The following is a 56687-nucleotide window of genomic DNA, read 5'->3' on the forward strand; positions in this document are numbered from 1 at the left end:
CGCCGACCGTCAGGGTGCCGTCCACCTCGGCGACCAGTGTCTTGAAGACCCGGGCGCTGTCCACGCCCAGGGCTTCGGCGGCCTCGCCGCCGTAGGAGGCGGCAGCCGGGTCGTGCTGGTACGCGTGCACGGTGAACGTGACCCCGGCCGCCTCCAGGGCGACCGTCGCGGGTGTGCCCTGCCCGCCCTTCGTCCGCTTCGCCACAGTGGGTCCTCCAGTTTCGGTCAGTTCGGGCTGAACGCCTGCCGGGTCAGGTCTGCGGCGGGCAGCGACGGCAGCCAGGCGAGCAGTGCGGTCTCCCTGCGCAGCAGTTCGAGTTCGGTGGTGAGCCGCTGTGCGGTGTCGGGGCAGGCGAGCAGTTCCTGCTTGACCGGGGCGGGCAGTACGGAGGCCGCCGCGACCAGGTAGGAGAGCACCTGCGGGTCGGAGGGCAGCTCCTGCTCGCCCGCCAGACTGGCCTCGCGCGCGCCCGCCAGCCGCTTCCGGTAGGCGAAGAAGGCCCGCTCGACGCCGGCCGCGAGGGCTCCGGCGCCCTCGCCCGCCTGCTCCTCGATCGGTTCGGTCTCGCCGACCAGGTAGGGACCGGTCGTGTCGACGTCGTGCAGCCGGAAGCGGGTGGTGCCGGTGACGAGCAGTTCGTACTGGCCGTCGGGGAGTTCCTTCACGGAGGCGATCGAGGCGACGCAGCCGACGTCGTACAGGGCCTCCTTCGGGTTGCCGGTCACCGTGCCGAGGCCGTCCAGCGGGCCGGCCGGGCCGTCCGGTTCGCGGACCGGCGCGACCTCCCGGCCGTCCCTGATCGCCACCACCCCGAACCGGCGGGGCGGGTCCTCGGGCTGGGCCATGAGGTCGCCGACCAGCCGCCGGTAGCGGTCCTCGAAGACGCGCAGGGGCAGCACGAGCCCCGGGTAGAGGACCGTGTTGAGCGGGAAGAGCGGGAGCCGTTCAGTCACGGCGGACAGACTAGACGGCCGACGGCCCGGCGCGCTCCGGCCTTTCCGGTCCGGGGCGCGGCCGGGCCGTGGTGCGGCAGGCCGTGGTGCCCCGGAACGGCGGGTCAGCCGCGCTGGAGCATCCTGGTCGCGCTGGTCACCACCGTGGTCGCCAGCAGCCAGCCGGAGACCACCAGGGCGGCCACCACCCACTGCCCGGCCCGGTCCGGGTTCCAGCCGTCCTGGCTCAGGTCGACCACCGGGAGGACCTTGCTGAGTGCGAACAGGGCGGGGTTCCAGGTGGGCCGCTCGTCGGCCTTCAGCGGGGCCGGGTGGTGGGTGAGGAAGTACAGGGTGCCGATCGCCCAGGTGGCGAGCAGCCAGAGCGCCGCCCGGCCGGGACGGTAGCCGTAGCCGACGGTGGCGTCCTGCAGCAGGCCCCAGAGGCGTCCGGGCAGTGGCAGGGTGGAGCGGCGGCGGCGCTGCTTGGCGTACTGGACCTCGCGGGCGTCCTCGTCCCGGCCGTCCCGGCGCAGGGCTGCGGCCAGCTGCTCGTACGGCTCGGGCTGGTGCTCGCCGAGCGAGTTCTCCAGCCAGTCGATCCGCTGCCGGACGGTGAAGGGCTCGGCGGGGCGCAGCGACTCGTAGGTGAAGCCGGTGAGGCCGACCGCGCCGTTCTCGGGCCAGGCGCCGGGGGTGTCGACCAGGTTGCCGATCCGGGCGCGGCTGAGGGTGAGCCGGCCGGTGGGCGGGGTGCGGCAGGTGAGGCGCAGCTCGGGGGTCTGGATCCGGTTGAGCGAGAACTCCTCGTCGGGGCCGAGGTGGAACTCGGCGTCGGTGATCAGACAGGCGTTGTCGAAACGGCCGTCGGAGATCCGTACCCGCCCGTGCGAGCGGAACGGGGTGCTCGGGGCGTCCGAGGGAGTGGTCTCGCCGTAGCCGGAGCCGTAGACGCTGGCGGAGTTCACCCAGCCGCTGTCGACGGATCCGCTCAGGTAGAGGGTGTGGCCGACGGTGATCCGGGGTGCGTTGAGGGCGAAGCCGCCGGGGGCGCTGTGCAGCTGGGCGCCGCGCAGCGAGAGGCGGCCGCCGATCTGGGCGGAGCGCAGGCTGAGCTCGCCGGTGGTCTCCAACCGGTCGGCTTCGAGGTCCCGGCTGACCTCCAGGCCGTCGGCGGCGATGGCGCGGCCGTAGCTGTCGTGGCCGAGCCGGGTCTGGTTGAGCAGCAGGTCGGTGCCTATCCGCGCGTCGGTCAGCCGGATGCCGTACGTGATCCGGCAGCGGGCGAGGTGCAGGTCCCCGGTGGTGCTCAGCCGGGACGCCTCCAGGCGGCGGAGCCGGCAGCCGACCAGGCGGATGGTGCCGGCCCGGGCCTCGGAGATCAGGACCTTCTTGTCGAAGCGGCACCGGTGCAGTTCGAGGTAGTGCGAGATCTCGGCGCCGGCCAGCGTGAGCGGTCCGCTGATCCTGGCGCCGACCAGCTGGAGCGCGGCGACACGCCCGGGACGCGCGACGGGTCCGTCCAGCAGCAGCCGGGCGATCACCTCGGCCCGGATGGTCCGCTCCGGCCCCCAGAAATGGCCCGAAAAGGGGTCGTCCACATCGGTGTGTTCCTCCTCCGGTCCGTCCGGTCCGACCGTGGTGCGGAACGCGTTGTCGTTTCGGTCGGGGAATCTCCGCAGGTCGTGGCTTTCCCCGCGGCGGAAGGCCTCCCAGAGGCCCTGTTCCGCCGGTGTCCAGTCGCTCGGTGGCTGCTCCGACATGTGTCCCCCGTGATCTTCGGCCGTCTCGGCTTTCGTATCACGGACTGAAATGCGCGGCCTCCACTTCTGGCCACTCCTTACACTTGCTTCTGTGATCTCCCGAATTGACCTGCGCGGCTCCGCTTACCAGGACCTGCGCGACGTGCTGCCCCGTGCCGAGTTCGACGTGGAGGCCGCCCTGGAGAGGGTGCGGCCGATCTGCGAGGACGTACGCCATCGTGGTGTCGCGGCGCTGATCGAGATCACCGAGCGCTTCGACGGCGTCCGGCTGACGACCACCAGGGTCCCGCAGGCGCAGATCGACGAGGCGCTGGCGACCCTGGACCCGAAGGTGCGGGCCGCGCTGGAGGAGTCCATCCGCCGCGCCCGCCTGGTCCACCGCGAGCAGCGCCGTACCGACCACACCACCCAGGTGGTGCCCGGCGGCACGGTGTCCGAGCGCTGGGTGCCGGTCGACCGGGTCGGCCTGTACGTGCCGGGCGGCCTGGCCGTCTACCCGTCCTCCGTGGTGATGAACGTGGTTCCGGCGCAGGAGGCCGGGGTGCCGGGCATCGCGGTGACCTCGCCGCCGCAGAAGGAGTTCGGCGGGTCCGTCCACCCCACGATCCTGGCGGCCTGCGCGCTGCTCGGCGTCACCGAGGTGTACGCGGCCGGTGGTGCCCAGGCCATCGCGATGTTCGCGTACGGCACCGAGGAGTGCCGTCCGGTGAACCTGGTGACCGGCCCCGGCAACATCTACGTCGCCGCCGCCAAGCGCCTGCTCAAGGGCCGGATCGGCATCGACGCCGAGGCGGGCCCGACCGAGATCGCCGTCCTCGCCGACGACAGCGCCTCGGCGCGTGACGTCGCCGCCGACCTGATCAGCCAGGCCGAGCACGACCCGATGGCCGCCTCGGTGCTGGTCACCGCCTCGGTCGAGCTGGCCGAGGCGGTCGAGGTGGAGCTCAAAGAGCAGGTCGCCAGGACCAGGCACCGCGAGCGGGTCACCACGGCGCTGGGCGGCCGGCAGTCGGGCATCGTGCTGGTGGACGACGTCGAGCAGGGCCTGGACGTGGTCAACGCCTACGGCGCCGAGCACCTGGAGATCCAGACCCGGGACGCCCGCGCGGTCGCCGCCCGGGTGCGCAACGCGGGTGCGATCTTCATCGGCCCGTTCGCGCCGGTCTCGCTCGGCGACTACGCGGCCGGCTCCAACCACGTGCTCCCGACCGGGGGGTGCGCCTGCCACTCCTCCGGTCTGTCGGTGCAGTCCTTCCTGCGCGGCATCCACGTCGTGGACTACTCGCGCGAGGCGCTCGCCGACGTGGCCGCGCACGTGGTCAACCTGGCCGACGCGGAGGACCTGCCCGGGCACGGCGACGCCATCCGTGCCCGGTTCGACTGGACGGTGCCGGGCTCGGCCGCCGCGGAGGGGAACCTTTAATGCGCATCGACGATCTCCCGATCCGTGACGAGCTGCGCGGCCAGTCCCCTTATGGTGCACCGCAGTTGGACGTCTCGGTCCAGCTGAACACCAACGAGAACCCGTACTCGCTGCCCGAGCCGCTCGTGGCCCGGATCGCCGAGCGGGTCGCCGAGGCCGCCCGCCACCTCAACCGCTACCCCGACCGGGACGCGGTCGAGCTGCGCACCGAGCTGGCCGCCTACCTGACCAGGACCACCGGCTTCGAGCGCAGCCGCGAGCAGGTCTGGGCCGCCAACGGGTCCAACGAGATCCTCCAGCAGCTACTGCAGACCTTCGGCGGCACCGGCCGCAGCGCACTCGGCTTCGAGCCCTCGTACTCGATGCACGCGCTCATCTCCCGTGGCACCGGGACGAGTTGGATCTCCGGCCCGCGCAACGACGACTTCACCGTCGACCTCGATGCGGCGCTGGCGGCGATCGCCGAGCACCGGCCGAACGTGCTCTTCATCTGCTCGCCGAACAACCCGACCGGCACCGCCGTCGCGGCCGACACCGTCCTCGCCCTGTACGAGGCCGCCCAGGCCGCCCGGCCCAGCCTGGTGATCGTGGACGAGGCGTACGTCGAGTTCTCGCACCGGGCCTCGCTGCTGCCGCTGCTGGAGGGCCGCCCCAACCTGGTGGTCTCCCGCACCATGTCCAAGGCGTTCGGCGCGGCCGGGCTGCGGCTGGGCTACCTGGCCGCCGACGCGGCCGTGGTGGACGCGGTGCAGCTGGTCCGGCTGCCGTACCACCTGTCGGCCGTCACCCAGGCCACCGCGCTGGCCTGCCTGGAGTTCACCGACACCCTGCTCGGCTACGTCCAGCAGCTGAAGGCCGAGCGGGACCGCGTGGTCGACGCGCTGCGCGAGCTCGGGTTCGAGGTCACCGACTCCGACGCCAACTTCATCCAGTTCGGCCGCTTCGCCGACAGCCACGCGGCCTGGCAGGCGATCCTCGACCGGGGCGTCCTGGTCCGCGACAACGGCGTCCCCGGGTGGCTGCGCGTCACCGCCGGCACCCCCGCCGAGAACGACGCCTTCCTGGATGCGGTCCGCACGGTTCGCATGTCGCCCACCCCCACCCTTGCAGGAGCGCGCCCCGCGCGCGCAGCCAGTCAGGAGCTGTAACCCCGTATGTCCCGTATCGGACGCGTTGAACGCACCACCAAGGAGACCTCGGTCCTGGTCGAGATCGACCTCGACGGTACCGGAAGGACCGACATCTCCACGGGCGTCGGGTTCTACGACCACATGCTCGACCAGCTGGGCCGCCACGGTCTGTTCGACCTGACCGTCAAGACCGACGGCGACCTGCACATCGACACCCACCACACGATCGAGGACACCGCCCTCGCGCTGGGTGCCGCCTTCAGGCAGGCGCTCGGCGACAAGGTCGGCATCTACCGCTTCGGCAACTGCACCGTCCCGCTGGACGAGTCGCTCGCCCAGGTCACCGTGGACCTCTCGGGCCGCCCGTACCTGGTGCACACCGAGCCCGCGGGCATGGCCCCGATGATCGGCTCGTACGACACCACGATGACCCGGCACATATTGGAGTCGTTCGTGGCGCAGGCGCAGATCGCGCTGCACGTCCACGTCCCGTACGGGCGCAACGCGCACCACATCGTGGAGTGCCAGTTCAAGGCCCTCGCCCGGGCGCTGCGGTACGCCTGTGAGCGTGACGTGCGTGCGGCGGGCATTCTTCCCTCGACCAAGGGTGCGCTGTGAGCAAGTCCGCCACGCTGCTGATCATCGCCGGGCTGTTCCTGTCCGGCGGCGTGTACTCGTTCTGGAAGCAGAAGCACTCCAAGAGCGTGATCGCGGTCCTCGCGATCGGCGCCGTGCTGTGCCTCGCCTCCGGCGTCATGCGCCTCTAGAGACCCGGAAGACAGACATGTCCAAGAATGTAGTGGTGCTGGACTACGGCTCCGGCAACCTCCGCTCCGCCCAGCGCGCGGTCGAGCGCACCGGGGCCACGGTGACCGTGACGTCCGACTTCCAGCAGGCGCTGGACGCGGACGGCCTGCTCGTGCCCGGCGTCGGGGCCTACGAGGCGTGCATGCGCGGGCTGAAGGCGGTGCGCGGCGAGCAGATCATCGGACGCCGGCTGGCCGGTGGCCGCCCGGTGCTCGGCATCTGCGTCGGGATGCAGATCCTCTTCGAGCGCGGCGTCGAGCACGGCGTGGAGACGGCGGGCTGCGACGAGTGGCCCGGCACGGTCGAGCCGCTGGACGCGCCGATCGTCCCGCACATGGGCTGGAACACCGTGGACGCCCCCGAGGGCAGCCGCCTGTTCGCCGGGCTGGACCGGGACACCCGGTTCTACTTCGTGCACTCCTACGGCGTCCGCCGCTGGGAGCTGGAGTCCAACAACGAGCGGCTGAACGCCCCGCTGGTCACCTGGGCCACCCACGGGCAGCCCTTCGTCGCCGCGGTCGAGAACGGCCCGCTCTGGGCCACCCAGTTCCATCCCGAGAAGTCCGGCGACGCCGGCGCCGCGCTGCTGACCAACTGGGTCAACACCCTCTAACGTCCTTCGAAGCCAGGAAAGTTGTACACGATGAGCCGCCTGGAACTGCTCCCCGCCGTCGACGTCCGCAACGGTCAGGCGGTCCGCCTGGTCAAGGGCGCCTCCGGCACCGAGACCTCCTTCGGAGAGCCGCTCGCGGCCGCTCTGGCCTGGCAGAACGCCGGCGCCGAGTGGCTGCACCTGGTCGACCTGGACGCCGCCTTCGGCACCGGCAGCAACCGTGAGCTGCTGCGCGAGGTCACCGGCGCGCTCGACATCAAGGTCGAGCTCTCCGGCGGCATCCGCGACGACGAGTCGCTGGCCGCCGCCCTCGCCACCGGCTGCACCCGGGTCAACCTCGGCACCGCCGCCCTGGAGAGCCCCGAGTGGGTCGCCAAGGTCATCGCCGAGCACGGCGACAAGATCGCCGTCGGCCTGGACGTGGTCGGCACCACCCTGCGCGGCCGCGGCTGGACCCGCGACGGCGGCGACCTGTACGAGGTGCTGGCCCGGCTCGACTCCGAGGGCTGCGCCCGCTACGTGGTCACCGACGTCAACCGCGACGGCACCCTGACCGGGCCCAACCTGGAGCTGCTGCGCAACGTCTGCGCCGCCACCGACAAGCCGGTGGTCGCCTCCGGCGGGGTCTCCTCGCTGGACGACCTGCGCGCCATCGCCACCCTGGTACCCGAAGGTGTCGAGGGCTCGATTGTGGGCAAGGCCCTCTACGAGCAGAAGTTCACCCTCGAAGAGGCCCTGGAGGCTGTGTCCCGATGACTGAAACCCCGGCTGTGCAGAGCTCGTTGAGGGTCTCCGGCGCCTCCCCGTGGGAGGAGGAGTTCGGGTACTCCCGCGCTGTGCAGGCCGGGGACTTCGTGCTGGTGGCAGGCAGCACCGCGTTCGACAACGGGGTCGTCCTGAACGAGGGCGACCCCTACCAGCAGACCCTCGCCGCGTTCGGCGTGGCGTTCAAAGCCCTTGCCCGGTACGGCCTCGGCGCAGCGGACGTGATCCGCACCCGGATGTACATCACCCACGTCCGGGACTCCGAGGAGGTCGGCCGGGCGCACAAGAAGCTCTTCGACGCGATCCGCCCGGTGGCGACCATGGTCGTGGTGGAGGGCCTGATCGACTCCCGGATGATGGTCGAGGTCGAACTAGACGCCTACCGTCCCGGGCTCGCAACCTCCCTGGAAGGCAAGCCGTGACCCTCGCAGTACGTGTCATCCCCTGTCTGGACGTCGACGCCGGACGGGTGGTCAAGGGCGTCAACTTCCAGAACCTGCGCGATGCCGGTGACCCGGTCGAGATGGCCAAGCTCTACGACGCCGAGGGCGCCGACGAGTTGACCTTCCTCGACATCACCGCCTCCTCCGGCGACCGGGAGACCACCTACGACGTGGTCCGCCGTACCGCCGAGCAGGTCTTCATCCCGCTGACGGTCGGCGGTGGCATCCGCACCGTCGAGGACGTCGACCGGCTGCTGCGCGCGGGGGCCGACAAGGTCGGCGTCAACACCGCGGCGATCGCCCGTCCCGAGCTGATCCGGGAGATCGCCCGGCGCTTCGGCCGGCAGGTGCTGGTGCTGTCGGTGGACGCCCGCCGCTGCCCGGAGGGCACCGAGACCGCCTCCGGGTACGAGGTCACCACGCACGGCGGCCGCCAGGGCACCGGCCTGGACGCGGTCGAATGGGCCGGCCGGGCGGCCGAGTTGGGCGCCGGAGAGATCCTGCTCAACTCGATGGACGCCGACGGGACCAAGGACGGCTACGACCTGGAGATGATCCAGGCCGTCCGCAAGGCGGTCGGTATCCCGGTGATCGCCTCGGGCGGGGCGGGGAAGCTGGGGGACTTCGCCCCGGCGGTGGCGGCGGGCGCCGACGCGGTGCTGGCCGCCAGCGTCTTCCACTTCGGCGACCTGCGGATCGGCGAGGTCAAGAACGCCCTCCGGGAGGCCGGGCACCCGGTCCGCTAGGCAGCTTTCGGCCGGCGCCCTCCGCAGCGGGGCGCCGGCTCAGCCGCGTGGGACAGGGAGCGCGGCGGCCAGGCTGGCGACCGCAGCCGGGGTGCCGTCCACCTGGAGCGAGGTGCGGGCGCCGCGGCCGAATGCGAAGAGGACCAACTCGCCGGGTTCGCCGGTGAGTTCGACCAGGTCGGTGCCGCGGGGGCCGAACTCGACGCTGCCCGCGCCGGGCCAGCGCAGGGCCAGCCGGACCGGGGTCTTCCGCCCGGCTTCCAGCCGGGTCAGCATCGGCAGCCGCTGCCACAGGGACTGCGCCAACTCCGGTGCCACGTCCTGTGGTTGCCACTCGACGGCGCGTCGGACGTCCTCGGCGTGCACGAAGTACTCGACCGTGTTGGCAGCTTCGTCCACGCCCGGCAGTGCGAACGGCGACAGCCGCGGCGGGCCCGAGCGGAACAGCTGCACCAACTCCTCGTACGGGCGCTCCGCGTATCCCGCCTGCACCCGGGAAGTCCACCCGGCCAGTGCCTGCACCCGGATTCCGGGCGCCGCGTCCGCGCGCCGCTCGCGCAGGACCAGATGGGCGGCCAGGTCGCGGGTGGTCCACCCCTCGCACAGCGTCGGGGCGTCGGGACCGGCCGCGCTCAGCAGCTCGGCAAGCCGCTGACGCTCCGTACGGGCAGAGTTCGACATGGCTCCCACCCTACGCCGAGGCCGGCGGCTCACCCGTCGGCGGGAACGCCCGAGCGGAAGTGTCCGGTCGTCTTCGCGCCGCCCTGGTGCTCGCTCACCGTCATGGTGCACGTCGCGTCCCGCATGCCCTGCTGATAGAACTTCAGATAGGGCCCGATCGGGAAGCCGTAGTACGGCCCGCCGCCGCCCTGCTGCTGCTCCCAGTCGGTCAGCGGCGCCTGGCACAGCTCGCGCAGGGTGCGGCCGATCAGCAGGTCGCTGGCCAGGCCCTCCGGCAGGACGACGTTGGCGATCGCCTCGCCGTCGTGCGCCTCGGTGCACGGGCGGGCCTCCGCCTTGGTGATCCCCGTGCTCAGCTGCGGATGGTCCAGGCACGTCCCCGGCAGGAAGTACGGGTACGGCAGCACCTTCGACGGACTCGGGCTCGCCGAGGGGCTGTGCGAGGTGGGGGCCGCAGGCGGCGGCAGGGCGACCTTCTGCCGCTCCGGCCACAGGAACAGCCCGCCCAGCGCCGCCACCACGACCACGGCCAGCAGCGCCATCCACCACCGCCGTCCTCCGCGCGCCCGGCCGCCCTGCGGCGACGCGCTCCCCATCGGCCCCTGCTCCACCTCAACCCCCTCGGCTCGCAGCCATTCTGGCCGTGCGGACGGCGAGTTGGCAGGGGATTGACAACAACGGTCCGCAGTCGGGGCCCCGCACGCCCCCGGGTATACGCTGGCGGCGGCACGGCCCGGATCACGAGGTGTTTGATGCGAGTCGGAATCATCGGGCACGAGGGGCTCTCGGATCTCTCGGAGATGCTCGTCCGCGGTGAGATGTGGCGGTTGGTGACCGAGTACGGCGCCTACGAGCTGGTCGGGGTGACCTGTCTGGCCGAGGGCCCCGAGACCTGGTTCGCGCAGTCGGTCCTCGGCCACGGCGGGAAGGTCGAGGTGATCGTCTCGGCCAGTGCGGGCCGGGCCGGTGCCTTCGACGCTCCCGGCAGCAGCCGTGCCGGACAGCGGCTGCTGAACGAGGCCACCGCCGTCCACCGGCTGGCCCCCGTCGAGGCCGGCGGACTCGGGGACGACACCTGCCGGGCACTGGTCGGCATGGTCGACGAACTGCTCGCGGTCTGGGACGGGCAGCCGGGCAGCCAACCCGCGAGGGTGGTCGAGGCGGCCCGGCGCGCGGGCCTGTTCGTCCAGGTGATCTGGCCGGACGGCTGCCAGAGCCCGGCGTAGCGCGGTCGTCCCGGAGCGCGGGGGACCGGACGGGCCGGCTCCCGCGCAGGTCCCCGCGTCCCGGCGAAGCCACCGCCGGCCCACCCAGGCCACCTGCGAGAATGGCCGTATGTCCACCACACCCGCCGCCCCCGGCAGCACCGCCCTGGCCGCCGAGATCGCCGCCCGCCTCAAGCGCTCGTCCGACGGCCTGATCCCCGCCATCGCCCAGCAGTACGACACCGGCGAGGTGCTGATGCTCGGCTGGATGGACGACGAGGCGCTGCACCGCACCCTCACCACCGGCCGCTGCACCTACTGGAGCCGCAGCCGGCAGGAGTACTGGGTCAAGGGCGACACCTCCGGGCACGTCCAGCACGTCAAGTCCGTTGCGCTGGACTGCGACGCCGACACCCTGCTGGTCCGGGTCGACCAGGTCGGCGCGGCCTGCCACACCGGGACCCGCACCTGCTTCGACACCGACGTCCTGCCGCTCGCTCGCTAACCTCTTCCTCCGTCAGCCCCTGCTCACGAACGGTGAAGTACCCCATGGACCTTGAGGCCTTCCGCAAGCTCGCCGTAGACACCCGGGTCATCCCGGTCACCCGCCGGCTCCTCGCGGACGGGCTCACGCCCATCGGCCTGTACCGCAGCCTGGCCGCCGAGCGTCCCGGCACCTTCCTGCTGGAGTCGGCCGAGCAGGGCCGGAGTTGGTCCAGGTACTCCTTCGTGGGCGTGCGCAGCGCCGCCGCGCTCACCGCGGACCGGGACGGCAACGCCCACTGGCACGGCACCCCGCCGGTCGGCATCCCCACCGACGGCGACCCGCTGGAGGTGCTCCGGGCCGCACTCGCCGCACTGCACACCCCGCGCGGCGCCGACGACGGCCTGCCGCCGCTCACCGGCGGCCTGGTCGGCTACCTCGGCTACGACATCGTCCGCCGCCTGGAGAAGCTGCCCGACCGCACCCCGGACGACCTCGGGCTGCCCGAGCTCACCATGCTGCTCGCCACCGACCTCGCCGTGCTCGACCACTGGGACGGCTCGGTGGTGCTGATCGCCAACGCGGTCAACCACAACGACCTGGCCAGCGGCGTGGACGAGGCGTACGCGGACGCGGTGGCCCGGCTGGACGCGATGGAGGCCGACCTGCTGGAGCCGGTCGCCTCCGGGCTCGCCACCTTCACCCCGACCGCCGTCGACGCCCACTCGCCGTTCGGCGGCGAGCCGTACGGGCGGGCCGTGGAGGAGATCAAGGAGCGGATCCGGGCCGGCGAGGCGTTCCAGGTGGTGGTCTCCCAGCGGTTCCAGGCCCCCTGCCCGGCCAGCGCGCTGGACGTGTACCGGGTGCTGCGCACCACCAACCCCAGCCCGTACATGTACCTCTTCCGCTTCCCCGGCCCGGACGGCACCGAGCAGGGCGGCTTCGACGTGGTCGGCTCCAGCCCCGAGGCGCTGGTCAAGGTGACCGACGGCGAGGCGATGGTGCACCCCATCGCGGGCACCAGGCACCGGGGCGCCACCCCGCACGAGGACGCCGAGCTGGCCGCCGAGCTGCTCGCGGACCCCAAGGAGCGGGCCGAGCACCTGATGCTGGTCGACCTCGGCCGCAACGACCTGGGACGGGTCTGCACGCCCGGCACCGTCGAGGTGGTCGACTTCATGGCGATCGAGCGGTACAGCCACGTCATGCACATCGTGTCCACCGTCACCGGCGAGGTGGCCGAGGGGCGGACGGCCTTCGACGTGCTCTCCGCCTGTTTCCCGGCCGGGACGCTCTCGGGCGCGCCCAAGCCCCGGGCCATGCAGATCATCGAGGAGCTGGAACCCACCCGCCGCGGCCTGTACGGCGGCTGCGTCGGCTACCTCGACTTCGCGGGCGACGCCGACACCGCGATCGCGATCCGGACCGCGGTGCTGCGCGACGGCACCGCGTACGTCCAGGCGGGCGCGGGTGTGGTCGCGGACTCGACGCCGGAGGGCGAGGACACCGAGTGCCGCAACAAGGCCGCCGCCGTCCTGCGGGCCGTCGCCACCGCCAACACGCTGCGTACGCCGCGGTAGCCGGCTCGCGGGCGAGTCCCGGGCGGGTGCGCGGCCGGTCGGTGCACCCCGGCCGACCGGCTCCGGTGTGCGGTCAGGGATAGTGGACGGGTGAGTGCTACTACATCGCCCGAGCCTGTCGTGTCCGCCGCCGCCGAGCGCAGGGGCGGGCGGCGCAGCCTGGGGCTGATGCTGCTGCTGACCGCCGTGGGGGCGGTCCTGGTGCTGACCGCCGTGGGGCGGACCTGGGCCGAGGGCCACCTTCCGGCCAAGATGGAGGTCTCGGTCACCGGTAGCGCGATCTCCGGTCTGCCGGGCGGGCTGACCCTGGCGGTGATGGCCGCGGCCGTGGCGGTGTTCGCCGTCCGGGGCCTCGGGCGGATCGTGGTCGGCGTGCTGGCGGCGCTCGCCGGAGCCGGGGTGGCCCTCGCCGCCGCCCTCGGCGCCTCGGACACCTCGGCCCTGGACGCGGAGGCGGCCCGCAAGCTGGCGCTGGTGAGCGCGCAGGCCGAGCTGCCCAGCCACACCGCCTGGCCCTGGGTGGCCGTGGCCGGTGGCGTGCTGCTGGCGCTGGCCGGGCTGCTGACCGTACGGTCCGGCCGGGACTGGCCCGCGATGGGCGCCCGCTACGAGGCGCCGGCCGGCCGGTCGCAGGCCGGGCGGAAGCAGGCGAAGCCCGCCGGGACGCCGGCCGAGCTGTGGCAGGCGCTGGACCGTGGCGAGGATCCCACCGATTGATTGCCGCCCCCGCTTGGGTTCGTCTGTGAGGGCCCGGCACAATGGATGACGTCAACCCACCGGGCGCCCCTCGGACACCCGGCCGGGCCCCGGAGACTCAAGGAGCACCATCAATGTCGGCATCAGCGCGCGCAGCGCACGGCCACACTCCCGCCGCCTGGACCGGCGTGACCATCGCCTTCATCGGTTTCATGATCAGCGGCGTGGCCATGATCCTCCCGAACGTGCTGCTCGTCTGGGCCGGGTTCGTGGTCGTCGTGGTCGGCGGCGTGGTCGGCAAGGCCATGCAGATGGCGGGCATGGGCAAGCAGCCGAGCCGGCACCAGGCCCAGGTTGCCACCGAGAAGCCGGCTGCGGTCTCCGTCTCCTGACGGCTCGAGATCATCGAACGGCGGGCGCACCACGCCCGCCGTTTCCGTGTTCCGCCACGCCCGCAGCCCCCTCGGTACGGGGCCGCGACGGCGTTCGCACGGCAGAATCACGGGGGTGAAAGCGATTCCCGCCCAGCCCGAGCCGTCCGCGCCCGCGCCGCAGCCGTCCGTCCTGCGGCGGCTGAGCCGGCCGCTGGCCGCGCTGGCGGCTGTCGCCATCCCGACCGCGTACGTGGGGGCGGTGGACCCGAACGCGGCCGGCCACTACCCGACCTGCCCGGTGCTCCGGGCGACCGGCTGGTGGTGCCCGGGGTGCGGGGGGCTGCGCTGTGTGCACGCGCTGACCCGGGGGGACCTGACCACGGCGGGCCACGACAACCTGCTGGTGCTGCTGCTCGCGGGGGTGCTGGGTCTGCTCTGGCTGCGCTGGCTCTGGGCCGCGCTGACCGGCGGGCGGGCGCCGAGGATCAGCATCGGCTCCGGTGGAGCGGTCGGGCTGACCGTGCTCCTGGTGGTCTTCACGGTGATCCGCAACCTGCCGATCGGCGCGGGGCTGGCCCCACCGGTGGTCTGACCGGTTCGGGGGGCCCACAGCCCGCGCAGCGTGCCGGGATCAGGCCGCTGAGCAGGGCGAACGGCGCGTGTGCCGGTCCGCTCCGCGAGACGCACGCCGGACTGATGCAGTTCGCGCCCCCTGCGCCCGATACCATCGAAGAGCCGATGGAGTCGGATGCGCACAGGATCCTCACCGTTCCGTGCTAATCCCACCCGCGGCCTTGACTGGATCGGCCAGGCCGGAGGGCCGTTCGTCCTCCGGCGCTAGCCGGCCGAATTCCTAGCAGAGAATGATGGGGGCGCTCTCGTGAGTGTGCTCGACGAGATCATCGACGGGGTCCGGCAGGACCTCGCCGAGCGACAGGCCAGGGTCTCCCTGGACGAGCTCAAGGAGCTGGCCGCCAAGGCGCCCGACGCCAAGGACGGCGTGGCCGCACTGCGCGGCGACGGCGTGCGGGTGATCTGCGAGGTCAAGCGCTCCAGCCCGTCCAAGGGCGCGCTGGCGGCGATCGCCGACCCGGCCGCCCTGGCGCTCGACTACGCGGCGGGCGGTGCGGCGGCGATCAGCGTGCTGACCGAGCAGCGCCGCTTCGGCGGCTCCCTCGCCGACCTGGACGCCGTCCGGGCCGCGGTGGACACCCCGATCCTCCGGAAGGACTTCATCGTCACCGCCTACCAGCTCTGGGAGGCCCGCGCCCACGGCGCCGACCTCGCGCTGCTGATCGTGGCGGCCCTGGACCAGCCGGCCCTGGTCTCGCTCATCGAGCGGGCCGAGTCGATCGGGCTGACCCCGCTGGTCGAGGTGCACGACGAGGAGGAGATCGCCCGCGCGGTGGACGCCGGAGCGAAGATCATCGGCGTCAACGCCCGCAACCTCAAGACCCTCGAGGTGGACCGCAACACCTTCGGCAACGTGGTGGACGCCATCCCGGACCACGTCGTCAAGGTGGCCGAGTCCGGTGTCCGCGGCCCGCACGACCTGATCGCCTACGCCAACCTCGGCGCGGACGCGGTCCTGGTCGGCGAGTCGCTGGTGACCGGCAAGGACCCGAAGACGGCCGTCGCCGACCTGGTCGCGGCCGGTGCCCACCCGGCGCTGCGCAACAACGGACGGGGCTGACCCGCAGCCATGTCACTCGCCACCCGACTCGCCCCGGGCTGCCGCCCGCGCGGCTGCCGGGCGCCCGCACGCCGGGTGCTGGGGCGGCGGGTGCGGTACGTGATCGGCTGCGAGCCCGGGCAGGTGCAGGGCCGTCGATGGCGCAGGACGTCCGGCTGAACAGGCCGCTCACGACGTCATCGCAAGCCATCTCTTCACAAGGACGTACCGCATGTCCGAGAACGACTACCTGCCAGGCGCCCAAGTCCCCGACGCGCGAGGCTACTTCGGTGCCTACGGCGGCCGCTTCATCCCGGAGGCGCTGGTCGCCGCCGTCGAGCAGGTCGCCGAGGAGTACGAGAAGGCGAAGGCCGATCCCGCCTTCGCCGCCGAGCTGGACGCCCTGCTCAAGGACTACACCGGCCGCCCCAGCCCGCTCACCGATGTCCACCGGTTCTCCGCCGAGGCGGGCGGCGCGCGGGTCCTGCTCAAGCGCGAGGACCTGAACCACACCGGCTCGCACAAGATCAACAACGTGCTGGGCCAGGCGCTGCTCACCCGGCGGATGGGCAAGACCCGGATCATCGCCGAGACCGGCGCCGGCCAGCACGGTGTGGCCACCGCCACCGCCTGTGCGCTCTTCGGCTTCGACTGCACCATCTACATGGGCGAGGTCGACACCGAGCGCCAGGCACTGAACGTGGCCCGGATGCGGATGCTGGGCGCCGAGGTCGTCGCGGTGAAGTCCGGCAGCCGCACCCTGAAGGACGCCATCAACGAGGCGTTCCGCGACTGGGTCGCCAACGTGGACTCCACCCACTACCTGTTCGGCACGGTGGCCGGCCCGCACCCGTTCCCGATGATGGTCCGCGACTTCCACCGGGTGATCGGCGTCGAGGCCAGGCAGCAGGTCCTGGACCGCACCGGCAGGCTGCCGGACGCGGTCGTCGCCTGCGTCGGCGGCGGCTCCAACGCGATGGGCATCTTCCACGAGTTCATCCCGGACGCCGGGGTGCGCCTGGTCGGCTGCGAGGCGGCCGGCGAGGGAGCCGAGACCCCCAGGCACGCCGCCACCCTCACCAAGGGCGACCCGGGCGTGCTGCACGGCTCGCGCACCTACGTCCTGCAGGACGAGGACGGCCAGACCATCGAGAGCCACTCCATCTCGGCCGGTCTGGACTACCCCGGTGTCGGCCCCGAGCACGCCTGGCTGAAGGACACCGGCCGCGCCGAGTACCGTCCGATCACCGACGACCAGGCCATGCAGGCGCTGCGCCTGCTGTCCAGGACCGAGGGCATCATCCCGGCCATCGAGAGCGCCCACGCGCTGGCGGGCGCGCTGGAGCTGGGCCGCGAGCTCGGCCCGGAGGCCACCATCCTGGTCTCGCTCTCCGGGCGCGGCGACAAGGACATGCACACCGCCGCCGAGTACTTCGGTCTCTACGACAGCGAGGGCAAGTGACCATGGCTTCGAAGCTCAGTGCGGCCCTGGCCGCGGCCAAGGCCGAGAACCGCGCCGCGCTGATCGGCTACCTCCCGGCCGGGTTCCCGACGATCCGGGGCGGGATCGAGGCCGTCAACGCCCTCGTCGAGGGCGGCTGCGACATCGTCGAGATCGGCCTGCCGCACTCCGACCCGGTGCTGGACGGTCCGACCATCCAGACCGCCGACGACATCGCGCTGCGCGGTGGCGTCCGGATCAAGGACGTGCTGCACACCGTCGCCGAGGTGGCCGCCGCCCACCCCGGGGCCGCGGTGCTGGTGATGACGTACTGGAACCCGGTCGACCGCTACGGTGTGGCGCGCTTCGCCGCCGACCTGGCCGCCGCCGGGGGCGCGGGCTGCATCCTGCCCGACCTCCCGGTCGAGGAGTCCGAGGAGTGGCGCAAGGCGGCGGGCGAGCACGGTCTGGACACCGTCTTCGTGGTCGCCCCCAGCAGCAAGGACGCCCGGCTGGCCGAGGTCACGGCGGCGGGCTCCGGCTTCGTCTACGCGGCCGCCGTGATGGGCGTGACCGGCACCCGGACCCAGGTCGGCAACCTGGCCGAGGACCTGGTCGCCCGCACCCGGGCCACCACCGACCTGCCGGTCTGCGTCGGCCTCGGCGTCTCCACCCCGGCCCAGGCCGCGGAGGTGGCCGCCTTCGCGGACGGTGTGATCGTCGGCTCCGCCTTCGTCCAGCGGATCCTGGACGCCGACGGCGACCAGGCCGCGGCGCTGGCAGCGGTCCGCACCCTCGCGGGTGAGCTGGCGGAGGGCGTCCGCCGCCGCTGACGGCTCTGCTCCCGACGGCCCGTCACCTCTTCGGAGGTGGCGGGCCGTCGTGCGTACGCATGCCGATGAACCCGTACGGGTGAAGACTCGGCCGCTCACGCATCGGTGGCGATTGACCGGCGTTGAGTGGAGGGACCACTCTGCGGTGTCGTCCGCTCTGCGTGGTTCGTGCACCGTTCACGTGTGACTGCTGTGAGGGAGCAAGCCTGTGCCGTGCCTCCAACGCGCCGTACTCCTGCGGGCCGCCGTCGCCGCGCTGACGCTCTGCGCGGCCCTCGGTGTGGAGGCCGCCGTCGGGCACGCACTGGCCGCGCGGGGCGCGGAGCGGGCCGAGCGGGACGCGTACGTGTGCAGCGAGGCGGCCCGGTCGGCGACCGCGCTGCACACCGGCGCCGCGCACGCCGCCGGGCGCCCGGCGGCGACCAGGGCCGGGCGCTGCGAGCGGTAGGAGTCGGCGGGCCCGGCGCGCCCGAGCTCCGGTACCGGCCCGAGGGGCCTCGAACAGATCGGACATCAGCTCACCAGACGTCACTCAATCGGCGTAACGTGCGAATGTGGAGGAACCCTCATTCATCCCCTACGGTTCATCAGGAAGCGTGAGCGGGAGCCAGAACGAGGGAGAGACCCGATGGCCAGTCAGACGGTCGAGTCGCCGGCCGGCATCGGCCCGGCGCTGCGCCGGGTGGTGGACGGCCCGGCGGCGGAGTGGGCCGGCCTCGCCGTCCGGCTCGCCCTCGCGGCGGTCTGGGGGTGGGCCGGGCTGGCGAAGATCTCCGATCCGGCCGAGGCGGCCCAGGCCGTCCGGGCGTACGAGATCCTGCCGGAGTCCCTGGTCAAGCCGGTCGGTTACGGGCTGCCGTTCCTCGAGGTGGCCGTCGCGCTGCTGCTGGTGATCGGCCTCGGCGTGCGTGCGGTCGCCGTGGTCTCCGCCGTGCTGCTGCTCACCTTCATCGGCGGGATCAGCTCCGCGTGGGCGCGCGGTATCTCGATCGACTGCGGCTGTTTCGGCGGCGGCGGCGCGGTCGACGCCTCGAAGACCGAGTACCTGCAGGAGATCCTGCGGGACTGCGGCTTCCTGCTGCTCGCCGCCTGGCTGGTGTTCCGGCCGCGTACCAAGCTCTCGGCCGACGCCTGGCTGGCCGCCGCGTAGTACCGGCCCGGTGCCAGTCGGCCCCGTACCCCTCGACCGACACCCGACCTCCACTTTGGACACAGCACGTATGAGCGAGAAGAACCGCGAAGGCAAGCGCAACGCCCGCGAGAAGATGCAGGAGGTGCGTGCGGCCGAGGAGGCGCGCACCAGGCGCAACAAGAAGCTGGGCGTCGTCGGAGTGGTGGCCGCGGTCATCGCCGTCGCCGCGGTGGTCGGCGTGGTGGTGCAGAACCAGCGCTCCAAGCCGGAGACGCCGACCGCCGCCCCGGTCGGCACGATCGGCGACAAGAACCTGGTGATCCCCTCGGGGCCGGCCAACGCGCCCTCCGTGCTGACCGTCTACGAGGACCCGCGCTGCCCCGCCTGCGGCGCCTTCGAGCGGACCTACGCGCCCACCGTCGACCAGCTCGAGGACCAGGGCAAGCTGTACGTCAACTACCACATCGTCTCGTTCATCGACCGCTCGCTCAGCGGCAAGGGCTCCAAGTCCGGCGCCAACGCGCTGGGCTGCGCCCAGGACGCGGGCCACTTCCGCGACCTCCACGACGTGCTCTACCGCAACCAGCCGGAGGAGACCTCCGACGCCTTCGGCGGCAGCGCCACCCTGATCGGCCTGGCCAAGCAGGTCAACGGTCTCGACACGCCGGCCTTCGAGGCCTGCGTCAAGGACAACAAGTACGGCGGCTGGGTCTCCTCGGTGCAGCAGGACTTCGACAAGACCAGCTACAAGTCCACGCCCACCGTGCTGCTGAACGGCAAGCCGGTCTACCCGAAGAACGGCGAGGAGCAGATCACGCCGGAGAACCTGGTCAAGTGGGTCGACGCGGCCAACCAGGGCAAGCCGCTGGGCACCACGGGGCCCGGCAAGGAGAGCCCCGCGCCGACCACCACCGCACCCGTGAGCAACACGCCGCCCTCGCCGTAACGGCGTCCGGAGACGTCGTCCCGGTGGAAGCGTCCCGAGGAGAACGTCGGGAGGGAACGTCCGGCGGAAAAAGAGGGGACTGTTCGGAAGCTGTGACCCCGTCCGGTGCCGTTGTGCCGGGCGGGACACGGTAGCGTCGACCTTGTCATGGAAATCGCTTACATCCCGAGCCCGTCGCGGGGGGTCCTCTACCTCGGCCCCGTCCCGCTGCGCGCCTACGCCTTCTGCATCATCATCGGTGTCGTCGTGGCCGTGTGGCTCGGCAGCAAGCGCTGGGTCGCCCGTGGCGGCGCCAAGCACACCGTGGGTGACATCGCCGTCTGGGCCGTCCCGTTCGGACTGGTCGGCGGCCGCCTCTACCACGTGATCACCGACCACCAGCTGTACTTCGGTGACGGCAAGGACCCCTGGAACGCCCTCAAGATCTGGGAGGGCGGCCTCGGCATCTGGGGTGCCATCGCGCTGGGCGCGGTCGGCGCCTGGATCGGGGCCCGCCGCCGGGGCGTCCCGCTGCCCGCGTACGCCGACGCCATCGCACCCGGTATCGCGCTGGCCCAGGCCTGCGGCCGCTGGGGCAACTGGTTCAACCAGGAGCTCTACGGCAAGGCGACCACCCTGCCCTGGGGTCTGAAGATCCACAAGGTGATGCCGGACGGCACGGTGGCGGACGGCGTCTACCACCCGACCTTCCTGTACGAGTCGCTCTGGTGCGTCGGCGTCGCGCTGCTGGTGATCTGGGCCGACCGGCGCTTCACCCTCGGCCACGGCCGGGCCTTCGCGCTGTACGTCGCCGCCTACACGGTGGGCCGCGCCTGGATCGAGTACCTGCGGATCGACGAGGCGCACCACATCCTGGGCCTGCGGCTCAACGACTGGACCGCGATCGTGGTCTTCGTCGGCGCCATCGCCTACCTGGTGATCGTCGGTAAGAGGCGTCCGGGCCGGGAGGCCCCCGACTCGATCGACCCGGCGGCCCGGGACGAGGAGCTGACGCAGTCCACCGGGGAGAGTGTCCCGTCGCCGAGCCCCGCGCAGGACGAGCCGCAGCCGACCGTCGAAAAGAAGCCGAACAACCCGTCCTGACCTGCACTTTCACCGGAATCCGGCCGCTCCCACCCGTACCGTGGCGAGCGGCCGGAGCGCTGTTCGGACAGCCTTACTTTCCTGGAATCCGTCTAAATTTCGGACTAGTTTAGGGAAGGTGAGACCCCGGGCCGAGCCCGGGGAGAAGTGTTCGAACGGAGGCCGACAGACCATGACCGCGACCATCGCCCAGCCCGCCCTGGATGACCAGCCCAAGCCGCGCATCCCGGCGGAGGGCCACCACCGCGATGTCAACGGCGGCTGGCTCCGCCCGGCGGTGTTCGGTGCGATGGACGGACTGGTCTCCAACTTCGCCCTGATGACCGGTGTGGTGGGCGGTGCCGTCTCCAGCGGCACGGTCATCCTCACCGGCCTCGCGGGTCTGGCCGCCGGCGCCTGCTCGATGGCGGCGGGCGAGTACACGTCGGTGGCCTCCCAGCGCGAACTGGTCGAGGCCGAGATCGAGGCCGAGCGGCTGGAGCTCAGCCGCAACCCGCACGGTGAGCTGGCCGAGCTGGCCCAGCTGTACATCTCGCGCGGTGTCGAGCCGGGGCTCGCCCACGAGGTCGCCCGGCAGCTGTCCGCCGACCCGGACCAGACGCTGGAGATCCACGCCCGCGAGGAACTGGGCATAGACCCCAGCGACCTGCCCTCGCCGCTGGTGGCGGCGGCCTCCTCCTTCCTCTGCTTTGCGATCGGTGCGCTGCTGCCGCTGCTGCCGTACCTGCTGGGGGCCACCTCACTGCTGCCCGCGCTGGCGCTGTCGCTGGTGGGGCTGTTCCTGTGCGGCGCGGTGGTGGCCCGGGTGACCGCGCGCAGCTGGTGGTTCAGCGGGCTGCGGCAGCTGGTGCTGGGCAGTGCGGCCGCCGGGGTGACGTACCTGCTCGGCATGCTGATCGGTGGGCACGTCGGCTGACACCGGGACCTGCACGAGGTCTTTCTCAGGGGCGCGGGAACCGCGCGGGTGGTTCCGCACAGGGTGCGGAATCGCTCGCGCAGTCCCCGCGCCCCGGCCGTTTGCTGCGCCGTCCGGGGGCCTCTCGGCTGTGGGTTTGTACAGGATGTCGTATGGATATGCCGACGGTTGCGTGACGTTCCACACATGGGTTGACGGCCCTGACCTGGCCTAACCTCGCCAACGAGCGTGCTTGACCGCAGATTCGTGCCTGCCGGTCAGCTGCTGAGGGCGGATTCGCAGGCGGTGCCGTTCTCGCTATGTGGACGGCGGATTTCGCCCCTGTTTCGGGGCGGGTGGCCAGGGGCACACTGGTGGCAGCGTGCGGACGGGCGTTCGTCTCTCCCCGCTCCGGTCTCCAGTCGGAAACCCCCGCTGAACTGGGCCTTCTGTCCGCGATGTGGACGCGATATTCCACTTCTCGGGATTCTCGGCATTATGTAACCTGCACGAAATCGCATCAGGGCCAACGTCGTCCCTATTGCACTGAGCACCTTGCCAATGACGACGACGGGAGAGCCGATGCTGTCTGCATCCATGCACTCCGCCAACGAGCCTGCGCAGGCCAACCGCCCGTATGCGCTCGTTCCGGATGCGCGCCCCACAGCCCAGGGTCTGTACGACCCGCGCAACGAGCACGACGCCTGCGGCGTCGGTTTCGTGGCCACGCTGACCGGCATCGCCGACCACACGATCGTCGAGCAGGCGCTGACCGTCCTGCGCAACCTGGAGCACCGGGGTGCCACCGGCGCCGAGCCGGACTCCGGTGACGGCGCGGGAATCCTGACCCAGGTCCCGGACGCCTTCCTGCGCTCCAAGGTCGCCTTCGAGCTCCCCGCCGCCGGTTCGTACGCCGTGGGCATCGCCTTCCTGCCGGACGAGGACGAGGCGGACGCCGCCGCCGTCGCCCGGATCGAGGCGATCGCCGCCGAGGAGGGCCTGACCGTCCTCGGCTGGCGCGAGGTCCCGACCGCCCCCGAACTGCTCGGTGCCACCGCCCGCTCGGTGATGCCCCGCTTCCGCCAGCTCTTCCTCGCCTCGGCGCCCGGTGAGCACGGCGCCGGCCACGGCGCGAAGGCCGGCATCGAGCTGGACCGGGTCGCCTTCGTGGTCCGCAAGCGCGCCGAGCGTGAGGCCGGGGTGTACCTCCCGTCGCTGTCGGCGCGGACGATCGTCTACAAGGGCATGCTGACCACCGGCCAGCTGGAGCCCTTCTTCCCTGACCTCTCGGACCGGCTGTACGCCTCCGCGGTCGGTCTGGTGCACTCGCGCTTCTCCACCAACACCTTCCCGAGCTGGCCGCTCGCCCACCCGTACCGCTTCGTCGCGCACAACGGCGAGATCAACACGGTCAAGGGCAACCGGAACTGGATGACCGCCCGCGAGTCCCAGCTCGCCACCGGGCTCATTCCCGGTGACCTTCGGCGGATCTTCCCGATCTGCACCCCGGACCACTCCGACTCGGCCTCCTTCGACGAGGTCCTGGAGCTGCTGCACCTCGGCGGCCGTTCGCTGCCGCACTCGGTGCTGATGATGATCCCGGAGGCGTGGGAGAACCACGCCACCATGGAGCCGGCCCGGCGCGCCTTCTACCAGTACCACTCCAACCTGATGGAGCCCTGGGACGGCCCGGCCTGCGTCACCTTCACCGACGGCACCCAGATCGGCGCCGTGCTGGACCGCAACGGCCTGCGCCCCGCCCGCTACTGGGTCACCGAGGACGGCCTGGTCGTGCTCTCCTCCGAGGTCGGCGTGCTGGAGATCGCCCCGGAGAAGGTGGTCAGGAAGGGCCGCCTGCAGCCCGGCAAGATGTTCCTCATCGACACGGCCCAGGGCCGCATCGTCGAGGACGAGGAGATCAAGTCCGCGCTGGCCGCCGAGCACCCCTACGAGGACTGGGTCGCCGCCGGGCAAATCCAGCTCGCCAAGCTGCCCGAGCGCGAGCACATCCACCACACCCACGCCTCGGTCACCCGCCGCCAGCAGACCTTCGGGTACACCGAGGAGGAGCTGCGGGTCATCCTGGCGCCGATGGCCAGGACCGGCGCCGAGGCGCTCGGTTCGATGGGCACCGACTCGCCGATCGCCGCGCTCTCCGAGAAGCCGCGCCTGCTGTTCGACTACTTCGTGCAGCTCTTCGCGCAGGTCACCAACCCGCCGCTGGACGCCATCCGGGAGGAACTGGTCACCTCGCTGCTGAGCAACCTCGGTCCCGAGGGCAACCTGCTCGCGGCCGAGGCCGCCTCCTGCCGCTCGGTCGGCATCACCTTCCCGGTGATCGACAACGACGAGCTGGCCAAGCTCATCCACATCAACGCGGACGGCGACCAGCCGGGCCTGAAGGCCGTCACGCTGTCGGGCCTGTACAAGGTCGGCGGCGGCGGCGCGAGCCTGGCCGCCCGGCTCACCGAGATCGCCGCCGAGGCGGACGCCGCGATCGCCGACGGGGCCCGGATCGTCGTCCTCTCCGACCGGCACTCCGACGCCGAGCACGCGCCGATCCCCTCGCTGCTGCTCACCTCGGCCATCCACCACCACCTGATCCGCACCAAGCAGCGCACCCAGGTCTCGCTGATCGTCGAGGCCGGTGACGTCCGCGAGGTGCACCACGTCGCGCTGCTGGTCGGCTACGGCGCCGGCGCGGTCAACCCGTACCTGGCCATGGAGTCCGTCGAGGACCTGGTCGCGCAGGGTGTCTTCATCGAGGGCCTGGAGCCCGAGAAGGCGATCAAGAACCTGATCAAGGCGCTCGGCAAGGGCGTGCTCAAGGTGATGTCCAAGATGGGCATCTCCACCGTGGCCTCGTACCGCGGCGCCCAGGTCTTCGAGGCGATCGGCCTCTCCCAGGAGCTGGTGGACGGCTACTTCGCCGGTACCACCACCAAGCTCGGCGGCATCGGCCTGGACGAGATCGCCAGGGAGGTGGCCGCCCGCCACGCCAAGGCGTACCCGGCGTCCGGGATCTCGGCCGCGCACCGCGCGCTGGAGATCGGCGGCGAGTACCAGTGGCGCCGCGAGGGCGAGCCGCACCTGTTCGACCCGGACACCGTCTTCCGGCTCCAGCACTCCACCCGCTCACGCCGGTACGACATCTTCAAGCAGTACACCGACCGGGTGAACGAGCAGTCGACCCGGCTGATGACCCTGCGCGGCCTGTTCAAGCTGGACGCGCTCGGCCGGGAGCCGATCTCCGTCGACGAGGTCGAGCCGGTCTCCGAGATCGTCAAGCGCTTCTCCACCGGCGCCATGTCGTACGGCTCCATCTCGCGCGAGGCGCACGAGACGCTGGCGATCGCGATGAACCGCCTCGGCGGCAAGTCCAACACCGGTGAGGGCGGCGAGGACCCGGACCGCCTGTACGACCCGGAGCGCCGCTCGGCGATCAAGCAGGTCGCCTCCGGCCGGTTCGGCGTCACCAGCGAGTACCTGGTCAACGCGGACGACATCCAGATCAAGATGGCCCAGGGCGCCAAGCCCGGCGAGGGCGGCCAGCTGCCCGGCCACAAGGTCTACCCGTGGATCGCCAGCACCCGGCACTCCACCCCGGGCGTCGGCCTGATCTCCCCGCCGCCGCACCACGACATCTACTCCATCGAGGACCTGGCCCAGCTGATCCACGACCTCAAGAACGCCAACCCGGCGGCCCGCGTCCACGTGAAGCTGGTCTCCGAGGTCGGTGTCGGCACGGTCGCGGCGGGTGTCAGCAAGGCGCACGCGGACGTGGTGCTGATCTCCGGCCACGACGGCGGTACCGGGGCCTCGCCGCTGACCTCGCTGAAGCACGCGGGCGGCCCCTGGGAGCTCGGCCTCGCCGAGACCCAGCAGACCCTGCTGCTCAACGGCCTGCGCGACCGGATCGTGGTGCAGACCGACGGCCAGCTGAAGACCGGCCGCGACGTGGTGATCGCCGCGCTGCTCGGTGCCGAGGAGTTCGGCTTCGCGACCGCGCCGCTGGTGGTCTCCGGCTGCATCATGATGCGGGTCTGCCACCTGGACACCTGCCCGGTCGGGGTCGCCACCCAGAACCCGGTGCTGCGCGAGCGCTTCTCCGGCAAGCCCGAGTTCGTGGTCAACTTCTTCGAGTTCATCGCCGAGGAGGTCCGCGAGCTCCTCGCCGAGCTGGGCTTCCGCTCGATCGAGGAGGCCATCGGCCACGCCGAGCACATCGACGCAGCCGCCGCGGTCGACCACTGGAAGGCCGCCGGGCTCGACCTGGCCCCGCTCATCCACGTCCCCGAGCTGCCCGAGGGCTCCGCACTGCACCGCACCACCGAGCAGGACCACGCGCTCGACAAGGCGCTGGACAACCAGCTGATCGAGCTGGCCGAGGACGCCCTGGAGCGCGGCGACGCGGTCCGGATCCAGCTGCCGATCCGCAACGTCAACCGGACGGTCGGCACCATGCTCGGCCACCAGGTGACCAAGCGGTACCGCGGCGAGGGCCTGCCGGAGGGGACGATCGACGTCACCTTCACCGGCTCGGCCGGCCAGTCCTTCGGCGCGTTCGTCCCGCGCGGCGTCACGCTGCGCCTGGAGGGCGACGCCAACGACTACGTCGGCAAGGGCCTCTCCGGCGGTGTGGTGATCGTCCGCCCGGCGCGCGAGGCCGCCGCCATCGGCAACGACGCCCAGAACCACGTGATCGCCGGCAACACCATCGGGTACGGCGCCACCGGCGGCCGGATCCACCTGCGCGGCAAGGCCGGCGAGCGTTTCGCGGTCCGCAACTCGGGTGCGACCCTGGTGGTCGAGGGCGTGGGCGACCACGGCCTGGAGTACATGACCGGTGGCCGGGTGCTCATCCTCGGTGAGACCGGCCGCAACCTGGCGGCGGGGATGTCCGGCGGTATCGCCTACGTCCTGGACCTTCGCCCGGCCAACGTCAACGGCGGTATGGTCGGCATCGAGGCCCCGGACGCCAGGGACCGCGACTGGCTGCGCGAGACCGTGCAGCAGCACTACGAGGAGACCGGCTCCACCGTCGCCGCCGAGCTCCTGGCCGACTGGGGCAGCGGGGTCTCCCGCTTCTCCAAGATCATGCCGACCGACTACAAGGCTGTGCTCGCCGCCAAGGACGCCGCTGAGCGCGATGGACTCTCCGAGTCCGAGACCACTCGCAAGATGATGGAGGCGGCGAATGGCTGACCCCAAGGGCTTCCTGACCACCGGCAAGCAGCTGGCCGAGCGCCGGCCCGTGGACGTGCGACTGCGGGACTGGAACGAGGTCTACGTCGAGCGCAGCCTGCTGCCGATCATCACCAAGCAGGCCGGCCGCTGCATGGACTGCGGCATCCCGTTCTGCCACAACGGGTGCCCGCTCGGAAACCTCATCCCCGAGTGGAACGACCTCGCCTACCGGGACGACTGGACCGGCGCGATCGAGCGGCTGCACGCCACCAACAACTTCCCGGAGTTCACCGGCCGGCTGTGCCCGGCTCCGTGCGAGTCGGCGTGCGTGCTGGGGATCAACCAGGACGCGGTGACCATCAAGAACGTCGAGGTCACCATCATCGACAAGGCCTGGGACCGGGGCGGCGTCACCGCGCAGATCCCCGAGCGGCTGTCGGGCAAGACGGTCGCGGTGGTGGGCTCCGGCCCCGCCGGGCTGGCCGCCGCCCAGCAGCTGACCCGGGCCGGGCACACCGTGGTGGTCTACGAGCGCGCCGACCGGATCGGCGGCCTGCTGCGCTACGGCATCCCCGAGTTCAAGATGGAGAAGCGCCACATCAACCGCCGGATCGAGCAGATGCGCGCGGAGGGCACCCGGTTCCGTACCGGCGTGCACGTCGGCGAGGACATCACCGGCCAGCAGCTGCGCGAGCGCTTCGACGCGGTGGTGGTCGCCGCCGGTGCCACCGCCGCCCGTGATCTGCCCGTTCCCGGACGGGAGTTGAAGGGCATCCACCAGGCGATGGAGTACCTGCCGCTGGCCAACAAGGTCCAGGAGGGCGACTTCGTCGACTCCCCGATCAGCGCCAGGGGCAAGCACGTCATCGTCATCGGCGGCGGCGACACCGGTGCCGACTGCCTCGGCACCGCGCTGCGCCAGGGTGCGACCTCGGTCACCCAGCTGGAGATCATGCCGCGGCCGAGCGACGAGCGCCCCGGCCACCAGCCCTGGCCGACCATGCCGATGACCTACAAGGTCACCTCCGCCCACGAGGAGGGCGGCGAGCGCGTGTACGCGGTCAACACCACCCACTTCACCGGCGACGAGGACGGCAATGTGGCCGAACTCCACCTGGTCGAGGTCGAGTTCAGGGACGGCCGGTTCGAGCCCGTCCCCGGCACCGAGCGCTCCCTGCCGGCGCAGCTGGTCACCCTGGCCATGGGCTTCACCGGGACGGACGTCCAGAACGGTCTGGTCGGGCAGCTGGGCGTCGAGCTCGACGCACGAGGTAATATCGCCCGTGATGGGAAGTTCGGCACCAATGTGGACGGTGTGTACGTCTGCGGTGACGCCGGTCGCGGCCAGTCACTGATCGTCTGGGCCATCGCCGAGGGCCGCTCCGCGGCCGCCGCGGTGGACAAGTACCTGGGTGGCAAGACTCCGCTGCCCGCTCCGATCCGTCCGACCGACCGCCCCCTGGTGGTCTGACAACCCTCGCAAGAACCGCCGGGCAACTGCCCGCCCGGCTGCACCACCCGCCCGCCCGCCAGAGCCGCCGGGCATTGCGGTCAAGACGGCGCCTGCCCTCTCCCCGACCAGTTGGGGGCAGGCGCCGTTGCCATGTCCGGCGCCGCCGCCCGTGCCCGGTTTCGTTGTGCTTTCCCCGTCAAGGCAGTTGACTCGACAGTAGGATGACGATCGGTCAGATCTAGTGCTGAAAAGGGGATCGGATGTCCTACTTCTCTGAACTGTCGCGGCAGTACATCGACGGTCGGTGGCAAGCCGGTAGCGGTGCGTGGGACATCGTCGATCTGAACCCCTACGACGGCGAGAAGCTGGCCGCCTTCACCGTGGCGACGGTGGCGGAGGTCGACCAGGCCTACCGGGCCGCCGAGCGGGCGCAGCAGGAGTGGGGCCGGCGCAACCCGTACAGCAGGCGGCTGGTCTTCGAGCGGGCGCTGCGGATCATCGAGGAGCGCGAGCAGGAGATCACCGAGGCGATCATCGCCGAGCTCGGCGGCACCCGGCTCAAGGCGGCGTTCGAGCTGTCGCTCTCCAAGGACATGCTCCGCGAGTGCATGCAGCTGTCGCTGCGGGCGGAGGGCCGGATCCTGCCGTCGCCGGTGGACGGCAAGGAGAACCGGCTGTACCGGCTGCCGGTCGGCGTGGTCGGGGTGATCAGCCCGTTCAACTTCCCGCTGTTCCTCTCGCTCAAGGCGGTCGCGCCCGCGCTGGCGCTCGGCAACGCCGTGGTCCTCAAGCCGCACCAGGAGGCCCCGGTCACCGGCGGCACCCTGCTGGCGAAGATATTCGAGGAGGCCGGGCTGCCGGCCGGTCTGCTGAACGTGGTGCTGACCGACATCGCGGAGATCGGCGACACCTTCCTGGAGCACCCCGTACCCAAGGTCATCGCCTTCACCGGCTCGGACCAGGTCGGCCGGCACGTCGCCCGGGTGGCCGCGGGCCACTTCAAGCGGACGGTCCTGGAACTCGGCGGCAACAGCGCCCTGATCGTGCTGGACGACGCCGACCTCGACTACGCCGTGGACGCCGCGGTGTTCAGCCGGTTCGCCCACCAGGGGCAGGTCTGCATGGCGGCCAACCGGGTGCTGGTCGACCGCAGCGTGGCGGCCGAGTTCACCGAGCGGTTCGTCGCCAAGGTCCGCACCCTGAAGGTCGGCGACCCCCAGGACCCGGCGACCCAGCTCGGCCCGCTGATCAACAGCGCCCAGGCGGAGGCCATCTCCGCGCAGGTGGACCAGGCGGTGGCGGAGGGCGCGACCGTGCTGCTGCGGGGTGCCACCGTGGGCACGCTGATGGAGCCGGTGGTGCTCACCGACGTCCCGGCCGAGTCGGAGATCCTGCGCCGGGAGCTGTTCGGCCCGGTGGTCGTGCTGGTGCCCTTCGACGGTGAGGACGAGGCGGTACGGATCGCCAACGACACGCCGTTCGGCCTGAGCGGGGCGGTGCACACCGGAGACGTCGAGCGCGGGGTCCGGCTGGCCAAGCGGATCGAGACCGGCATGATCCACATCAATGACGGGACCATCCACGACGAGGCCATCGTCCCGTTCGGCGGCGAGAAGAGCTCGGGTGTGGGACGGCTGAACGGCGAGGCCACGGTCGAGGCCTTCACCACGCTGAAGTGGATCTCCGTCCAGCACGGGCGGAGCCGCTTCCCGTTCTGACCGGATCCGGCGGCCGGCCGGGTGAGTGTGCCGGAGCTGTTCACGTGGCGGCTCCGGCACCGTTCACCTTCGGGCGGCAGGCTGACGGGCCATGAGCCCTGTGAACAGTGTCAGCCGGCGTGGTCTTCTGGCGGGAGCGACCGGGGTCGGCCTCGGAGGTGCGGTCGCGCTGGGCGGGGGGACTGCCACGGCAGCTCCTGGCGCACCGAGCCCGCTGCTGTGGTCGCGCCCGGGGCGGCTGGGTGCGCCCCGAGTCGGCGGCCTGCACCTGCAGTTCGGCGCGGACGCCTCCCGCGAGGTGGTCGTCTCCTGGAACACCACCGCCTCGGTCGCGCGTCCCCGGGTGATGTACGGGACGGCGCACGGCGGCTTCGGCCGGACCCAGCAGGCGCAGACCACCACCTACCGGGACGCCAAGTCGGGCACCGAGGTGCGGGTCCACCACGTCCGGATCGGCGGCCTGCAACCGGACACCGACTACGTCTACGCGGCCCTGCACGACGGCGCCGCACCGGAGTTGGGCACCGTACGGACCGCGCCGCGCGGCCGCGGCGCCTTCACCTTCACCAGCTTCGGCGACCAGGGCACACCCACGCTGGGCCGGCAGACCGCGAGCGGGTGGGTGAACGACAACCTCGGCAGCCCGGCAGCCGGCGACACCACGGCCGGGGTCGAGCGCATCGCACCGCTGTTCCACCTGGTCAACGGCGACCTCTGCTACGCCAACCTCTCCACCGACCGGGTCCGCACCTGGTCGGACTGGTTCGAGAACAACTCCCGTTCCGCCCGCCACCGTCCGTGGATGCCCGCCGCCGGGAACCACGAGAACGAGCTCGGCAACGGACCGGTCGGGTACGGCGCGTACCAGGCCTACTTCAGCCTCCCCGAGGCCGGGGCGGACGAGCAACTGCGCGGCCTGTGGTATGCGTTCACCGCCGGCTCGGTGCGGGTCATCAGCCTGAACAACGACGACGTGGCGTACCAGGACGGCGGGAACTCCTATGTGCACGGCTACTCCGGCGGAGCCCAGCAGCGCTGGCTGGAGGCCCAGTTGGCGGCGGCCGACGCCGACCCGGAGATCGACTGGATCGTGGTCTGCATGCACCAGGTGGTGATCTCCACAGCCGACAAGTTCAACGGCGCGGACCTCGGGATCCGGGAGACCTGGGTGCCGCTGTTCGACCGGTACGGGGTGGACCTGGTGGTCTGCGGCCACGAACACCACTACGAGCGCTCCCACCCGATCCGGGGTCAGCAGCCCACCGACACCCGCACCCCGATCCCGGTCGCCACCGGCACCGAGGTGATCGACATCACCAAGGGCACCGTCCACATGGTGATCGGCGGCGGCGGCACCTCGGCGCCCTCCAACCAGCTGCTCTACAGCCCCGCCCGCTGCCGGGTGATCACCGGGGTCGGCCCGGTGGACCCCGCCACCGGGAAGCGTCCGCCGAACTACGTGATCGAGGACGCCCCCTGGTCCGCCTTCCGCGACGCCGACCACTCCTACGGCTTCGCCGCCTTCGAGGTCGACCCGGGCACCCGGGGCGGCCACACCTCGATCGCCGTCACCTACTACGCGGTCACCGGCCCCTACGGCGACCTGCTCCCCGTCGACCGCTTCACGCTCACCCGCCCGCGCGGATCGCGGACCGGCCGGCGGCCGTAGCCGGACCCCTGAGACCGACCTGAACACGGGGGGTGGGTGAAGATGGGGTACCTCCCGGCCGAAGGCTGAGGTGGGGGGTACCTCCCGGAAGGCTGGGGGTGGGGGTACCTCCCGGCCGAAGGCTGGGGTGGGGGTACCTCCCGGCCGAAGGCTGGGGGAGGAGTAGGAGCGGAGCTGCGGCGACTGAGGAGAAGCCGTCCAGGCGACAGCCATCGGCACGCGACGCAGGCCCCCGTGTGCCGGTCGGTCTCAGTTGCGGTTGAAGGTCCGGGTCACGGCTGCGGCGATCGCGATGCCCAGGGTCCAGCCGAGGACGGTCAGGACGACGGTGATCGCGGCGGGGAGGCCGTGGTACTGCCAGTTGTCGGACTGGCCGAAGCGGACGACCGGGATCAGGTGGTCGGCGGAGTAGAGCACCGGGTTGAAGGTCGAGGTGTTGTCGGGGCTGACGCGCTGCGGGTGCACCCGGCTGAAGTACCCGCTGCTCGCCACCAGCAGGACGATCGCCCAGGTGAACGCGCGCAGTGGGCGGTAGCCGTAGCCGACCAGCAGGTCGAGCAGGTGGCCGGGGATGCGGCGCAGCAGGGGGAGTTCGGCGCGCAGGGCGCGCTGCCTGGCCAGCAGGACGGTCCTGGCCTCGCCGTCGTTGCCGAGCGAGCGGTAGTAGGCGGCCAGCTGCTCGTACGGCTGGGCGCGGAAACCGCCGGTCCGGCTCTGGTCGGCCCGGTGGACCTGACGCCGGATCATGTCCAGCCGGACGGTGGCCTCGGCGTACTCGCTGAACGGGCCGTAGCTGAAGCCGTCCAGGTTCAACCGGCCCGGCCAGGAGTCGGGCCGGTCGTTGACGCCACCGGCGGCGGCCGCCGCGTAGAGGGTGAGCAGGGCATCGGGGCTCGCCATCTCGACCAGGTCGAGGTGGCCGGTGATGCGGGCGCCCGTCAGCCGGATCTCGCCGTCGGTGTGGAAGCCCTTGCCCAGGTGCAGGCTGCCCGCGACCTGCAAGCGGTTGGCGCGCAGGGCCGGTTCGCCGGCGGTCGCGGTGAGCCGGGCACCGCTGAAGGTCAGTCCGCTGCCGAACTTCGCGCCCGGCAGGCGCACCGTGCCGGTGGCCGTGAAGGGCTGATCAACCTGTTCGGTCTGGTGCGGCCCGAAGAAGGAGTAGCTGGCCACGGTGAGTGAGTCGGCGTGCAGTGCGGAGCGGCCGCGGCCGTCCAGCTGGGCGCCGGTCAGGTACAGCGAACTGCCGATCTTCGCACCGGGCAGCCGCAACGGCCCCTGTGTCCTCAGCCGTTGGGCCAGCAGGCTGCGCCCGATCCGGATACCGCCGGCGTTCAGCGACTCGATCCCGGCCCTCGGGTTGAACAGCTTCGCGTCGATGAAGTTCACCCGGCCCTCGATCTGCGCGTTGATCAGGCCGAACGAGCCCGTCACCGCGGCCTTTTCGGCGAGCAGGCTGCCGTCGATGCGGATGCCGTCGGCGAGAACGGTGCGTTCGTCCTCGCCTGCCTCCCCGGCCTCCCCGGCCTCCCCGGCCTCGCCTGCCTCGCCTGCCTCGCCCGTGCCGGTGGTGCTGGGCGGACCGGTGATGACCGTGTTGCTGAGATCCAGGGTGCCGCGCACCTGTGCGCCCTTCGCGCTGAGCGTGGTGAGCTGCGAGCCGCTGAGGTCGATCGACTCGGTGACCGCGCCGTCGAAGACCACCGGCCCGTCGAACCGGCAGCCCTGGAGCAGGAGCAGCGGAGAGACCTGCCCGTGGTCGAAGACCAGCCCGCCGGTGATCCGTGCCCCCGCGAGCCGCACCGCCGCCACCGCTCCGGCCGCCGGCGGGCAGGCGCCCAGCAGCAGCGCGGCGATCACCTCACCGCGGACCGCCCGGTCGGCGGGCCAGTGGTCCGCGCCCGACGGACGGTCGGTGTCGCCGCTGCGCAGATCGACCAGCTCGCCGTGCGGAAAGGCCCGCCAGAGCCGGCGTTCGGTCGCGGTGAGCCCGCCGAGCCGGCTGGGTATCGGGGAGCTTTCGAGAACAGGCGTACGGCGCATGGCGGTTATCTTGCCGCACCCCGGGCACCGGCGGGGCACCTTCCCCGGTCGGCGGGCCGGAGGGTCAGCGCGGGGCGGCGAGCCGGAAGGCCGCCAGCTCGGTGCCGTACCAGCGGTCGGTGCGGCCCAGCGCGGTCATGCCGAGGCGGCGGCAGACCGCCTGGGAGGCGTGGTTGTCCGGGTGGGTCACCGCGTAGATCTCGGCCAGCCCGTCGGCGAAGCCCTTCGCCGCCGCCGCACGGGCCGCCTCGGTGGCGAAGCCGTGGCCCCAGGAGTCCGGGTGGAAGTGCCAGCCGACCTCCACCTCGCCGCCCCCGTCCGGGATCGGCACCAGCAGGACCGAACCCGCCACCACACCGGTGTCCCGCCGCTCGACGGCCCAGACCCCGTACCGGGGATCGGCCGAGCGCGTGCGGAACCGCTCGATCAGGGCGTCCGCCTCCACGAGCTGCTCCAGTGTGCGGCTGCGGCCGAGCCAGCGGGTCACCTCGGTACGGGAGTACAGGTCGAAGGCCCGCTCCCGGTCCCCGGCCCGCCACCGGCGTACGGCCAGGCGGCCGGTGGTGAGCACGGTGGTGGGGTCGGTGGACATCGGCGGAGCCTCCCGGGCTTCCCGGAGCGAAAGTGACGGATCCTCAAGGCTGGCCAGCCGTGGTCACCGGCAGCCGCCCGCTCTGCGGCTCCCCGGTCGACAGGTCGAGCACCGCGCGGGTGCCCAGCGGGCGGGTGAGGTGGAACGTCTCGGTGCCGGCGGTCGCCACGGCCGGGCACACGGTGCCGGGCTTCGCAGTTGTCCCAAGGCGGGCGATCAGCACGACGGCCCGGTCGGTCTCGTACACCTCGCCCGGGAGCGGCCGGTCGCAGCCCCCGAGGGTCACGGTGCCGGTCAGCGTCAGCCCGTCCGGTGAGGTGCCGCTCCACGCCGCGGACTGCTCCGCGAACGGCCGCGGCCGCGGCTCGCCGGAGGTGGTGAGCGGCAGCGGGACGTTCAGCGGGTAGGACCCGGTGCGCCAGGCCTGTTCGAGGGCCGAGCCCGGCCAGGCCCGGGCCACCTCGGCGGCCCGCAGCCGCGCCGCGCCGACCGCCGACGGGGGAGGAACCGGCGCGGCGGCGCCGCAGCCCGTTGAAAGGACGAGCGCGGCGAGCAGCAGGACGGCGCGGGTGGATCTCCTGGACACGGTGTACTCCCGGGCGCGGACGGCGAATCGGCGGCTCTGGGACGCCCCGGGTAGTCGGCCGGTTCCGCCGGCCGGCGCGAGGACCCACGTGAAGGTGGGTCCGGCGCCGGCCGGCGGAACCGGGAGGGCGCGACCTCAGAACAGCGGGACGCCCGCGCGCACCAGGCGCCAGTTCACCGCCGCGAACTCCGCCGGGTCGATGACACCCTTCGCCTTCACCCACGAGATCATGGAGTTGCGGATCTCGTCCGAGCTCGTCCAGACCTGCTTGGCCGCGGCGACGTGCGGGAAGTTGCCGCCGCCGTTCGCCCGGTAGTTGTTCACCGCCAGCACGAACTGCGCCGCCGGGTCGACCGGCTTGCCGCCGTACGAGAGGTTCACGATCCGCGAGCCGACCGGCTTGCTGATGTCGATGTCGTACGAGACGCCGTACACCGAGTCGTAGTTGTAGTCCGGCGTGTTCTGCTGGTTGGTGAGCGTGTCCAGGTTGACCGGGTCACCGGGGGCCAGCTGGGCGAAGTACTTCGCCGAGAACTCCAGGTAGTCCTTGATCTGGGCACCCGTCAGGATCCGGGCCTCCAGGGTGTTCTCGTAGATGTACAGACCGGCCGCGTCGCGCAGCTTGACCGTGCCCGCCGGGATGTCCGCGGTCCGGTTGAACGGCGCGGCCTGGGCCAGCACCGGCAGGGCGGCGTACGAGGTCTTGGCCAGCGCAGCCTGCACGGTGTCCGCCTGCACCCGGCCGATCAGGTCGATGATCGGCACGTCCTTGAACCGGGCCTCGCCGATGGACAGGTCGGTCTTGCAGGTGCCGATCGTCTGGTTGACGTACGCCACCACCTTCTTGTGCTGGGCGTTGATCAGCTTGACGATCTTCGGGTCCTCCGGCACCGTGTTCGAGTTCAGCACCCGCGAGCTCACCGAAGTGACGTGCCACTGGCCGTTGCCGAACTCCACCTCGAAGTCGAAGCAGGACAGCCGCTGCGCCCAGCAGAGCGGCTCGGAGAGCACCACCGTCCTGCCGGTCTTCTTGTTGACGATCAGTCGCTGCGCCACCTCCTTGTGGGTGTGGCCCACCAGCACCGCGTCGATCCCCGGCACGGTCTCGGCCATCTCCCCGGAGGCGTCCTCCGGCCAGGGCAGCTGGTCGCCGTAGGTGGTCGGCTCGTCGATGCCGGAGTGGGCGGCGACGACCACCACGTCGGCGCCCGCCGCCTTCATCCGCGGCACGTACTTCTTCGCCATCTCCACGATCCCGGGGAAGACCATCTGCCCCGAGACGTTGGCCTTGTCCCAGATCGCGATGCCGGGGTTGGTCAGGCCCAGGATGCCCACCTTCAGCGGGCGGCCGCGGCCCAGGTACAGCTCCCGGATGACGTACGGCGGGAAGGCGGGCTTCTCGTTCTTGGCGTGCAGGGCGTTCGCGCCGAGCAGCGGGAACTCCAGCTGCTCCTCGAAGGCCCGGACGGTGGGGATGCCGTAGTTGAACTCGTGGTTGCCGAGCGCGGCGGCGTCGTAGCCGATCGCGTTCATCGCCTCGGCCATCGGGTGCTTCGGCGGGTTCTTGCCGGTGATCGGCTCGACCCGGGCGTAGTAGTAGGAGAGCTGGGTGCCCTGGATGATGTCGCCGGCGTCGATCAGCAGGGTCCGGTGGTGGCCCTTCTGCTCCCGGATCTTCTTGACCAGGGTGGAGATCTTGGCCAGGCCGACGTCGTTGTGCGCCGCGTCGTCGTACTCGGCGTCGGTGAAGTAGTCCCAGTTGAGCACCCGGCCGTGCATGTCGCTGGTGCCCATCACGGTGAAGCTCTCCTTGACCGGAGGCCGCTTGAGATCCGCCACCTCCGACGTCTCGCTCGCCGCGGCCGGGGTGGCGGCGGCGACCGGGACTCCGCCGACGAGGGCCGCTCCGGCGGCGGTTGCGGCCGAGCGGGTGACGAAGTCACGACGATTCAGGGGCATGGACGACTCCAACGTGGGGCGGACGGACCGTCAACTACGGTGTGACGCGCGTAGCGGAACGCGCGTAGAGAAACGCGCGTAGAAGTCTGCCGGGTGGAGACCCCCGCCGAACAGACCTCTGACATGTCCAGCACGTGAGAAATTGCACACTCCCAGGTGAAGCGCGGTGGACGTCAGCGTGTCGGCTGCCCCAGCCGCTTCAGCAGCCGGTCCACCTCCGCCGTCAGCGCCGCCGCCGGATCCGCCCCGCTCGGCGCCAGCAACTCCCAGGCACAGTCCCGGACATAGGTGTCCACCGCCAGCGGCAGCTCCCACCGGACGACCGGCTCCGCACCCTCGGCCCGCGCCAGCGCGGCCAGCAGCAGCGGCAGATCCACCCCGCCGGGCAGCGGAGTGCGCTCCAGCCGCCAGGCCAGCTCCGCCAGTTCGACCGCCGTCACCAGCCCGGCCGTTCCTGCCCCTTGACCCGACGACGACTGCTGTTGCTGTTGCTCCTGCTCCCGTTCCCGGGCCGCCGGGGTCAGCAGCGCCCCCGCCCCGTACAGTCCGGCCACCACCAGCGGCCACCACGACCCGGCCAGATCCGCGAAGTGCAGCCCGAGCCCGACCGCCCCCGCCGCACACCCCACCAGGTTCCGGGTCGACTCCAGATACGCCAACGCCCTACTGGTAGCCACGGATCTCCTCGAAGACCCCGTCCAGCGACCCCGCGGCCTGACCCGTCCCGTCGAACAGCTTCCCGCCCGTCAGATCCGCGATCCCCTGCAACTGGCCCTTGGCCGCCTCCCCGAACAGGATCGGGAACACCGGCACCGTCCGGCCGCCGGCCGGCAACTGCCCGTAGAACGAACGGAAGTCCGCCTCCGACGCCCCCTGGTTGCTCTCCCCGTCCGTCATCAGCACGATCGAGGTGAACCGGTCGTCGCCCGCCGCCGCCTGCTGCCGCGCCACCACCCGGAACGCCTCCTCCAGCGTGCTGTACAGCGCCGTACCACCGGAGGCCGTCAGCCCCTGCACATCGGCCTGAACGGCGCTCAGCTCGCCCTCCGGCGCGGACGCCGGCACCTGGTGCACCCGCTCCGCCTTCACCTCCGAGGCGAACGGGATCAGCGTCACCTCCTCCCGGTCCCGGAACCGCCGCACCGCCCGGGTGTCGTCCGCCCCCGCCAGCCGCGCCATCGCCCGCTTCAGCGCATCCAGCCGGGACCCCTCCATCGACCCCGAGGTGTCCAGCACGTACACCGTCCTGGACGGCCGGCGCAGCTCGTTCTGGTACGAGGCCAGCAGCCCGTCCGCCACCGCCCTGCTCCCCGGGAACGGCAGCTCCCGCCGCCGGTCCGTCGGCAGCCCGGCCGCCGGAGCCACCTCCGCCGTCACCGGACGGCGCAGTGTCTGCTCCGAGATCCGCTGCTGCACGTCGGTGCGCAGCAGGTACTTCGTCAACCGCTGGAAGGAGTCCCTGGCCGGCTGTCCGGCCGAGGCCAGCAGCGACAGCGGATAGTCCGCCGACACCACCCCGTCCACCGGCCGGATCACCGTCAGCCGGTCCGCCGCCGGAAGCGTCCGGTTCAGCGACAGCAGCACCGACTCGTAGTTCACCAGCGCGTCGACCCGGTTGCCCGCACCCGTCCGGTACGCCTGCTGGTACGCCTGCGCCAGCCAGCCGGAGGACCCCGAGGTCAGCTTCTGCCCGGTGAAGAACCGCTGCAACGAGGGCGTCGCCTTCGCCACATCCGCGTCCGTCAGCGCCGCCGACGCCCCCGAGAACGCCGAGGCCACCGCCACCAGCGCGGAGAAGCCCGAGTTGGACCGCGACGGGTCCGCCATCCCGTAGGTCAGCTTCCCGGCCGCCGCCGCATCGCCCAGCATGCCCCAGGTCACCTGCGAGCCGTCCCCCCAGCCCAGCTCGCTCAGCATCCCGCTGCGCACGCCCACCGCGACCGGCGAGACCATCACCGGGGTCTGGGAGACCAGTTCGGATTTCGCGGCGTCGTCCAGCCGCAGGTAGTGCTCGGAGGGGAACCAGACCGCGTCGTACTTGCCGTCCGCCCGGCCGGAGGAGACGGTGTCGGCGCCGTCCAGGGAGCCGGTCCAGGCGAACTGGACGGTGACCCCGGTGGCCTTTCTCGCCTCCTCCAGCACCGGTGCCATGTCCTGGAGCTCGCTGCCCGCCAGGATGCGCAGCACGCCGTCCTTGGGGGTCGGGGAGAGGTCCTCCTCCCGGGGCTTCGGATCGCCGGTGCAGCCGGTCAGCAGCAGCGCCAGCGCGGCGGCGGCCAGCCCGCCGCGCCTGATCGCCCGTGTCCTCATGAGCACCGCCCTCACCGGCCCTTGGCCGCGTCGATCAGCTTGGACAGCATCCCGAACGCCGGGACCGGGGCCTGCCGGATCCCGGCCGCCGACAGGTCGGGGGCGAAGACGGCCGGGCTCTGCCGGCCGGCCAGCGCGCCGGTGAAGGCGCCCGGGTCGGCCTGCGGACGGAAGCCGTAGCGGGCCTCCAGTGCGCGCAGCTTCTCGTCGTCCCGCAGCAGGCCGGCGAGCCGGTCCCCGTCCGGGGTCAAACCGATCGCCGTGTGGTCACTCGAAACGGTGGTGTCCGGATAGAGCACCACCAGGTCCCCCGTCGAACGCCCCTGCGCCACCAGCGCGGCCACCTGGGACTCGTACACCAGCACCAGGGGGTCGCCGATGCCGGACAGGAAGTCCTTGAACGGGCCGTCGCTGCTGGTCTTCTGGTCGCCCTGCATCTGCGTCAACTTCTGTACCAGCGGGGTCACCTTGGCGAGCGAGGCGTCGTCGGAGACCACCGTGCCGCCGTTCGCCAGGTAGGCGACGGCGGCCAGGTGCAGCGCCCCCGAGGAGGAGGTCGCGGGGTCGGTGGTGCGGATGTAGAGCGCGCCGGAGAGATCGGCGTGGCCGGCCGTGTCCTGCAGCTGCTGCCAGGTCCGGCCGGCCTGGACAGCCGCCAGGTAGTCGCCCATCCGGAACGTCCAGACGCCGGAACTCCCCTTGGTGGCAAGGCCGTTCTTCAGCAGCACGTCGGCCACCGGGGCGTGCGCCACGACGACCAGCGGTGAGTAGAACGGCCGCACCGGCTCGGTGGAGATCTGCCGCTGCCGCCTGATCTCCTCGGCCGGCGGCAGGCTGGAGGGGAAGGCGAAACCGTAGCCGTCCAGGCTGCTGCCGGCCATCGACCACGAACCGGTGGTCTCCATCGCGACCTTGAAACCCCGGGCCTTCAGCTCGTCGACCACCGCCGGGTCGTTGAAGAAGTCCAGCTTCTCCGAACCGATCAGACCACGTACCGTCACGGTCCGTTCCGTACCGGTCTGTCCATGGAGTATCGCGAAGGCCACCCCCGCCAGCAGCAGTAAGGCCGCCAGCACACCCCCGGCACGTCTCATCGCCAACCCCTCCTCCGGTCCCGGCCGTTCCGGATCCCCCCGGACCCCCGAGGGTGCCGCTGCCGCCGGAGCGCGGCCCGGCCGGACGGTGAACCAGAGGTGAACAGACGTTCACGGAACCGCATCGGCGACCGGCCCGGCCGGTCTCCGGCCGTCTCCACCGCCGTCCAACTTCCGCCTGACGGAGTCGAAGTCACGTTCCGTCAGCTGGCTGCAAGAGTTAACCGAATCGTTCGCCAACGGCCATGGTCCGGTCCGTCGGATCGTCGTTGTTACGCGCCGGTAATGCCTACGCTCTTAACTCATGCGCCGAGCAAAAATCGTCTGTACCCTCGGGCCCGCCGCCGACTCGTACGACCAGATCAAAGCTCTGGTCGAAGCCGGCATGGACATCGCCCGTTTCAATCTCAGCCACGGCACCCAGCTGGAGCACGAAGAGCGCTACCGCCGGGTCCGCAAAGCCTCCGACGAATCGGGACGCAGCATCGGCGTCCTGGTCGACCTCCAAGGCCCGAAGATCCGACTCGACACCTTCGCCGACGGGCCCGTACTCCTCGAACGCGGCGACGAGTTCACCATCTCCGTCGAGGACGGGGTGATCGGCGACCGCGAGATCTGCGGCACCACCTACAAGGGCCTCGCCGCCGACGTCTCCCGCGGCGAACGCATCCTGGTCGACGACGGCCGGGTCTGCCTGGAGGTCACCCACGTGGACGGCCCGCGCGTCCACTGCATCGTCATCGAAGGCGGCCTGGTCTCCGACCACAAGGGCCTCAACCTGCCCGGAGTCGCCGTCTCCGTGCCCGCGCTCAGCGACAAGGACGTCGCCGACCTGCGCTGGGCCCTGCGGACCGGCGCCGACCTGATCGCCCTCTCCTTCGTCCGCACCGGCCGCGACATCGAGGACGTGCACCGGGTGATGGCGGAGGAGGGCCGCTACCTGCCCGTCATCGCCAAGATCGAGAAGCCGCAGGCCGTCGAGAACCTCGAAGCCATCGTCGACGCCTTCGACGCCATCATGGTCGCCCGCGGCGACCTCGGCGTCGAAATGCCGCTGGAGCAGGTGCCGATCGTCCAGAAGCGCGCCATCAAGCTCGCCAAGCGCAACGCCAAGCCGGTCATCGTCGCCACCCAGATGCTCGACTCGATGATCCACGCCTCCCGCCCCACCCGCGCCGAAGCGTCCGACGTCGCGAACGCCGTCCTCGACGGCACGGACGCGGTGATGCTCTCCGGTGAGACCTCGGTCGGCAAGTACCCCGTCGAGACCGTCAAGACCATGGGCCGGATCATCGAAGCCGTCGAGGAGGAGATCCTCGCCGCCGGACTCCCGCCCCTCACCGAACGCAGCAAGCCCCGCACCCAGGGCGGCGCCGTCGCCCGCGCCGCCGCCGAGATCGGCGACTTCCTCGGCGCCAAGTACCTCATCGCCTTCACCCAGAGCGGCGACACCGCCCGACGCCTCACCCGCTACCGCTCGCCCATCCCCGTCCTCGCCTTCACCTACGAACCGGCCGTCCGCAGCCAACTCGCCCTCACCTGGGGCGTGGAGACCTTCCTCGGCCCCTTCGTCCAGACCACCGACGAGATGGTCGCCCAGGTCGACGCCCAACTGCTCAGCCTCGGCCGCTGCCAGCGCGGCGACATCGTCGTCATCACCGCCGGCTCACCCCCCGGCCTCGCCGGCTCCACCAACCTCGTCCGCGTCCACCACGTCGGCGAACTCGACAACTGACGCGGCCCGTCGCCACCACGGCGCAGCTGCCCCGGAAGGGGGCGGGCTGCGCCGTCGTCAGTACTTGGCGCCGATGTGGGCGTCCATGAAGGCGACGCAGGCGCGGCGGGCGACCGAGACGTCGACGGCTCCGCTCGGGCGCCTGATCGCCTTCCACCGCACGTCGACGGCGTCGAGGGTGTCGGTGAAGATGCGGACGATGTCGCTGGAGGTGTTGGTGAAGAAGTACCTCGGGTACTCGTAGCGTCTGGTCCCGTCCCCGACCGCCCGGGTGGTCCAGTTGGTGATCCGGCAGCCGTCGGAGTGGACGAGACCGCGCAGCAGTTCCCACGGATGCGTGTCCACGGTGCGCTGCTGCCACGGTGCCAGCGCGATGCGGCGCAGGTGTTTGGGTCCGGCACCGTGCTGCGGGAACAGGCAGGGCCAGTGCTTGCTGGTGCTGACGACGCTGGTGCAGCCCGGTGACCGGACCCGGTTCACGCTGTTGTGCGGCATGACCGCCGCCATGGCCCGTGCACACTCGTCGATCAGGCCGGGCCAGGCGTCGCCGCAGGCTATGCGGAGTGCGTGGACGCCTCGACGGCCCGCACTGATGCACCCGTCTCCCAGATACAGGCCGAGCAGGTAGGCGTAGTCGGCCTGCGGGACGGCACTGCCGGTTCCGTCGTCTCCGAGCGGACACTCGGCGGTCATCCCGGGGCTCGGGGTGATCCGGACGGTCCACTCGCGGATCGCGAAGCGGGAGATACCCGTCGAGCGGCTGATCTCACTGAAGGTCAGGCCGGATCGATGGAGTGCCACCGCGCGCTCGCGTGTCGCCTGGTCGTACATGCCGGCGAGATTCGGCGCTCAAGCGGCCAGGTATGCCAAAAACGCCGGGATCTTCACCTGAAGTAATGAAGATCGCCAGCGTAGGTATCCTCGACCTGAACCTTCGATTCGAAGATAATGTGCCCTGGGTGGGATTCGAACCCACGCTGTCGGTGGTTTGAGCACCGTGCCTCTCCCGCTGGGCTACCAGGGCGCCCACTGAATCGAAGGTTGCCCCCGACCCTGCGAGACTCAAACATACCGCGTCTAGGTAGGCTCGTGCATGCAGCACCCCGCCCGAACGAGGAGCCACGTGAGCACCGCCGACGAGCAGCCCCAGGCGCTTGAGACCGACTCGCCCCAGATCACCCGGATTGTGATCGCCGAGGACGAGACGTTGATCCGTCTCGACCTCAAGGAGATGTTGGAGGAGGAGGGCTACACCGTCGTCGGCGAGGCCGGGGACGGGGAGACGGCAGTACGGCTGGTCGAGGAGCTGAAGCCGGATCTGGCGATCCTCGATGTGAAGATGCCGATCCTGGACGGGCTGTCGGCGGCTGAGCGGATCCACCAGGCGCACCTGGCGCCGGTGCTGATGCTGACCGCGTTCTCGCAGCGCGAGCTGGTCGACCGGGCCCGGGACGCGGGTGCGATGGCGTACATCGTGAAGCCGTTCAGCAAGAGCGACCTGGTGCCCGCGATCGAGATGGCGGTGTCCCGGTACACCGAGATGCGGGCGCTGGAGGGGGAGATCGCGGATCTCACCCAGCGGCTGGAGACCCGCAAGCTGGTGGACCGGGCGAAGAGCGTGCTGCAGACGAAGTTCGGCCTGACCGAGCCGGCTGCGTTCCGGTGGATCCAGAAGACCTCGATGGACCGTCGGATGACGATGGCGGCGGTGGCCGAGGCCGTGATCGAGGAGGGCGACGCCCAGGACCGCAAGAAGGCCGAGGAGGCCCGGTCCGAGGGCTGACGAGCGCATGCGAAAGGCCCGGCCCCAGGCGGGCCGGGCCTTTCGCGTACGGTCAGTCCTCGCCGAGGTACGCCTTGCGGACGGACTCGTCGTGGAGCAGGTCGGCGCCGGTGCCGGTGAGGACGATCCGGCCGGTCTCCATCACATAGCCGTGGTCGGAGAGCGAGAGCGCGGCCTGGGCGTTCTGCTCGACCAGCAGGATGGTGGTCCCGGCGGCCTTGAGTTCGACGATGGTGGCCATGATCTTCTGCATCATCAGCGGGGACAGCCCCATCGAGGGCTCGTCCAGCATCAGCAGCTTGGGCCGGGACATCAGGGCGCGGCCCATCGCGAGCATCTGCTGCTCGCCGCCCGAGAGGGTCCCGGCGGCCTGCCGGCGCCGTTCGCCGAGGATCGGGAAGAGGGTGTAGGCGCGTTCGACGTCCTCGGTGATGCCGGCCGGGTCGCGGCGCAGGAAGGCACCGAGGAGGAGGTTCTCCTCGATGGTCATCCGGGGGAAGATGTGGCGTCCCTCGGGGGAGTGGGCCAGGCCGAGCGAAACGATTCTGTGCGCGGGGACGGTGTGCAGGGCCTGGCCGTCGAAGGTGATCCTTCCGCCGGTCGGTCGGAGCAGGCCTGAGACGGTGCGCAGGGTGGTGGTCTTGCCGGCGCCGTTGGTGCCGATCAGGGTGGTGACCTCGCCCTGGTTGACGGTGAAGCTGATGCCCTTGACGGCCTCGATCTTCCCGTAGGCGACGCGGAGGTCCTCGACCTCCAGAAGGGCTGTCACTGTTCTGCCTCCGTGGTGGTACCGGTCTCCTCCAGCGGAGCGCCGAGGTAGGCGGTGATGACGCGCTCGTCGTTCTGGACCGTTTCGCGGTCGCCCTCGACGATCTTCCGGCCCTGGACCAGGACGGCGGTGCGGTCGCAGAGGTTGAAGATGAACCGCATGTCGTGCTCGATGACCAGGACGGCGACGCCCTTGTCCCGGATGGCGAAGACCAACTCCTCTGCGGCGCGGGTCTCCTGGGGGTTCATCCCGGCGGTCGGCTCGTCCAGCAGCAGCAGTTCGGGGTCGCTGGCCAGGGCCCGGGCGATCTCCAGTTTGCGCTGCTCGCCGTAGGGGAGGTTGCGCGAGAGGTGGTCGGCCTTGGCGGCGAGTCCGGTGAACTCCAGGAGTTCCATGGCCCGGTCCCGGCTCTCGGCCTCGGCGCGGCGGTAGCCGGGTCCGCGCAGGACGGCGGAGAGGAGCCCTTCCCTGGTGCGGGTGTGCCGGCCGACCAGGACGTTCTCCAGCACGGTCATGTTGGCGAACAGCCGGATGTTCTGGAAGGTGCGGGCGATCCCGGCCTGGGTGACCAGGTGGGGCTTGGGCGGCAGGACGGTGCCCTGGAAGCTGACGGTTCCCTCGGTCGGGACGTACAGGCCGGTGAGGCAGTTGAAGAAGGTGGTCTTGCCGGCTCCGTTGGGGCCGATCAGGCCGATGATCTCGCCCTGGCCGACGGTGAGGTCGACGTTGTTGACGGCGGTGAGGCCGCCGAAGCGCATGGTGACGCCCCGGACGTCCAGCAGCGGGACGTTCTGCGGCGGGGTGTCCTGCGGCGGTACGGCGGTGGTGCTGGTCATCTGGCGGTTCACGCCCCTGCCTTGGTGAGGAGGGCTCCGGGGGAGGCCTGGGCGGGGATGTCCGCCTCGTGGAATTCGAGCTGCCGGCGCCGGTTGGCGATCATGCCCTCGGGACGGACCCGCATCAGGACGATCAGCGCGATGCCGAAGGCGAGCAGCTGGTAGTCGGAGAGGAACTCCAGCTTCTTCGGGATGAGGAAGAGCAGGGTGGCGCCGAGCAGCGGCCCGCTGATGGTGCCCATGCCGCCGAGGATGACGGCGGCCAGCAGGAACGCGGAGTTGGGCGGCAGCGCCTCGGCGAAGGTGTACTGGTCGGGGGTGACGGTGTAGCTGACGTGGGCCTGGACGGTTCCGGCGAGTCCGGCGAGGCAGGCGCCGAGGGCGAAGGCGAGCAGCTTGAGCCGGAAGCCGTTGATGCCCATGGCCTCGGCGGCGGTCTCGTCCTCGCGGATGGCGACCCAGGCGCGGCCGATCCGGGAGTTGCCGACCCGGGCGAAGACCAGCACGACGAAGGCGGTGACCAGCAGCATCAGCAGGTAGTAGTTGGAGAAGCGGCCGAGTTCGATCCCGCCGACGGTGTGCTTCTCGCCGAGGTTGAAGCCGAGGATCTGCAGGTCGGGGATGCGCGGGATGCCGTTGGAGCCGTTGGTGACCTTGGGGCCGGTGGTGCCGTTGAGGTTGTTCATGGTGATGCGGAAGATCTCGCCGAAGCCCAGGGTGACGATGGCGAGGTAGTCGCCGCGCAGTCGCAGGGTGGGCGCGCCGATCAGTACGCCGAACACGATGGACACCGCTGCGCCGGTCAGCATCGCCGCCCAGAACGGGAACTGGACGTGGATCGGGGAGGCGGGCGAGCCGGAGACCAGGGCGGCGGCGTAGGCGCCGACGCCGAGGAAGGCGACGTAGCCGAGGTCGAGCAGTCCGGCGAGGCCGACCACGATGTTGAGGCCGAGGGCGACGGTGGCGAAGATCAGGATGTTGGTGGCGACCGAGGTGTACTGGTCGCTGGTCTGGGTGAACGGGAAGCCGGCGGCTGCGGCGAAGGCGGCGCTGGTGGTGACCGCGCGGTGTTTGACGGTCAGTGCGCGCAGCCGGGCGATCAGGCCGGACCTGGTGAGTGCGGCGACGGTGAAACCGGCCAGCAGCAGGTAGCCGGTGAAGAGTTCGCCGTAGTCGGTGTCGATGCCGTACGTGATCGCGTAGAGGCCGACGGCGAAGGCGGCGACGATGAGCAGGACCTCGACCCAGGAGGGGAGTTCACGCACGGCCGGGAGCGGGCGGTCGACCTTGGCGAGACGCAGCCCGAGGTAGCGGGTGGCGCCCTGGCCGGTGCCGCGCGGGTGGCGGTCCAGCGGGAGGCCGAGGGTGCCGAGCAGGGCGAGCAGGCTGGTGGCTCCGGCGATCCAGCCGCCGGGTTCGAGGTTGGCGAGGCCGCCGAGTTCGGCGGAGATCGCGATCAGGGTGAACCAGGTGGTGACGGCGGTGCCGAGGGCGGCGTGCAGGACGCCGTTGTTGCTGCCGCTGGGGCTGGTCCAGCGCAGTCCGGGGACGCCGTGCGAGGCGAGCGCCAGGACGAGGGTGACCAGGGCGCCGGTGAGGGTGAGCCACTGGAGGCCGCCGGGGTAGCCGGTGACGGTGAGGTCGCCGGGGAAGTCGGCGGTCCAGGTCCAGGAGAGGAAGCCGGAGGCGATGGTGCCGACGGCGCCGGCGAGGACGAGGACGCGGGTGGCGGTGAGCGGGATGGGGAGGACCGGCGTGGTCTCGGTGCCCCCGGTGGTGGTGCTGCTCATGGTGGTCACGCCCTGTCCGCGACGCGCTCGCCGAGCAGCCCCTGGGGCCGGGCGAGCAGCACGACGATGAGGAGTACGAAGGCCCAGACGTCCTTCCAGGCACCGCCGCCGAACAGGTGCATGCCGGGCAGGTGCTGGATGTAGGCGGTGGCGAGTCCTTCGGCGAGGCCGAGGACGATGCCGCCGACCATGGCTCCGTAGATGTTGCCGATGCCGCCGAGGACTGCGGCGGTGAAGGCCTTCAGGCCGAGGATGAAGCCCATCCTGAAGTCGACCTGGCCGGTGCGCAGTCCGTAGGCGACGGCGGCGACGGCGGCGAAGGCGGCGCCGATGGCGAAGGCCATGACGATGATCCGGTCGGTGTCGATGCCCATCAGCTTCGCGGTGTCCGGGTCCTGGCTGGTGGCCTGCATGGCGCGGCCGGAGCGGGTGCGGGTGACGAACCAGCCGAGGATGAGCATGCAGACGGGTGCGGCGGCGATCAGGAAGAGGTCGCTGCGCTGGATGGTCATGCCGAGGACCTGGAAGGGGTCGCCGGGGATCCGGGGGAAGATCCGGGCCTTCTTGGCGTCGGGGTAGAAGGAGAAGACGAGTTGCTGGAGCACGATCGACAGGCCGATGGCGGTGATCAGCGGGGCGAGCCTCGGGGCGCCGCGCAGGGGCCGGTAGGCGAAGCGTTCGGCGCCGATGGCGACCAGGGTGGAGACGAGGATCCCGGCGAGGAGCATGAGGGGGATGGCGAGCCAGAGGGTGGTGCCGCCGGGCAGGGCGAGGTAGGCGGTGAGGGCGCCGAAACCGCCGACCATGAAGATCTCGCCGTGGGCGAAGTTGATGAGCTGGACGATGCCGTAGACCATCGTGTAGCCGATCGCGATGAGTCCGTAGAGGGCTCCGAGGATCAGGCCGTTGGCCAGCTGTTGCGGTAGTTCGTGCACCGCTCGGCCTCCGTTGTGCGTGGTACGCGGGGTGGGTGGTGGTGCGCGGGGGCGGATCGCGCCCCCGCGCCGGCGGTCAGGGCCTGATCGGTGGTCAGCCGGCGAAGGTGCCGGAGGCTTCCACCGCCCACTTGCCGTCCTGGACCTTGTAGACGGTGAGCTGCTTGTTGGTGGTGTCGCCGAACTCGTCGAAGGAGACCTTGCCGGTGACCCCGTCGAAGCTGACCTTCTGGACGGCGTCGACGACCTTGCTGCGGGCGTCGCTCGGGAGCTTGCCGTTGTTGGCGGCGACGACGGCCTTGACGCCCTGGATGATGGCCCAGGCGCTGTCGTAGGAGTAGCCGCCGTAGGTCTCGTAGGGGTCCTTGAAGCCGGCCGCGGAGTAGTCGGAGATGAACTTGGCCGCGGAGGGCAGCTTCTCGACCGAGAGGCCGACGGCGGTGGCCAGGTCGCCCTGGCTCTTGGGGTTGAGCTTGATGAACTCGGCGCTCTGGACGCCGTCGCCGCCCATCAGGGGGATGCCGACGCCGGCGTTCTTGAGCTGGAGCGAGAGCGGGCCCGCGGCCGGGTACTCGCCGCCGTAGTAGACGGCGTCGGCGCCGGAGCTCTTGACCTTGGTGACGATGGCGCTGAAGTCGCGGTCGTCGGGGTTGACGTGCTCCTCGCCGACGATGTTGCCGCCGAGCTTGGTGAACTCGCCCTTGAAGGTGGCGGCGAGGCCGGCGCCGTAGGTCTTCTGGTCGTCAATCAGGAAGACCTTGGCCTTCTTGGCGTCGTTGTACAGGTAGCGGGCGGCGAACGGGCCCTGGACGGCGTCGGTGGTGGCGGTGCGGAAGTAGCTCTTGAACGGGCGGACCTTGGTGCCGCTCGCCCACTTCTCGCCCTGGCTGAGGGCGACGCCGGTGTTGGCGGGGGAGACCTCGACCAGGTTGGCGTCGTTGAAGATCTGCTGCATCGACTGCGCCACGCTGGAGTTGAGCGGTCCGACCACGCCCAGGACGTTCTTGTCGGCGACCAGCTGGGTGGCGTTCTGCTGGCCGGGGGCGGGTTTGGCGGTGTCGTCCAGGGCCTTGATCTCGAACTTGACGCCGGGGACCTCGTTGGCGGTGTTGGCGTTCCTGACCGCGAGGTCGACGGAGTTCTTGATGCCGAGGCCGAGGGCGGACAGGTCGCCGGTGAGCGGGGCGTCGACGCCGATGACGACGGTGGTGCCGCCGCCGGCGTTGTCGGAGCCGCCCTTCTTGTCGTCACGTGAACCGCAGGCCGAGACGGTGAGCGCTCCGACGACTGCGATGCTCACGACAAGCATTGAACGATGACGCACGAGGGTTCCCTTTCTGCGGGGGCACCCGGCCGGCGTGGCGGGGCGCCAGAACGCGCACTGAGGCCAGGCCCGATCCGTCGGCGCGGTGACTGGGCGTGACTCTAGAGCGCCTTCGGCGGCTCGGGCAGGGGGCCGGACAGGCTGTGATTCTCTTGTTATCCGAATTTGCCCGTGCCGTCTCGCGTGTCGATCTTTCCGCCCGGCCGGATTTCGCCGGTCGGTGGGCGGCGCGTGGCCCTCATCGGGCTCGGAGCTCGAAACTTCGCCGACCGTAGGCGAGTTCGGAATGCGGATACCTGCGTCCGGTCTGCGCTGGTCGGGCAGCGACGTCCGGATATCGGAGTCCGGGCAGGCCGGACGTTGGACTCCGTGGATATTTCCGGCGGAGTCGTCTTCGGAAAGCCGACGGAAAGTCCGGATTTCGCGTCCATTACGCAGTGTTACATCGCTTCGGCGCCGGACGGGATCGACGGGCTCGGCCGACGGTGCGTCAAGTCGGTTGAACGGCCAGGTGGAAGCCCCCCTTCACACCCCTCGGGTTCGGCGAGGCTGCCCACCTGGTACGCGTCTCAAACAGTGGGACGGCCGGTGGTCCGCGGGGCTCGGGCGACTCACGAGGCGGGCGGGGCTGGGGAGTTGGCTTCCGGTTGCGAGTCCTCGCCCCGGCGGCCGCCGACCGGTGGGCGGCCTGCACCGGGGTCGGCGGATCGAAAGTCCGGTGCAGCGCAGGGGAGTTGGGGCGGGCTAGGGCCCGGCGGTGCCCACGGCCTGGCGGCGGCCGGATCCGTGCGCGGCGGGGCGGGGACGTCAAGGCGCGGGGACGCCAAGGCGCGGGGAACCGCGCGAGGCGGACGGCGGTCGCCGTCGAGCCGGGCCCGCGGGGCCGGCCGCACCGTCTCGCGAGGTCCCCCGAGGGCCCGGGCTACAGGTCCCGGAGCATGCAGGTGAGCCGGCAGCTGGTGACCCGCTTGCCGGTGTCGTCGGTGATGGCGATCTCGTACGTCGCGGCGGTGCGGCCCTTGAAGACGGCCGTGGCCACGCCGGTCACCAGGCCCGAGGTGGCCGAGCGGTGGTGGGTGGCGTTGAGGTCCACGCCGACCGCGTAGCGGCCGGGGCCGGCGTGCAGCATGGCGCCGATCGAGCCGAGCGTCTCCGCCAGCGCCGCCGAGGCACCGCCGTGCAGCAGCCCGTACGGCTGCTGGTTGCCCTCGACCGGCATGGTGCCGACCACCCGGTCCCCGGACGCCTCCACGATCCGGATGCCGAGCCGGTCGCCGAGGTGGCCGCCGGTGAAGGTGGACGCGTCGACGCCCAGTTTCGCGAAGTGGTCGAGAACGTCCTGCGGGACTTTCAGAACCGGTGCCGCGTCGGTCATGGTGCTCCTGCCGTTCGAGGGTCACGTCGTCGTGCGTCTTGAGCGTGCTGCCTGTGATCGTACGACCGGTCCGCCGCTCGGGGAGGGGTGCCCGTGCGCGTGCTCGCGGGCGTTGTCGGCGGCGGGCCATAGGATCGGTGGCGAGAAGTGGAATCGGCAGGAACGGACGTTGACGTGGCTACGCAGAGTGCAGGCAAGAGTGCGCCGGGTGGTGCTGCGGGGCAGCGGCCCCGGCTGATGCTGCTCGACGGGCATTCGATGGCGTACCGGGCGTGGTTCGCGCTGCCCGTGGAGAACTTCAGCACCTCCACCGGCCAGTCCACCAACGCGGTGTACGGCTTCGCCTCGATGCTCGCCAACACCGTGCGGGACGAGCGGCCGACCCACCTCGCGGTCGCCTTCGACCTCTCCCGGAAGACGTTCCGCTCCGAGGAGTTCCCCGACTACAAGGCCAACCGGGCCAAGGCGCCGGACGAGTTCAAGAGCCAGATCGGCCTGATCCACGAGCTGCTCGACGCGATGAAGATCTCCCGGATGTCGGTGGAGAACTTCGAGGCGGACGACATCATCGCCACCCTCGCCACCGCCGCCGCGGCCGAGGGCTTCGAGGTGCTGATCGTCACCGGCGACCGCGACTCGCTGCAACTCGTCGGCGAGCACGTCACCGTGCTCTACCCGACCAAGGGCGTCTCCGAGCTCACCCGCTACACCCCGGAGAAGGTCGCCGAGAAGTACGGCGTCACGCCCAGCCAGTACCCGGACCTGGCCGCGCTGCGCGGCGACCCGTCCGACAACCTGCCCGGTATCCCCGGCGTCGGGGAGAAGACGGCCGCGAAGTGGGTCAACCAGTTCGGCTCCTTCGACGAGTTGGTCGCCCGCGCCGACGAGGTCAAGGGCAAGATCGGTGAGAAGCTGCGCGAGCACCTCGACTCGGTCAAGCGCAACCGGGTCCTCACCGAGCTGGTCCGGGACGTCGAACTTCCGCTCGGCGTGGCCGACTTGGAGCGCACGCCGTTCGACAAGGGCGCCGTCGGCGAGATCCTGGAGGCGCTGGAGTTCCGCAACCCCAACTTCCGCGACCGCGTCTACGGCGTCGACCCGGGCGGCGCCGAGGAGGCCGCCGAGCTCGCGGCCGCCCCGGGTGTCGCGGTCGAGGGCGAGCTGCTCGCCGAGCCCGGCGCCCTGGCCGGCTGGCTGACGGCCCACGGCAAGGGCCTGATCGCCGTCGCCGCCGTCTACGAGTGGGCGCTGGGCACCGGCGCCGTCCAGGAGATCGCCCTCGCCACCGGGGAGGAGGCCGCCTGGTTCGACCCGGCGCAGCTCACCGAGGCCGACGAACGCGCCTTCGCCGGCTGGCTCGCCGACGCCGAGCGCCCCAAGGCCCTGCACATCGCCAAGCAGGTGATGCGCGCCTTCGCCGAGCAGGGCTGGCAGATCGCCGGTGTCACCGCCGACACCGCGCTCGCCGCCTACCTCGACAAGCCGGGCCGCCGGACCTTCACCCTCGACGTGCTGGCCGAGGAGTACCTGGCCCGTTCGCTCGCGCCCGCCGCCGCCGTCGAGAGCGGTCAGCTCTCCTTCGACGCCCCCGAGCACGACCCGACCGCCGGTGCCCAGGCCCTGATGACCCAGGCCCGCGCCGTGCTCGACCTCGCGGCCCACTTCGAGGCCAGGCTCGCCCAGGTCGGCGCCGACAAGCTGATGCACGAGATGGAGCTGCCGATCGCCGAGCTGCTGGCCCGGATCGAGCGCACCGGGATCGCCGCCGACCGCGAGTGGCTGACCACCATCGAGTCGCAGTTCGCGGCCGAGATCCAGCGCTGTGTGGAGGAGGCGCACGCCGCCGCCGGGCACCCGTTCAACCTCGGCTCGCCCAAGCAGCTCCAGGAGATCCTCTTCGGGGAGCTGGGCCTGCCCAAGACCAAGAAGATCAAGACCGGCTACACCACCGACGCCGACGCGCTGACCTGGCTCGCCACCCAGACCACCAACGAGCTGCCGGTCATCCTGTTGCGCCACCGCGACCAGGCCAAGCTGCGCACCACCGTGGAGGGCCTGCTCAAGACGGTCTCGCCGCAGGGCCGGATCCACACCACCTTCAACCAGATGGTCGCCGCCACCGGCCGCCTCTCCTCGCAGGACCCGAACCTGCAGAACATCCCCGTCCGCACCGAGGAGGGCCGGATGATCCGCCGCGCCTTCGTGGTCGGCGAGGGCTACGAGGCGCTGCTCACGGCCGACTACTCGCAGATCGAGCTGCGCATCATGGCGCACCTCTCCGAGGACGAGGCCCTGATCGAGGCCTTCGCCAGCGGCGAGGACCTGCACACCACGGTCGCCTCCCAGGTCTTCGAGGTCGCCCCCGAGGCGGTCGACGCCGAGATGCGCCGCAAGATCAAGGCGATGTCCTACGGCCTGGCGTACGGGCTCTCCGCGTACGGGCTGTCCCAGCAGCTCGGCATCAAGCCCGCCGAGGCCCAGGGCCTGATGGACACCTACTTCGAGCGCTTCGGCGGTGTCCGCGACTACCTGCGCCGGGTGGTGGAGGAGGCCCGCGCCACCGGGTACACCGAGACCCTGCTGGGCCGCCGCCGGTACCTGCCCGACCTCACCAGCGACAACCGCCAGCGCCGTGAGATGGCTGAGCGGATGGCGTTGAACGCCCCCATCCAGGGCTCGGCCGCCGACATCGTCAAGATCGCGATGCTCCGGGTCGACGAGCAGCTGCGCCAGGCCGGGCTCCGGACGCGGATGCTGCTCCAGGTGCACGACGAAATCGTCCTGGAGCTGGCGCCCGGCGAGCGCGAGCAGGTCGAGAAGATCGTCCGCGAGCAGATGGCCGGGGCGTACCCGCTGCGCGCACCGCTCGACGTCTCGGTCGGCGTCGGCGCCAACTGGGAGACGGCGGCGCACTGACGCACGGCAGGCGGCGGGCGGCCGGGAGTGACCGCCCGCCGTCCGACGGGGTGTCAGCAATTCCCTTGCGGGCGGGTTCCGGGCCGAGGACGCTGGGGGCATGGGTGCTGACACCGTGGTGGAGCGCGGCCCCGGCTCGACCGCCCTGGTCTTCCGCCGGGGCGGCGGCACGCGGGGCTTCGCGCGCCGCCAAGTACTGCGCAGCGGTGGGCCGGCGCTGCTGACTCTGCTGCTGCTGGTCCCGGCCGCCGTGCCGGTGGTGGCGGCGCTGCTGGCGCTCGGGTCCGGCACCGCCGTGGCGCTGTCGGTCGCCGCCGTCATGGTGGCCGCCGGGGTGGCCGTCATCTGGGTGCGGCACGCCCGGGAGGCGCTGGGGCAGATCCGCCGGGTGGAGTTCGCCCCGGCCGAGGCCCCCACGGCACTGCGGTTCGTCCGGGCGGGCGAGCCCGGCGCCTGGCTGCCGATCGCCGAGCTGGAGCGGATCGTCCTGGTCCAGTGGACCGTCCGGCCCGCCCCGGGCGAGCTGCGCCCCACCGCAGGCTTCTTCACCGTCCGGCTGGCCATGCGGTACGGGGTGGAGAACCCGCGCCTGGTCCGGCACCGGTCGGACGCGCGCCGCCTGGCCAGGGCCCTGCAGGCGCTGCTCGCCGTGCGCGGTGTTCCCGTGGAGCTGGAGACCCGGCAGCTGGTGCGCCGACGGTCGCAGGCGGGCGGCTGGGTCGGCGGCGGCTCGGCGATGGCCGGTCCCCGGTGAACCCGGTGCCATGACGCTTCATCAGGTTGCCAACACTCGGTGAACGCTCACTGTCGAAAATATTCTTGATGGATCATCAGGTATTCACTGCACGGTATCTACTCGCATAGATCCGGTTCTGCTGTCATGGGTTCAGCTCTCGGACTCCGACGAGCCCACAACGCCACCTCCCCCACAGGAGCCCCCCATGACCAGCACCCGGAGACTCGCCGCGCTCGCCCTGGCCCTCGCCACCACCGGCCTGGCGTTCGGCGCCGGTTCGGCGAACGCCGTGACCCGGCCCGTCACCCCCACGTGCAGCCAGGCCCAACTGCCGCTCCCGGACTCGAACTGCCAGCCCGGAGCGCTCAACCCGGCCGTCACCCAGGCCACCATCGGATCCACCATCTGCGTCCCCGGCTACACCGCCACGATCCGCCCCTCGACCTCCTACACCAACGCGCTGAAGATCAAGCAGATCGCCCAGTACGGCTTCCAGGACACCAGCACCTCGGACTACGAGGAGGACCACCTGATAGCGCTGGAGATCGGCGGCAACCCCACCAGCCCGCAGAACCTGTGGCCCGAGCCCCGGTACGCGGTCAACGGGAAGACGGCGGGCAACAAGGACACCGTGGAGAACAAGCTCCACACCGCGGTCTGCGCGCACAAGGTCGGCCTGGTGGCGGCCCAGAACGCGATCGCGACCGACTGGACCACCGCCCTGTCCGTCCTCGGCCTGGGCTGACCGGCCCGGCCCGCTGGGTCCGGCCGGACCTGCCGGCTGCCTGCCGCGCCCGCACGGGGTGCCCCCGCACCAGGTCCGCACCTGGGTGGGGGCCGCCCCGCCGGCGCGGCTACTCGGCGCCGGGGTGCTCCGGCCAGGCGTGGCGCGGGTAGCGGCCGCGCAGTTCGGCGCGGACGGCGCGGTAGCCCTCGCGCCAGAACGAGGCCAGGTCGCCGGTGACGGCGGCCGGACGCCCGGCGGGCGAGAGCAGGTGGACCGTCAGCGGCACCCGGCCGTCCACCAGCGCGGGCGCGGCCTGCCAGCCGAACAGCTCCTGCAACTTCACCGCCAGTACCGGGCGTTCGCCCGAGTAGTCCACCCTGATCCGGGCGCCGCTCGGCACGGTGATCCGCTCGGGCGCCAGCTCGTCCAGCCGGCCGGCCTCGCCGGTGGCCCAGGGCAGCAGCCGCTGGAGTGCGGCCGCGGTGTCGAGGCGCTCCAGATCGGACCGGCGGCGGGCTCGGGACAGCTCGGGCTCCAGCCAGTCCTCGGCGACCGCCGCCAGCGCCTCGTCGCCGACGTCCGGCCAGGGCGCGCCGAGCACCCGGTGCAGCAGGGCCAGCCGCTGCCGGAGCCCCACCGCCTTGGCCGACCAGTTCAGCAGCGAGCCGACCCCCTCGCGGGCCAGCCCCTCCAGCAGGGCCGCCCGCAGCAGCCCGGGGTCCGGGTCGGTCAGCGGCGCGGCGGCGAGCTCGATCGCTCCCAACTCCTCGACCCGGCGCGCGGCGACGTCTCCGCGCCGCCCACCCGGCGGCACCACCCAGCGCACCTCCGTACGCTCCGTCAGCAGCGAGGCCCCGGCCAGCCGGGCGGTCTGCTCGTCCAGTGCCACCGCCCGCTGGATCCGTGCCGAGGGCGAGCCCGCCGGCCGGTCCGCGACCGCCACCGCCAGCCAGCCCGCCCCGGCGAGCGCCGAACCGCCTCCGGTCTCGGCGGCCGTCCCGGAGGCCATCAGGTACGGGCCGTCCGCAGTGCGCGCCCGCGCGATCCGCTCCGGGTACGCCAGCGCGACCACGAGTCCGGCGGCGACGGCATCGGACGGGGCGGCCGTCCGGGCCGACGGGGTGCCGGAACCGCCCGGCCGGTCCGGCACGTCGGGACGGGCTGGGGGCGAAGCGGCGTTCCGCAGCCGGCGGACCTCCTGCTGCCAGCGGGAGGCGTACGGGTCGCGGGCGCCGCGTACCGTGCGCCAGACGGTCAGCAGGTCGTCGCCCAGGGCCCGCGGGGGCTCCTCCGAGAGCAGCGCCACCAGTTCGGCCGCGCGGTGCGCGCCGACCGCACCGGTACCGTCCAGCAGGGCGCGTCCGAGGCGGGGGTGCAGGCCGGTACGGGCGATCCGGAGTCCGCGCTCGGTGGCCCGCCCGGTCGCGTCCACCGCACCGAGTGCGGTCAGCGTCTGCCGGGCCGCGGCCATCGCGCCGCCCGGCGGCCGGTCGGGCAGGGCCAGTCCG

General features: G+C 71.6%; 52 protein-coding genes and 1 tRNA gene (2 of these 53 only partly in view). 32 read left to right on the plus strand and 21 right to left on the minus strand.

The features are described 5' to 3' along the window. From ybaK to UK12_RS02935, 3 genes are all read right to left on the minus strand, one after another. Positions 1–205, minus strand: the 5' end (the start) of a protein-coding gene (ybaK, locus tag UK12_RS02925; protein ID WP_045299090.1) for a Cys-tRNA(Pro) deacylase. The gene continues 287 nt to the left of window position 1, outside the view; only the first 205 of its 492 coding nucleotides appear in the window; it begins with the start codon at positions 203–205; the stop codon falls past the left edge of the window. A gap of 20 nt (positions 206–225) precedes the next feature. Then, the gene (locus tag UK12_RS02930) at positions 226–954 is read right to left on the minus strand and encodes an LON peptidase substrate-binding domain-containing protein (protein ID WP_045299092.1); all 729 of its coding nucleotides are present in this window, start codon (positions 952–954) and stop codon (positions 226–228) included. Positions 955–1058: 104 nt separating this feature from the next. Beyond that, entirely contained in the window at positions 1059–2696 is a 1638-nt protein-coding gene (locus UK12_RS02935) for a hypothetical protein (protein ID WP_045299094.1), read from the minus strand. Positions 2697–2787: 91 nt separating this feature from the next. Between UK12_RS02935 and hisD the strand changes: the two genes are divergently transcribed. The 8 genes from hisD to hisF are packed head-to-tail and all read left to right on the plus strand — an operon-like array spanning position 2788 to position 8623. Then, complete coding sequence (gene hisD, locus UK12_RS02940; RefSeq protein ID WP_045299096.1) at positions 2788–4119, plus strand: histidinol dehydrogenase; 1332 nt, start codon at positions 2788–2790, stop codon at positions 4117–4119. Next, positions 4119–5267, plus strand: a complete 1149-nt coding sequence (locus UK12_RS02945; RefSeq protein WP_045299098.1) for a histidinol-phosphate transaminase — start codon at positions 4119–4121, stop codon at positions 5265–5267. The genes hisD and UK12_RS02945 overlap by 1 nt, the downstream gene beginning before the upstream one ends. 6 nt (positions 5268–5273) lie before the next feature. Then, entirely contained in the window at positions 5274–5867 is a 594-nt protein-coding gene (hisB, locus tag UK12_RS02950) for an imidazoleglycerol-phosphate dehydratase HisB (protein ID WP_045299100.1), read from the plus strand. Continuing rightward, positions 5864–6016 carry a hypothetical protein gene (locus tag UK12_RS40840; protein WP_045299101.1) on the plus strand — a complete coding sequence of 51 codons (153 nt, stop codon included), beginning with the start codon at positions 5864–5866 and terminating at the stop codon, positions 6014–6016. The genes hisB and UK12_RS40840 overlap by 4 nt, the downstream gene beginning before the upstream one ends. 17 nt (positions 6017–6033) lie before the next feature. Continuing rightward, a complete protein-coding gene (gene hisH / locus UK12_RS02960) occupies positions 6034–6669 on the plus strand; it encodes an imidazole glycerol phosphate synthase subunit HisH (RefSeq protein ID WP_045299103.1) in 636 nt (211 codons plus the stop codon). Positions 6670–6699: 30 nt separating this feature from the next. Continuing rightward, positions 6700–7425 (plus strand): bifunctional 1-(5-phosphoribosyl)-5-((5-phosphoribosylamino)methylideneamino)imidazole-4-carboxamide isomerase/phosphoribosylanthranilate isomerase PriA, encoded by a 726-nt coding sequence (priA, locus tag UK12_RS02965; RefSeq protein WP_045299105.1) that lies wholly within the window; start codon positions 6700–6702, stop codon positions 7423–7425. Beyond that, complete coding sequence (locus UK12_RS02970) at positions 7422–7856, plus strand: RidA family protein (protein ID WP_045299107.1); 435 nt, start codon at positions 7422–7424, stop codon at positions 7854–7856. Before priA ends, UK12_RS02970 begins: the two co-directional genes overlap by 4 nt. Further along, positions 7853–8623, plus strand: coding sequence for an imidazole glycerol phosphate synthase subunit HisF (hisF, locus tag UK12_RS02975; protein ID WP_045299109.1), 771 nt, complete (start codon positions 7853–7855; stop codon positions 8621–8623). Before UK12_RS02970 ends, hisF begins: the two co-directional genes overlap by 4 nt. Positions 8624–8662: 39 nt before the next feature. Here hisF and UK12_RS02980 read toward each other — a convergent pair whose 3' ends face one another. Both UK12_RS02980 and UK12_RS02985 read right to left on the minus strand, forming a co-directional pair. Continuing rightward, positions 8663–9304, minus strand: a complete 642-nt coding sequence (locus UK12_RS02980; RefSeq protein WP_045299111.1) for a TIGR03085 family metal-binding protein — start codon at positions 9302–9304, stop codon at positions 8663–8665. Positions 9305–9333: 29 nt separating this feature from the next. After that, positions 9334–9900: a hypothetical protein gene (locus UK12_RS02985; protein WP_156178502.1), complete on the minus strand. Its 567-nt coding sequence runs from the start codon at positions 9898–9900 to the stop codon at positions 9334–9336. Positions 9901–10056: 156 nt separating this feature from the next. Here UK12_RS02985 and UK12_RS02990 point away from each other — a divergent pair, with 156 nt between their 5' ends. The 19 genes from UK12_RS02990 (at position 10057) to UK12_RS03075 (ending at position 31672) form a co-directional block, all read left to right on the plus strand. Further along, the gene (locus tag UK12_RS02990; RefSeq protein WP_045299115.1) at positions 10057–10530 is read left to right on the plus strand and encodes a hypothetical protein; all 474 of its coding nucleotides are present in this window, start codon (positions 10057–10059) and stop codon (positions 10528–10530) included. A 109-nt stretch (positions 10531–10639) separates the two neighbouring features. Then, positions 10640–11014 carry a phosphoribosyl-AMP cyclohydrolase gene (gene hisI, locus UK12_RS02995; protein ID WP_045299117.1) on the plus strand — a complete coding sequence of 125 codons (375 nt, stop codon included), beginning with the start codon at positions 10640–10642 and terminating at the stop codon, positions 11012–11014. A 44-nt stretch (positions 11015–11058) separates the two neighbouring features. Then, positions 11059–12573 carry an anthranilate synthase component I gene (locus UK12_RS03000; RefSeq protein ID WP_045299118.1) on the plus strand — a complete coding sequence of 505 codons (1515 nt, stop codon included), beginning with the start codon at positions 11059–11061 and terminating at the stop codon, positions 12571–12573. A gap of 90 nt (positions 12574–12663) precedes the next feature. Further along, positions 12664–13290 (plus strand): TIGR02234 family membrane protein, encoded by a 627-nt coding sequence (locus UK12_RS03005; protein WP_045299120.1) that lies wholly within the window; start codon positions 12664–12666, stop codon positions 13288–13290. A gap of 113 nt (positions 13291–13403) precedes the next feature. Next, complete coding sequence (locus tag UK12_RS03010) at positions 13404–13661, plus strand: HGxxPAAW family protein (RefSeq protein ID WP_045299121.1); 258 nt, start codon at positions 13404–13406, stop codon at positions 13659–13661. Positions 13662–13776: 115 nt separating this feature from the next. Further along, positions 13777–14235: a DUF2752 domain-containing protein gene (locus UK12_RS03015; RefSeq protein WP_197084505.1), complete on the plus strand. Its 459-nt coding sequence runs from the start codon at positions 13777–13779 to the stop codon at positions 14233–14235. A gap of 288 nt (positions 14236–14523) precedes the next feature. Continuing rightward, on the plus strand, positions 14524–15336 hold the full coding sequence (gene trpC / locus UK12_RS03020; protein WP_045299123.1) for an indole-3-glycerol phosphate synthase TrpC: 813 nt from the start codon (positions 14524–14526) through the stop codon (positions 15334–15336). A 9-nt stretch (positions 15337–15345) separates the two neighbouring features. Next, entirely contained in the window at positions 15346–15495 is a 150-nt protein-coding gene (gene trpM, locus UK12_RS44910) for a tryptophan biosynthesis modulator TrpM (protein WP_375936527.1), read from the plus strand. Between the two features lie 52 nt (positions 15496–15547). Further along, a complete protein-coding gene (gene trpB, locus UK12_RS03025; RefSeq protein WP_045299124.1) occupies positions 15548–16777 on the plus strand; it encodes a tryptophan synthase subunit beta in 1230 nt (409 codons plus the stop codon). 2 nt (positions 16778–16779) lie between these two features. After that, entirely contained in the window at positions 16780–17589 is an 810-nt protein-coding gene (trpA, locus tag UK12_RS03030; RefSeq protein ID WP_045299126.1) for a tryptophan synthase subunit alpha, read from the plus strand. Positions 17590–17797: 208 nt separating this feature from the next. Continuing rightward, entirely contained in the window at positions 17798–18037 is a 240-nt protein-coding gene (locus tag UK12_RS03035; protein WP_045299128.1) for a hypothetical protein, read from the plus strand. 180 nt (positions 18038–18217) lie between these two features. Beyond that, a complete protein-coding gene (locus UK12_RS03040) occupies positions 18218–18739 on the plus strand; it encodes a MauE/DoxX family redox-associated membrane protein (protein ID WP_082119249.1) in 522 nt (173 codons plus the stop codon). 70 nt (positions 18740–18809) lie between these two features. Further along, positions 18810–19667, plus strand: coding sequence for a DsbA family protein (locus UK12_RS03045; RefSeq protein ID WP_045299130.1), 858 nt, complete (start codon positions 18810–18812; stop codon positions 19665–19667). A gap of 147 nt (positions 19668–19814) precedes the next feature. Beyond that, complete coding sequence (lgt, locus tag UK12_RS03050) at positions 19815–20750, plus strand: prolipoprotein diacylglyceryl transferase (RefSeq protein WP_045299132.1); 936 nt, start codon at positions 19815–19817, stop codon at positions 20748–20750. 172 nt (positions 20751–20922) lie between these two features. Continuing rightward, entirely contained in the window at positions 20923–21666 is a 744-nt protein-coding gene (locus UK12_RS03055) for a VIT1/CCC1 transporter family protein (RefSeq protein WP_045299135.1), read from the plus strand. Positions 21667–22227: 561 nt separating this feature from the next. Further along, positions 22228–26850 carry a glutamate synthase large subunit gene (gene gltB, locus UK12_RS03060; RefSeq protein WP_045299137.1) on the plus strand — a complete coding sequence of 1541 codons (4623 nt, stop codon included), beginning with the start codon at positions 22228–22230 and terminating at the stop codon, positions 26848–26850. After that, complete coding sequence (locus UK12_RS03065; RefSeq protein ID WP_045299139.1) at positions 26843–28303, plus strand: glutamate synthase subunit beta; 1461 nt, start codon at positions 26843–26845, stop codon at positions 28301–28303. Before gltB ends, UK12_RS03065 begins: the two co-directional genes overlap by 8 nt. A gap of 242 nt (positions 28304–28545) precedes the next feature. Further along, positions 28546–30003 (plus strand): aldehyde dehydrogenase family protein, encoded by a 1458-nt coding sequence (locus UK12_RS03070; RefSeq protein WP_045299141.1) that lies wholly within the window; start codon positions 28546–28548, stop codon positions 30001–30003. A gap of 91 nt (positions 30004–30094) precedes the next feature. Beyond that, positions 30095–31672, plus strand: a complete 1578-nt coding sequence (locus UK12_RS03075) for a purple acid phosphatase family protein (protein WP_045299143.1) — start codon at positions 30095–30097, stop codon at positions 31670–31672. Positions 31673–31921: 249 nt separating this feature from the next. Here the strand turns inward: UK12_RS03075 and UK12_RS03080 are convergent, their stop codons facing one another. The 7 genes from UK12_RS03080 to UK12_RS03110 form a co-directional block, all read right to left on the minus strand. After that, a complete protein-coding gene (locus UK12_RS03080) occupies positions 31922–33712 on the minus strand; it encodes a pentapeptide repeat-containing protein (protein WP_045299145.1) in 1791 nt (596 codons plus the stop codon). Between the two features lie 64 nt (positions 33713–33776). Next, positions 33777–34304, minus strand: coding sequence for a GNAT family N-acetyltransferase (locus UK12_RS03085; RefSeq protein WP_045299147.1), 528 nt, complete (start codon positions 34302–34304; stop codon positions 33777–33779). Between the two features lie 43 nt (positions 34305–34347). Continuing rightward, positions 34348–34890, minus strand: coding sequence for a hypothetical protein (locus UK12_RS03090; protein WP_045299148.1), 543 nt, complete (start codon positions 34888–34890; stop codon positions 34348–34350). Between the two features lie 135 nt (positions 34891–35025). Further along, a complete protein-coding gene (locus UK12_RS03095; RefSeq protein WP_045299150.1) occupies positions 35026–36849 on the minus strand; it encodes a bifunctional metallophosphatase/5'-nucleotidase in 1824 nt (607 codons plus the stop codon). Positions 36850–37022: 173 nt separating this feature from the next. Continuing rightward, positions 37023–37526 carry a hypothetical protein gene (locus UK12_RS03100; protein ID WP_156178503.1) on the minus strand — a complete coding sequence of 168 codons (504 nt, stop codon included), beginning with the start codon at positions 37524–37526 and terminating at the stop codon, positions 37023–37025. Continuing rightward, the gene (locus tag UK12_RS03105; RefSeq protein WP_045299152.1) at positions 37513–39159 is read right to left on the minus strand and encodes a VWA domain-containing protein; all 1647 of its coding nucleotides are present in this window, start codon (positions 39157–39159) and stop codon (positions 37513–37515) included. Before UK12_RS03105 ends, UK12_RS03100 begins: the two co-directional genes overlap by 14 nt. Before the next feature lie 11 nt (positions 39160–39170). After that, complete coding sequence (locus tag UK12_RS03110) at positions 39171–40253, minus strand: hypothetical protein (RefSeq protein WP_045299154.1); 1083 nt, start codon at positions 40251–40253, stop codon at positions 39171–39173. A 304-nt stretch (positions 40254–40557) separates the two neighbouring features. Here UK12_RS03110 and pyk point away from each other — a divergent pair, with 304 nt between their 5' ends. Further along, positions 40558–41988 (plus strand): pyruvate kinase, encoded by a 1431-nt coding sequence (gene pyk / locus UK12_RS03115; protein WP_045299156.1) that lies wholly within the window; start codon positions 40558–40560, stop codon positions 41986–41988. 57 nt (positions 41989–42045) lie between these two features. On the opposite strand, the gene UK12_RS03120 is transcribed toward pyk, so the two are convergent. After that, the gene (locus UK12_RS03120; RefSeq protein ID WP_045299158.1) at positions 42046–42819 is read right to left on the minus strand and encodes a hypothetical protein; all 774 of its coding nucleotides are present in this window, start codon (positions 42817–42819) and stop codon (positions 42046–42048) included. Positions 42820–42939: 120 nt separating this feature from the next. Next, positions 42940–43012, minus strand: a tRNA-Leu gene (locus tag UK12_RS03125). 99 nt (positions 43013–43111) lie between these two features. Between UK12_RS03125 and UK12_RS03130 the strand changes: the two genes are divergently transcribed. Then, a complete protein-coding gene (locus UK12_RS03130; protein ID WP_045299160.1) occupies positions 43112–43771 on the plus strand; it encodes an ANTAR domain-containing response regulator in 660 nt (219 codons plus the stop codon). A gap of 52 nt (positions 43772–43823) precedes the next feature. Here UK12_RS03130 and UK12_RS03135 read toward each other — a convergent pair whose 3' ends face one another. The 6 genes from UK12_RS03135 to UK12_RS03160 form a co-directional block, all read right to left on the minus strand. Next, positions 43824–44540 carry an ABC transporter ATP-binding protein gene (locus UK12_RS03135; protein WP_045299162.1) on the minus strand — a complete coding sequence of 239 codons (717 nt, stop codon included), beginning with the start codon at positions 44538–44540 and terminating at the stop codon, positions 43824–43826. Then, a complete protein-coding gene (locus UK12_RS03140; protein WP_045299280.1) occupies positions 44537–45376 on the minus strand; it encodes an ABC transporter ATP-binding protein in 840 nt (279 codons plus the stop codon). Before UK12_RS03140 ends, UK12_RS03135 begins: the two co-directional genes overlap by 4 nt. An 8-nt stretch (positions 45377–45384) precedes the next feature. Continuing rightward, positions 45385–47166, minus strand: a complete 1782-nt coding sequence (locus UK12_RS03145) for a branched-chain amino acid ABC transporter permease (protein WP_082119258.1) — start codon at positions 47164–47166, stop codon at positions 45385–45387. Positions 47167–47171: 5 nt separating this feature from the next. Continuing rightward, positions 47172–48101 (minus strand): branched-chain amino acid ABC transporter permease, encoded by a 930-nt coding sequence (locus tag UK12_RS03150; RefSeq protein WP_045299163.1) that lies wholly within the window; start codon positions 48099–48101, stop codon positions 47172–47174. 94 nt (positions 48102–48195) lie between these two features. Beyond that, entirely contained in the window at positions 48196–49410 is a 1215-nt protein-coding gene (locus UK12_RS03155) for a branched-chain amino acid ABC transporter substrate-binding protein (protein WP_197084507.1), read from the minus strand. 937 nt (positions 49411–50347) lie between these two features. Next, positions 50348–50800 carry a PaaI family thioesterase gene (locus UK12_RS03160; protein WP_045299167.1) on the minus strand — a complete coding sequence of 151 codons (453 nt, stop codon included), beginning with the start codon at positions 50798–50800 and terminating at the stop codon, positions 50348–50350. Between the two features lie 237 nt (positions 50801–51037). On the opposite strand from UK12_RS03160, the gene polA reads away from it, so the two are divergent. From polA to UK12_RS03175, 3 genes are all read left to right on the plus strand, one after another. Further along, positions 51038–53716: a DNA polymerase I gene (polA, locus tag UK12_RS03165; protein WP_052681439.1), complete on the plus strand. Its 2679-nt coding sequence runs from the start codon at positions 51038–51040 to the stop codon at positions 53714–53716. Between the two features lie 100 nt (positions 53717–53816). After that, a complete protein-coding gene (locus UK12_RS36275; protein ID WP_052681445.1) occupies positions 53817–54470 on the plus strand; it encodes a hypothetical protein in 654 nt (217 codons plus the stop codon). Between the two features lie 187 nt (positions 54471–54657). Next, on the plus strand, positions 54658–55197 hold the full coding sequence (locus UK12_RS03175) for a hypothetical protein (RefSeq protein WP_045299170.1): 540 nt from the start codon (positions 54658–54660) through the stop codon (positions 55195–55197). Between the two features lie 109 nt (positions 55198–55306). On the opposite strand, the gene hrpB is transcribed toward UK12_RS03175, so the two are convergent. After that, on the minus strand, positions 55307–56687 hold the 3' portion of the coding sequence (gene hrpB / locus UK12_RS03180; RefSeq protein WP_045299172.1) for an ATP-dependent helicase HrpB. The gene runs 1172 nt beyond the window's last position; 1381 of the gene's 2553 nt are visible here — the last part of the coding sequence; the start codon falls outside the window, past its right edge — the gene reads right to left on this strand; its stop codon occupies positions 55307–55309.

Source organism: Saccharothrix sp. ST-888 (assembly GCF_000955975.1).
Lineage (GTDB): Bacteria > Actinomycetota > Actinomycetes > Streptomycetales > Streptomycetaceae > Kitasatospora.

Excerpts from the sequence above, each read along its gene's own strand:
- UK12_RS03040 (WP_082119249.1), top strand. The coding sequence starts at position 18,218 with ATGGCCAGTCAGACGGTCGAGTCGCCGGCCGGCATCGGCCCGGCGCTG.
- UK12_RS02980 (WP_045299111.1), bottom strand. The coding sequence starts at position 9,304 with ATGTCGAACTCTGCCCGTACGGAGCGTCAGCGGCTTGCCGAGCTGCTG.
- UK12_RS03145 (WP_082119258.1), bottom strand. The coding sequence starts at position 47,166 with ATGAGCAGCACCACCACCGGGGGCACCGAGACCACGCCGGTCCTCCCC.
- trpM (WP_375936527.1), top strand. The coding sequence starts at position 15,346 with ATGTCACTCGCCACCCGACTCGCCCCGGGCTGCCGCCCGCGCGGCTGC.
- UK12_RS03000 (WP_045299118.1), top strand. The coding sequence starts at position 11,059 with ATGGACCTTGAGGCCTTCCGCAAGCTCGCCGTAGACACCCGGGTCATC.
- UK12_RS03155 (WP_197084507.1), bottom strand. The coding sequence starts at position 49,410 with ATGCTTGTCGTGAGCATCGCAGTCGTCGGAGCGCTCACCGTCTCGGCC.
- UK12_RS03075 (WP_045299143.1), top strand. The coding sequence starts at position 30,095 with ATGAGCCCTGTGAACAGTGTCAGCCGGCGTGGTCTTCTGGCGGGAGCG.
- UK12_RS03080 (WP_045299145.1), bottom strand. The coding sequence starts at position 33,712 with ATGCGCCGTACGCCTGTTCTCGAAAGCTCCCCGATACCCAGCCGGCTC.
- UK12_RS03085 (WP_045299147.1), bottom strand. The coding sequence starts at position 34,304 with ATGTCCACCGACCCCACCACCGTGCTCACCACCGGCCGCCTGGCCGTA.
- UK12_RS02945 (WP_045299098.1), top strand. The coding sequence starts at position 4,119 with ATGCGCATCGACGATCTCCCGATCCGTGACGAGCTGCGCGGCCAGTCC.
- lgt (WP_045299132.1), top strand. The coding sequence starts at position 19,815 with ATGGAAATCGCTTACATCCCGAGCCCGTCGCGGGGGGTCCTCTACCTC.
- UK12_RS02985 (WP_156178502.1), bottom strand. The coding sequence starts at position 9,900 with ATGGGGAGCGCGTCGCCGCAGGGCGGCCGGGCGCGCGGAGGACGGCGG.
- UK12_RS02970 (WP_045299107.1), top strand. The coding sequence starts at position 7,422 with ATGACTGAAACCCCGGCTGTGCAGAGCTCGTTGAGGGTCTCCGGCGCC.
- hisH (WP_045299103.1), top strand. The coding sequence starts at position 6,034 with ATGTCCAAGAATGTAGTGGTGCTGGACTACGGCTCCGGCAACCTCCGC.
- UK12_RS03140 (WP_045299280.1), bottom strand. The coding sequence starts at position 45,376 with ATGACCAGCACCACCGCCGTACCGCCGCAGGACACCCCGCCGCAGAAC.
- gltB (WP_045299137.1), top strand. The coding sequence starts at position 22,228 with ATGCTGTCTGCATCCATGCACTCCGCCAACGAGCCTGCGCAGGCCAAC.
- hisB (WP_045299100.1), top strand. The coding sequence starts at position 5,274 with ATGTCCCGTATCGGACGCGTTGAACGCACCACCAAGGAGACCTCGGTC.
- UK12_RS03105 (WP_045299152.1), bottom strand. The coding sequence starts at position 39,159 with ATGAGGACACGGGCGATCAGGCGCGGCGGGCTGGCCGCCGCCGCGCTG.
- trpA (WP_045299126.1), top strand. The coding sequence starts at position 16,780 with ATGGCTTCGAAGCTCAGTGCGGCCCTGGCCGCGGCCAAGGCCGAGAAC.
- UK12_RS03065 (WP_045299139.1), top strand. The coding sequence starts at position 26,843 with ATGGCTGACCCCAAGGGCTTCCTGACCACCGGCAAGCAGCTGGCCGAG.
- hisI (WP_045299117.1), top strand. The coding sequence starts at position 10,640 with ATGTCCACCACACCCGCCGCCCCCGGCAGCACCGCCCTGGCCGCCGAG.
- UK12_RS36275 (WP_052681445.1), top strand. The coding sequence starts at position 53,817 with ATGGGTGCTGACACCGTGGTGGAGCGCGGCCCCGGCTCGACCGCCCTG.
- pyk (WP_045299156.1), top strand. The coding sequence starts at position 40,558 with ATGCGCCGAGCAAAAATCGTCTGTACCCTCGGGCCCGCCGCCGACTCG.
- UK12_RS03095 (WP_045299150.1), bottom strand. The coding sequence starts at position 36,849 with ATGCCCCTGAATCGTCGTGACTTCGTCACCCGCTCGGCCGCAACCGCC.
- UK12_RS02935 (WP_045299094.1), bottom strand. The coding sequence starts at position 2,696 with ATGTCGGAGCAGCCACCGAGCGACTGGACACCGGCGGAACAGGGCCTC.
- UK12_RS03070 (WP_045299141.1), top strand. The coding sequence starts at position 28,546 with ATGTCCTACTTCTCTGAACTGTCGCGGCAGTACATCGACGGTCGGTGG.
- UK12_RS03175 (WP_045299170.1), top strand. The coding sequence starts at position 54,658 with ATGACCAGCACCCGGAGACTCGCCGCGCTCGCCCTGGCCCTCGCCACC.
- priA (WP_045299105.1), top strand. The coding sequence starts at position 6,700 with ATGAGCCGCCTGGAACTGCTCCCCGCCGTCGACGTCCGCAACGGTCAG.
- UK12_RS03110 (WP_045299154.1), bottom strand. The coding sequence starts at position 40,253 with ATGAGACGTGCCGGGGGTGTGCTGGCGGCCTTACTGCTGCTGGCGGGG.
- UK12_RS02990 (WP_045299115.1), top strand. The coding sequence starts at position 10,057 with ATGCGAGTCGGAATCATCGGGCACGAGGGGCTCTCGGATCTCTCGGAG.
- UK12_RS03160 (WP_045299167.1), bottom strand. The coding sequence starts at position 50,800 with ATGACCGACGCGGCACCGGTTCTGAAAGTCCCGCAGGACGTTCTCGAC.
- UK12_RS03045 (WP_045299130.1), top strand. The coding sequence starts at position 18,810 with ATGAGCGAGAAGAACCGCGAAGGCAAGCGCAACGCCCGCGAGAAGATG.
- UK12_RS03055 (WP_045299135.1), top strand. The coding sequence starts at position 20,923 with ATGACCGCGACCATCGCCCAGCCCGCCCTGGATGACCAGCCCAAGCCG.
- UK12_RS03120 (WP_045299158.1), bottom strand. The coding sequence starts at position 42,819 with ATGTACGACCAGGCGACACGCGAGCGCGCGGTGGCACTCCATCGATCC.
- trpB (WP_045299124.1), top strand. The coding sequence starts at position 15,548 with ATGTCCGAGAACGACTACCTGCCAGGCGCCCAAGTCCCCGACGCGCGA.
- polA (WP_052681439.1), top strand. The coding sequence starts at position 51,038 with ATGCTGCTCGACGGGCATTCGATGGCGTACCGGGCGTGGTTCGCGCTG.
- UK12_RS03010 (WP_045299121.1), top strand. The coding sequence starts at position 13,404 with ATGTCGGCATCAGCGCGCGCAGCGCACGGCCACACTCCCGCCGCCTGG.